Source organism: Pseudomonas sp. RGM 3321, from assembly GCF_022836805.1.
Taxonomy (GTDB): Bacteria; Pseudomonadota; Gammaproteobacteria; order Pseudomonadales; family Pseudomonadaceae; genus Aquipseudomonas.
Map to the genome: position 1 here is coordinate 56,782 of NZ_JALHBH010000114.1, position 56,628 is coordinate 113,409.

Annotated in this window: 52 protein-coding genes and 2 riboswitches (2 of these 54 cut by a window edge); of the genes, 29 read left to right on the top strand and 23 right to left on the bottom strand. The window is 59.2% G+C overall.

Annotated features, from left to right (window positions below; translation table 11 throughout):
• From RGM3321_RS17580 to galU, 3 genes are all read right to left on the bottom strand, one after another.
• On the bottom strand, positions 1-169 hold the start of the coding sequence (locus tag RGM3321_RS17580; protein WP_244394250.1) for a PAS domain-containing hybrid sensor histidine kinase/response regulator. 1,106 nt of this gene lie to the left of the window's left edge; 169 of the gene's 1,275 nt are visible here — the first part of the coding sequence; the start codon lies at positions 167-169; its stop codon lies off the left edge, out of view.
• A gap of 97 nt (positions 170-266) precedes the next feature.
• Entirely contained in the window at positions 267-1,625 is a 1,359-nt protein-coding gene (gene gorA / locus RGM3321_RS17585) for a glutathione-disulfide reductase (RefSeq protein ID WP_244394123.1), read from the bottom strand.
• 101 nt (positions 1,626-1,726) lie between these two features.
• Entirely contained in the window at positions 1,727-2,566 is an 840-nt protein-coding gene (gene galU, locus RGM3321_RS17590; protein WP_003364457.1) for a UTP--glucose-1-phosphate uridylyltransferase GalU, read from the bottom strand.
• Positions 2,567-2,949: 383 nt separating this feature from the next.
• On the opposite strand from galU, the gene RGM3321_RS17595 reads away from it, so the two are divergent.
• Positions 2,950-3,231 (top strand): hypothetical protein, encoded by a 282-nt coding sequence (locus RGM3321_RS17595; RefSeq protein WP_244394251.1) that lies wholly within the window; start codon positions 2,950-2,952, stop codon positions 3,229-3,231.
• A 55-nt stretch (positions 3,232-3,286) separates the two neighbouring features.
• Here RGM3321_RS17595 and RGM3321_RS17600 read toward each other — a convergent pair whose 3' ends face one another.
• Positions 3,287-3,637: a hypothetical protein gene (locus RGM3321_RS17600; RefSeq protein WP_058402283.1), complete on the bottom strand. Its 351-nt coding sequence runs from the start codon at positions 3,635-3,637 to the stop codon at positions 3,287-3,289.
• 166 nt (positions 3,638-3,803) lie between these two features.
• Here RGM3321_RS17600 and RGM3321_RS17605 point away from each other — a divergent pair, with 166 nt between their 5' ends.
• The 3 genes from RGM3321_RS17605 to alkB are packed head-to-tail and all read left to right on the top strand — an operon-like array spanning position 3,804 to position 5,017.
• Complete coding sequence (locus tag RGM3321_RS17605; protein ID WP_003380432.1) at positions 3,804-4,109, top strand: DUF1883 domain-containing protein; 306 nt, start codon at positions 3,804-3,806, stop codon at positions 4,107-4,109.
• A 14-nt stretch (positions 4,110-4,123) separates the two neighbouring features.
• Positions 4,124-4,306, top strand: coding sequence for a hypothetical protein (locus RGM3321_RS17610; protein ID WP_080393744.1), 183 nt, complete (start codon positions 4,124-4,126; stop codon positions 4,304-4,306).
• A gap of 24 nt (positions 4,307-4,330) precedes the next feature.
• Entirely contained in the window at positions 4,331-5,017 is a 687-nt protein-coding gene (gene alkB, locus RGM3321_RS17615) for a DNA oxidative demethylase AlkB (RefSeq protein ID WP_244394124.1), read from the top strand.
• On the opposite strand, the gene RGM3321_RS17620 is transcribed toward alkB, so the two are convergent.
• The 4 genes from RGM3321_RS17620 to gnd are packed head-to-tail and all read right to left on the bottom strand — an operon-like array spanning position 5,018 to position 10,246.
• Positions 5,018-6,835: a glycoside hydrolase family 15 protein gene (locus RGM3321_RS17620; RefSeq protein WP_244394125.1), complete on the bottom strand. Its 1,818-nt coding sequence runs from the start codon at positions 6,833-6,835 to the stop codon at positions 5,018-5,020.
• 51 nt (positions 6,836-6,886) lie between these two features.
• The gene (locus RGM3321_RS17625) at positions 6,887-7,696 is read right to left on the bottom strand and encodes an HAD family hydrolase (RefSeq protein WP_244394126.1); all 810 of its coding nucleotides are present in this window, start codon (positions 7,694-7,696) and stop codon (positions 6,887-6,889) included.
• Positions 7,689-9,221 (bottom strand): glucose-6-phosphate dehydrogenase, encoded by a 1,533-nt coding sequence (gene zwf, locus RGM3321_RS17630; RefSeq protein WP_244394127.1) that lies wholly within the window; start codon positions 9,219-9,221, stop codon positions 7,689-7,691. The genes RGM3321_RS17625 and zwf overlap by 8 nt, the downstream gene beginning before the upstream one ends.
• Positions 9,221-10,246 (bottom strand): phosphogluconate dehydrogenase (NAD(+)-dependent, decarboxylating), encoded by a 1,026-nt coding sequence (gene gnd / locus RGM3321_RS17635; protein WP_279614058.1) that lies wholly within the window; start codon positions 10,244-10,246, stop codon positions 9,221-9,223. Before gnd ends, zwf begins: the two co-directional genes overlap by 1 nt.
• A gap of 262 nt (positions 10,247-10,508) precedes the next feature.
• Between gnd and RGM3321_RS17640 the strand changes: the two genes are divergently transcribed.
• Complete coding sequence (locus RGM3321_RS17640) at positions 10,509-10,682, top strand: DUF6026 family protein (protein WP_002553283.1); 174 nt, start codon at positions 10,509-10,511, stop codon at positions 10,680-10,682.
• 174 nt (positions 10,683-10,856) lie between these two features.
• On the opposite strand, the gene RGM3321_RS17645 is transcribed toward RGM3321_RS17640, so the two are convergent.
• Positions 10,857-11,348, bottom strand: coding sequence for a GNAT family N-acetyltransferase (locus tag RGM3321_RS17645; RefSeq protein WP_244394129.1), 492 nt, complete (start codon positions 11,346-11,348; stop codon positions 10,857-10,859).
• 633 nt (positions 11,349-11,981) lie between these two features.
• Here RGM3321_RS17645 and glgA point away from each other — a divergent pair.
• From glgA to RGM3321_RS17695, 10 genes are all read left to right on the top strand, one after another.
• Positions 11,982-13,577, top strand: a complete 1,596-nt coding sequence (glgA, locus tag RGM3321_RS17650; RefSeq protein ID WP_244394130.1) for a glycogen synthase GlgA — start codon at positions 11,982-11,984, stop codon at positions 13,575-13,577.
• 19 nt (positions 13,578-13,596) lie between these two features.
• Positions 13,597-15,411 (top strand): malto-oligosyltrehalose trehalohydrolase, encoded by a 1,815-nt coding sequence (gene treZ, locus RGM3321_RS17655; RefSeq protein ID WP_244394131.1) that lies wholly within the window; start codon positions 13,597-13,599, stop codon positions 15,409-15,411.
• The gene (malQ, locus tag RGM3321_RS17660; protein WP_244394132.1) at positions 15,401-17,479 is read left to right on the top strand and encodes a 4-alpha-glucanotransferase; all 2,079 of its coding nucleotides are present in this window, start codon (positions 15,401-15,403) and stop codon (positions 17,477-17,479) included. The genes treZ and malQ overlap by 11 nt, the downstream gene beginning before the upstream one ends.
• Complete coding sequence (locus RGM3321_RS17665; protein ID WP_244394133.1) at positions 17,476-20,259, top strand: malto-oligosyltrehalose synthase; 2,784 nt, start codon at positions 17,476-17,478, stop codon at positions 20,257-20,259. Before malQ ends, RGM3321_RS17665 begins: the two co-directional genes overlap by 4 nt.
• Before the next feature lie 17 nt (positions 20,260-20,276).
• Positions 20,277-20,675, top strand: coding sequence for a DUF2934 domain-containing protein (locus tag RGM3321_RS17670; RefSeq protein ID WP_244394134.1), 399 nt, complete (start codon positions 20,277-20,279; stop codon positions 20,673-20,675).
• Between the two features lie 158 nt (positions 20,676-20,833).
• Positions 20,834-23,017 carry a glycogen debranching protein GlgX gene (glgX, locus tag RGM3321_RS17675; RefSeq protein ID WP_244394135.1) on the top strand — a complete coding sequence of 728 codons (2,184 nt, stop codon included), beginning with the start codon at positions 20,834-20,836 and terminating at the stop codon, positions 23,015-23,017.
• Entirely contained in the window at positions 23,014-24,027 is a 1,014-nt protein-coding gene (locus RGM3321_RS17680) for an acyl-CoA dehydrogenase (RefSeq protein ID WP_244394136.1), read from the top strand. The genes glgX and RGM3321_RS17680 overlap by 4 nt, the downstream gene beginning before the upstream one ends.
• Positions 24,028-24,040: 13 nt before the next feature.
• On the top strand, positions 24,041-24,814 hold the full coding sequence (locus RGM3321_RS17685) for a PIG-L family deacetylase (protein WP_244394137.1): 774 nt from the start codon (positions 24,041-24,043) through the stop codon (positions 24,812-24,814).
• Positions 24,811-25,437, top strand: coding sequence for an SAM-dependent methyltransferase (locus RGM3321_RS17690; protein ID WP_244394138.1), 627 nt, complete (start codon positions 24,811-24,813; stop codon positions 25,435-25,437). The genes RGM3321_RS17685 and RGM3321_RS17690 overlap by 4 nt, the downstream gene beginning before the upstream one ends.
• Positions 25,406-26,059 carry a glycosyltransferase gene (locus RGM3321_RS17695; protein WP_244394139.1) on the top strand — a complete coding sequence of 218 codons (654 nt, stop codon included), beginning with the start codon at positions 25,406-25,408 and terminating at the stop codon, positions 26,057-26,059. Before RGM3321_RS17690 ends, RGM3321_RS17695 begins: the two co-directional genes overlap by 32 nt.
• Before the next feature lie 7 nt (positions 26,060-26,066).
• Here RGM3321_RS17695 and RGM3321_RS17700 read toward each other — a convergent pair whose 3' ends face one another.
• The 4 genes from RGM3321_RS17700 to pcaD all read right to left on the bottom strand — a co-directional run bounded on the left by RGM3321_RS17700 (position 26,067) and on the right by pcaD (position 29,982).
• Positions 26,067-27,107, bottom strand: a complete 1,041-nt coding sequence (locus RGM3321_RS17700; protein WP_244394140.1) for a dienelactone hydrolase — start codon at positions 27,105-27,107, stop codon at positions 26,067-26,069.
• A gap of 361 nt (positions 27,108-27,468) precedes the next feature.
• The gene (locus tag RGM3321_RS17705; RefSeq protein WP_244394141.1) at positions 27,469-28,077 is read right to left on the bottom strand and encodes an FMN-dependent NADH-azoreductase; all 609 of its coding nucleotides are present in this window, start codon (positions 28,075-28,077) and stop codon (positions 27,469-27,471) included.
• A 74-nt stretch (positions 28,078-28,151) separates the two neighbouring features.
• Positions 28,152-29,111 (bottom strand): LysR substrate-binding domain-containing protein, encoded by a 960-nt coding sequence (locus RGM3321_RS17710; RefSeq protein ID WP_058408159.1) that lies wholly within the window; start codon positions 29,109-29,111, stop codon positions 28,152-28,154.
• 79 nt (positions 29,112-29,190) lie between these two features.
• Complete coding sequence (gene pcaD, locus RGM3321_RS17715) at positions 29,191-29,982, bottom strand: 3-oxoadipate enol-lactonase (RefSeq protein ID WP_244394142.1); 792 nt, start codon at positions 29,980-29,982, stop codon at positions 29,191-29,193.
• Between the two features lie 126 nt (positions 29,983-30,108).
• On the opposite strand from pcaD, the gene RGM3321_RS17720 reads away from it, so the two are divergent.
• On the top strand, positions 30,109-30,465 hold the full coding sequence (locus tag RGM3321_RS17720) for an MmcQ/YjbR family DNA-binding protein (protein WP_244394143.1): 357 nt from the start codon (positions 30,109-30,111) through the stop codon (positions 30,463-30,465).
• Here RGM3321_RS17720 and RGM3321_RS17725 read toward each other — a convergent pair.
• The gene (locus RGM3321_RS17725; RefSeq protein ID WP_244394144.1) at positions 30,460-30,894 is read right to left on the bottom strand and encodes a DUF1294 domain-containing protein; all 435 of its coding nucleotides are present in this window, start codon (positions 30,892-30,894) and stop codon (positions 30,460-30,462) included. The two genes, RGM3321_RS17720 and RGM3321_RS17725, sit on opposite strands and share 6 nt — an antisense overlap.
• Positions 30,891-31,721 carry an undecaprenyl-diphosphate phosphatase gene (locus RGM3321_RS17730; protein ID WP_244394145.1) on the bottom strand — a complete coding sequence of 277 codons (831 nt, stop codon included), beginning with the start codon at positions 31,719-31,721 and terminating at the stop codon, positions 30,891-30,893. The genes RGM3321_RS17725 and RGM3321_RS17730 overlap by 4 nt, the downstream gene beginning before the upstream one ends.
• A 251-nt stretch (positions 31,722-31,972) precedes the next feature.
• Here RGM3321_RS17730 and pnuC point away from each other — a divergent pair, with 251 nt between their 5' ends.
• On the top strand, positions 31,973-32,536 hold the full coding sequence (gene pnuC, locus RGM3321_RS17735; RefSeq protein WP_244394146.1) for a nicotinamide riboside transporter PnuC: 564 nt from the start codon (positions 31,973-31,975) through the stop codon (positions 32,534-32,536).
• Positions 32,533-33,057: an AAA family ATPase gene (locus RGM3321_RS17740; protein WP_244394147.1), complete on the top strand. Its 525-nt coding sequence runs from the start codon at positions 32,533-32,535 to the stop codon at positions 33,055-33,057. Before pnuC ends, RGM3321_RS17740 begins: the two co-directional genes overlap by 4 nt.
• On the opposite strand, the gene RGM3321_RS17745 is transcribed toward RGM3321_RS17740, so the two are convergent.
• Positions 33,054-34,379 (bottom strand): sigma-54 dependent transcriptional regulator, encoded by a 1,326-nt coding sequence (locus RGM3321_RS17745; RefSeq protein ID WP_244394148.1) that lies wholly within the window; start codon positions 34,377-34,379, stop codon positions 33,054-33,056. The two genes, RGM3321_RS17740 and RGM3321_RS17745, sit on opposite strands and share 4 nt — an antisense overlap.
• 327 nt (positions 34,380-34,706) lie before the next feature.
• On the opposite strand from RGM3321_RS17745, the gene RGM3321_RS17750 reads away from it, so the two are divergent.
• Positions 34,707-34,973 carry a hypothetical protein gene (locus tag RGM3321_RS17750; RefSeq protein WP_003315350.1) on the top strand — a complete coding sequence of 89 codons (267 nt, stop codon included), beginning with the start codon at positions 34,707-34,709 and terminating at the stop codon, positions 34,971-34,973.
• Between the two features lie 95 nt (positions 34,974-35,068).
• Here the strand turns inward: RGM3321_RS17750 and RGM3321_RS17755 are convergent, their stop codons facing one another.
• The 4 genes from RGM3321_RS17755 to cobW form a co-directional block, all read right to left on the bottom strand.
• Complete coding sequence (locus tag RGM3321_RS17755) at positions 35,069-35,656, bottom strand: VWA domain-containing protein (protein ID WP_058402262.1); 588 nt, start codon at positions 35,654-35,656, stop codon at positions 35,069-35,071.
• Positions 35,657-35,733: 77 nt separating this feature from the next.
• Entirely contained in the window at positions 35,734-36,762 is a 1,029-nt protein-coding gene (locus RGM3321_RS17760; protein ID WP_244394149.1) for an AAA family ATPase, read from the bottom strand.
• Positions 36,762-40,526, bottom strand: coding sequence for a cobaltochelatase subunit CobN (gene cobN / locus RGM3321_RS17765; RefSeq protein WP_244394150.1), 3,765 nt, complete (start codon positions 40,524-40,526; stop codon positions 36,762-36,764). The genes RGM3321_RS17760 and cobN overlap by 1 nt, the downstream gene beginning before the upstream one ends.
• 4 nt (positions 40,527-40,530) lie before the next feature.
• Positions 40,531-41,595 carry a cobalamin biosynthesis protein CobW gene (gene cobW, locus RGM3321_RS17770; RefSeq protein WP_122260060.1) on the bottom strand — a complete coding sequence of 355 codons (1,065 nt, stop codon included), beginning with the start codon at positions 41,593-41,595 and terminating at the stop codon, positions 40,531-40,533.
• 114 nt (positions 41,596-41,709) lie between these two features.
• A riboswitch (cobalamin riboswitch) is annotated at positions 41,710-41,933 on the bottom strand.
• A gap of 58 nt (positions 41,934-41,991) precedes the next feature.
• A riboswitch (cobalamin riboswitch) is annotated at positions 41,992-42,206 on the top strand.
• Between the two features lie 95 nt (positions 42,207-42,301).
• Here cobW and RGM3321_RS17775 point away from each other — a divergent pair.
• Genes RGM3321_RS17775 through cobM form a run of 4 tightly spaced genes read left to right on the top strand, consistent with a single transcriptional unit; the run spans position 42,302 to position 44,414 of the window.
• Positions 42,302-42,487: a CbtB-domain containing protein gene (locus RGM3321_RS17775; protein WP_244394151.1), complete on the top strand. Its 186-nt coding sequence runs from the start codon at positions 42,302-42,304 to the stop codon at positions 42,485-42,487.
• Between the two features lie 10 nt (positions 42,488-42,497).
• Complete coding sequence (locus RGM3321_RS17780) at positions 42,498-43,205, top strand: CbtA family protein (RefSeq protein WP_244394152.1); 708 nt, start codon at positions 42,498-42,500, stop codon at positions 43,203-43,205.
• Positions 43,183-43,632, top strand: a complete 450-nt coding sequence (locus RGM3321_RS17785) for a cobalamin biosynthesis protein (protein ID WP_244394153.1) — start codon at positions 43,183-43,185, stop codon at positions 43,630-43,632. The genes RGM3321_RS17780 and RGM3321_RS17785 overlap by 23 nt, the downstream gene beginning before the upstream one ends.
• 32 nt (positions 43,633-43,664) lie before the next feature.
• Positions 43,665-44,414, top strand: coding sequence for a precorrin-4 C(11)-methyltransferase (gene cobM / locus RGM3321_RS17790; protein ID WP_244394154.1), 750 nt, complete (start codon positions 43,665-43,667; stop codon positions 44,412-44,414).
• A gap of 84 nt (positions 44,415-44,498) precedes the next feature.
• On the opposite strand, the gene RGM3321_RS17795 is transcribed toward cobM, so the two are convergent.
• Entirely contained in the window at positions 44,499-47,981 is a 3,483-nt protein-coding gene (locus RGM3321_RS17795; protein ID WP_244394155.1) for an indolepyruvate ferredoxin oxidoreductase family protein, read from the bottom strand.
• 184 nt (positions 47,982-48,165) lie between these two features.
• Between RGM3321_RS17795 and RGM3321_RS17800 the strand changes: the two genes are divergently transcribed.
• From RGM3321_RS17800 to RGM3321_RS17810, 3 genes are all read left to right on the top strand, one after another.
• The gene (locus RGM3321_RS17800; RefSeq protein ID WP_002553253.1) at positions 48,166-48,633 is read left to right on the top strand and encodes an Lrp/AsnC family transcriptional regulator; all 468 of its coding nucleotides are present in this window, start codon (positions 48,166-48,168) and stop codon (positions 48,631-48,633) included.
• 494 nt (positions 48,634-49,127) lie between these two features.
• Positions 49,128-49,661, top strand: coding sequence for a DUF4880 domain-containing protein (locus tag RGM3321_RS17805; protein WP_244394156.1), 534 nt, complete (start codon positions 49,128-49,130; stop codon positions 49,659-49,661).
• Between the two features lie 100 nt (positions 49,662-49,761).
• Entirely contained in the window at positions 49,762-50,898 is a 1,137-nt protein-coding gene (locus tag RGM3321_RS17810; protein ID WP_244394157.1) for a M14-type cytosolic carboxypeptidase, read from the top strand.
• A gap of 34 nt (positions 50,899-50,932) precedes the next feature.
• Here RGM3321_RS17810 and RGM3321_RS17815 read toward each other — a convergent pair whose 3' ends face one another.
• Positions 50,933-52,162 (bottom strand): MFS transporter, encoded by a 1,230-nt coding sequence (locus RGM3321_RS17815; RefSeq protein ID WP_244394158.1) that lies wholly within the window; start codon positions 52,160-52,162, stop codon positions 50,933-50,935.
• 106 nt (positions 52,163-52,268) lie between these two features.
• On the opposite strand from RGM3321_RS17815, the gene RGM3321_RS17820 reads away from it, so the two are divergent.
• Together RGM3321_RS17820 and RGM3321_RS17825 are read left to right on the top strand one after the other, a co-directional pair.
• Entirely contained in the window at positions 52,269-52,814 is a 546-nt protein-coding gene (locus RGM3321_RS17820) for a TetR/AcrR family transcriptional regulator (RefSeq protein WP_002553247.1), read from the top strand.
• 79 nt (positions 52,815-52,893) lie between these two features.
• Entirely contained in the window at positions 52,894-54,198 is a 1,305-nt protein-coding gene (locus RGM3321_RS17825) for a leucine-rich repeat-containing protein kinase family protein (RefSeq protein ID WP_244394159.1), read from the top strand.
• Between the two features lie 20 nt (positions 54,199-54,218).
• On the opposite strand, the gene RGM3321_RS17830 is transcribed toward RGM3321_RS17825, so the two are convergent.
• The gene (locus tag RGM3321_RS17830; RefSeq protein ID WP_244394160.1) at positions 54,219-54,923 is read right to left on the bottom strand and encodes a YebC/PmpR family DNA-binding transcriptional regulator; all 705 of its coding nucleotides are present in this window, start codon (positions 54,921-54,923) and stop codon (positions 54,219-54,221) included.
• A 325-nt stretch (positions 54,924-55,248) separates the two neighbouring features.
• On the opposite strand from RGM3321_RS17830, the gene tssI reads away from it, so the two are divergent.
• Positions 55,249-56,628, top strand: partial view of a type VI secretion system tip protein TssI/VgrG gene (tssI, locus tag RGM3321_RS17835; RefSeq protein WP_244394161.1) — the 5' portion only. It continues 261 nt past the right edge of the window; only the first 1,380 of its 1,641 coding nucleotides appear in the window; it begins with the start codon at positions 55,249-55,251; its stop codon lies off the right edge, out of view.

Here is a 56,628-nt window from a genome sequence, read left to right on the forward strand (position 1 = left end):
TGTATGCGTACCAGCGCTCGTTATACCAATGGGCGTGCCCCTGAGGACTTGCAGTCCAGGCCAACTGACTCATGTTGTCAGCCAGGGTTCTGAACTGATGCTCGCTTTCACGCGATGCACCAATGTGCAGCGCGACTTCACGATCCTGCACGGCCAGATGCTGGCGCATTCCGGCCGATGGTTTTTCTCTGTTCACGTCGGGATCCGTCCTTTTCAAGCCTTGTCCCGGAGCTCTTCCTGACCTCCGGGTATTGCGCTGCCTGACGTTAGCGTTTGGCAGGCGTGCGCATGGTTACAAACTCTTCTGCAGCAGTCGGGTGCACGCCGATGGTGTCATCGAACACCTGTTTGGTCGCGCCAGCCTTGATGGCAATTGCAAGGCTCTGGACAATTTCGCCTGCATCGGGCCCAACCATGTGGCAGCCCAGTACGCGGTCGGTTTTCGCATCCACAACCAGTTTCATCAAGGTGCGTTCCTGATCGTCAGTCAGGGTCAGCTTCATCGGCCGAAAACGGCTTTCGAACACCTGCACATCATGACCAGCCTTGATCGCATCCTCTTCGGTCAACCCGACTGTACCGATGTTCGGCAAGCTGAAAACCGCCGTTGGAATGTGATTGTAGTCTACCGGGCGATACTGCTCCGGCTTGAACAGACGACGCGCAACGGCCATGCCTTCAGCCAGCGCAACCGGAGTCAGCTGCACACCACCGATGACATCGCCGATGGCCAGGATGGAAGGCTCGCTGCTCTGATAGAGCTCATCAACCTTGATATAGCCATGCTCATCAAGTTTGACGTCAACACTGTCCAGCCCGAGATTGTCGAGCATCGGCCGACGGCCAGTGGCGTAGAACACGCAATCAGTCTCGAGCGTACCGCCGCCTTTCATCGAAAGCAGCAGGCTGCCGTCGGCCTGCTTGTCGATGCGCTCGATATCGCTATTGAAGCGGATCGTCATGTGACGCTTGAGCAACTCTTCGTGAAGATGCGTGCGAACGCCGCCATCAAAACCACGCAAAAACAGCTCGCGACGGTAGACCAGCGTAGTGTCGGCGCCAAGCCCGTTGAAAATCGAGGCGAACTCCACCGCGATGTAGCCGCCACCCACAACGACGACACGCTTGGGCAACGTTTTGAGGTAGAACGCCTCGTTGGAGGTGATTGCGTGCTCGCGTCCTGGTACGTCAGGAACCTGTGGCCAGCCGCCGGTGGCAATCAGAATGCGCTCGGCACTGTAGGTCTGACCGTTGATTTCGACCTGTTGCGGACCGGTCAATTTTGCGTGCCCTTCGAGCAGCGTCACGCCGCTGTCGACAAGCAACTTGCGATAGATGCCATTGAGGCGATTGATCTCCCGATCCTTGTTGGCGATCAGCGTTGCCCAATCGAATTCGGCTTCACCCAGCGACCAGCCAAAGCCCTTGGCATGATCGAAATCTTCGGAAAAATGCGCTCCGTAGACCAACAGCTTTTTGGGCACGCACCCGACGTTGACGCAGGTTCCACCTAGATAACGGCTTTCGGCCACGGCTACCCGCGCACCAAAACCGGCAGCAAAACGTGCTGCCCTGACACCGCCCGAACCGGCGCCAATTACAAACAGATCAAAATCGAAGGCCATTGCTATCTCCTGGGCAGAGTTACAGCATAACCGCACGGCGGCTATTCAGAAATGAAAAAGCCACCCGGAGGTGGCGTTTTCACAGCATCGTCATTCAGGTATCAATGAGCTTTGCCGGTCTTGTAGAAGTGCTCGAAGCAGAAGTTGGTAGCCTGGATGTAACCTTCCGCACCACCGCAGTCAAAACGCTCGCCCTTGAACTTATAGGCGAGTACGTTGCCTTCGGCAGCCTGCTTCATCAAGGCGTCGGTGATCTGAATTTCACCGCCCTTGCCCGGCTCGGTCTGCTCGATTTTCTCGAAGATGTCCGGAGTCAGGATGTAGCGGCCGATGATCGCCAGGTTGGACGGCGCATCTTCAGGCTTTGGCTTTTCAACCATGTTGGTCACGCGGAACAGGCCCGGCTTGATTTCTTCACCGGCGATCACGCCATACTTGTTGGTTTCCTGCGGATCGACTTCCTGAATGGCAATGATCGAGCAGCCATAATGCTTGTGCAGTTTGACCATCTGCGCCAGCACGCCATCACCCTCAGGGTTGACGCACAGGTCATCAGCCAGAACCACGGCAAAAGCCTCATTACCAATCAGCGGACGACCGCTGAGAATGGCATGCCCGAGACCTTTCATTTCAGTCTGGCGAGTGTAGGAAAAGCTGCACTCGTCGATCAGTTTGCGAATACCAACCAGGTACTTTTCCTTGTCCGTACCCTTGATCTGATGCTCAAGCTCGTAGCTGATATCAAAGTGATCTTCAAGAGCGCGCTTGCCACGACCGGTCACGATGGAAATTTCGGTCAGGCCTGCCGCGAGGGCTTCCTCAACACCGTATTGGATCAGTGGCTTGTTGACCACCGGCAGCATTTCCTTGGGCATGGCCTTGGTCGCTGGCAGGAAGCGAGTGCCGTAACCGGCTGCAGGGAACAAGCATTTCTTGATCATAAAAGTCCTTGGTAAGGGCTGTTGGTGTTAACGGCGCAGTCTAATCAGGAGGCGGTCACCTTACAATGCCCCGCCTTTGGCCGTCCGATGCCATGATAGAGGAATCCTCAGGCAGATAGTTCCGCACTTCCTGGATATTGCCTACAGCCAATTGCAGACTGGACCACACTCCAGCCGCCGCAAAAGCCCGCCGCAACAGTGCTGCGCACGCGTTTTCGACTACAGAAGCATCTATGTTCTGCTCCAAAAGAACTACAGCAGTGGCCAGCGAACGACGAGCTATTTATGATGAAAAACATGGCGGAACGATGGCACCCATTACCAGTCCAACGTTCGCATTTGTCATTCTCTGACCTTATCTTGAAGCGAAAAACATGATCAGAATCCTCTCCCTACTGTCCATTATTGTTGCTCTGGGCCTGACCGGCTGCGCAACCGCCTCCAACACTTACCTGAAAAACGGCAAACAGGGCTTGAGCATTGACTGCTCCGGCGAGGCGATGTCCTGGGCAAGCTGCTACGAAAAAGCGGACGCGTCCTGCGCGGGCACAGGTTATGAAATTGTCGGCACGGACGGCACTCCGCAGCCTGCGGAAAGCGAGAAGACACTGGGTGTGGACGTAGGTAACTACAAGAGCCGTAGCGTGCTGGTAGTCTGCAAGTAATCTAGCCTGCCGCCCTGCCCGAAGTGGACAGGGCCTGCTGAGCCCGCCTGAGCGATCAACCTGAAATGCACGCTTCGGCAGCGTTCTGAACATCCCTGAAGCGGATAGGCACGTTGGCAAGTCGTTCATAGACCTTGATCGTACTGCCGCCCGAGCGGCTCTCGACATCGACGACTGCCGCAGGCGATTTGCTGAGCTTTTGCGCCACAATTACGCGCAAGCCATCATGGCGAGGCTCGATAAGCGGCGGCTTGCGACTGCTGGCGATCTTGCCAACGAAGCAATCGGCATACTCCTTGGGATTCTTGCCCGACATCACGTTCATGGTGGGGGGTGTATGTTCGATGTCATTTACTGTGGCACAGCCAGTCATTGCCAGAGCCAGGACTACTACAGCCAGTTTCATACAAAGCCTCCAAATAAAGGTCCTACGACAAGCTGACGCGCAATTAAATCCCGACTGAGGCAATATTTGCGAGAAACACGGCAAATTAGTGTCCACCGACGTCAAATTGCGGGCATCACATGCTATCGTTTTGATTTTTCAGAAAAACCCCCATTCGGAGCCCGTCATGAAATTCGTACACCAGCGTGAGCATCTCAACGAGGACGACCTGGTCGTTATCGAGTGCTCGCAGACCTGCAATATTCGTCTGATGAACGATGCGAATTTTCGCAGCTTCAAAAATGGCGGTCGACACACCTATCATGGCGGTGCATTTGACACGTTTCCGGCCAAGATCGCCGCGCCGAGCACCGGTTTCTGGAACATTACCATCGATACCGCAGGCCGCAAGGTAGATACCAATGCCGGCCGCAAACCGCCTTTCACTCACAAGATCAAGATCGTCCGGCGCTCGACCTCACGCCTGGGATGATGCAAGGAGTCACCGTGAACAATCCAGCCCCGCGCACGACCAAATTTGCTGTCAGCTACAAGCTCAATGGCGAGCGCCGCTTCGAGTTCGCCCAACTGCAATCGGCATCAACCGAAGAAGCCGAAGCCGCCTTGAAAAAAATGCACGGCCAGAGCGACGATCAGATCACCGACGTGAAGGTCAGCAAGGCGCTCTGATACCCGCAGGAGCTCGACCCGACCATGCAACGCAAAGGTGACACGCCCGCCAACCTGGATATGTTTGCCGACCAGACAGCCCAGCCTGCAAGCAACGAGCTGATCGGGCCTGGGTCATGGCTGCTCAGAGGCTTTGCGCTGCCTGTCATGCCACAACTGCTGGCCGCCCTTGAGGCGATACTGGGCCTCTCCCCGTTCCGACACATGCAGACCCCCAGTGGCTTGAGCATGTCTGCAGCGCTGAGTAGTTGCGGACAACTGGGCTGGATAACCGACCGTCATGGTTATCGATACACCGCAACCGACCCACAAACAGGACAGGCTTGGCCGGCGATGCCGGATGCCTTCATGCAACTGGCTCAGGACGCTGCGCTCGCAGCAGGTTATGCCGGATTCGTGCCTGACGCCTGCCTGATCAATCGTTACATCCCTGGGGCGAAGATGTCTCTGCATCAGGACAGAAACGAATACGACCATCGCTGGCCAGTGGTATCGGTATCGCTGGGTATACCGGCCATTTTCCAGTTCGGCGGCTTGCTGCGCAGCGATAAGACCCAACGCATCTCACTGTTTCATGGCGACGTAGTGGTCTGGGGCGGCGAGGACCGGTTGCGCTTTCACGGCATTCTGCCGATCAAACAGGCCGAGCACCCGCTGCTCGGTGAACAGCGGATCAACCTGACTTTTCGCAAGGCTGGCCGCGACGGCTGATCATGCGCCTTCCAGCTCGCCCGACGTGCGGGCCAGCGCGGGGCACACGGCCCGGTGCAAATTCAATGCGGTGTTGATAATGCCGATGTGGCTGAACGCCTGAGGGAAATTGCCCAGCATGCGGCCATCTTTCGGATCGTATTGCTCCGCCAGCAGGCCGACGTCGTTGCACAGATCACACAGCCTCTCGAACAGCCGTGCAGCGTCATCAGCCCGCCCTAGCAGCACGTAAGCGTCAGCCAGCCAGAACGAACACACCAGGAAAGTCCCTTCGCGACCGGCAACACCATCAACACTGCGCTCGTTGTTGTAACGCAGCAACAGGCCATCCTGCATCAGTGTGCGCTCGATCTGCGCGACAGTGCCGGTGACACGTGGATCTTCCGGCGCAAGAAAACCGGTCAACACAATTTGCAGCAGACTGGCGTCGACTTCTTTCGAGCCATACGTCTGCACGAAACTGCCAAGATCAGCATCAAAACCGTTGCGACAGACATCAGCATGGATCTCGTCTGCTACTAGCCGGTAGTGGCTCGCCAACGCACGATCCTCATCGTTTTCGGCAGCCTTGGCGATCTGAGTGGCGTTTCGGTCGAAGGCTACCCAGGCCATGACTTTTGAATGGGTGAAGTGGCGCGGTTCGGAACGAATCTCCCAGATACCAGCATCCGGCAGGTGACAGATCTTTTCCAGATAGGGCATGACCACCTTGGAGATCGCCACGCTGCGCGGGTGCTGCGGCATGCCGCCTCTCAGCGCCTGGATCATGGCATCGGCAACCTCGCCATAAACGTCCAGTTGCACCTGAGTCGCCGCGCCGTTGCCGACCCGTACCGGCAGCGAGTTCTCGTAACCACTCAGCCACGGGAGTTCGTACTCTTGCAAACGTCGCTCACCGCCTACGCCGTACATGATCTGTACCTGTTCCGGGTTGCCAGCAACCGAGCGTAACAGCCAGTCTCGCCAGGCGGTCGCCTCCTCGAAATAGCCCAGATTCATGAACGCCAGAAGGGTCATGGTGGCATCACGCAGCCAGCAATAGCGGTAGTCCCAATTGCGCTCGCCACCCAATTGCTCGGGCAATGAAGTGGTCACGGCGGCAACAATGCCACCGGTAGGAGCATAGGTCATGGCTTTGAGGGTGATCAGCGAGCGCTTTACCTGAGCCGTCCACGGCCCGACGTCAGGACAGCGATCAGAAAACTCCCGCCAGTAGGCAGCCGTAACCTCCAGCGCCTGATCGGCATCAATCTGCTCAGCCAGCGGCTCGAAAGACGGCTGATACGCCAGCGTGAAAACCTTGCGCTCGCCCTCACCGACATGAAAATGGCTGGCGGTGTGATGATCCTGCGGGTGCAAGGCCACAGGACTGCGCAGCACGAGCATTTCCGGCCCGGCCACGGCAGTCAGCGTATGTTCGTCCCTGCGCTCGACCCAGGGCACACTGCTGCCGTAATCGAAGCGAATGGCGAGGTCCACACCGAACTCGACACGCCCGGACAGCCCGACCACGATGCGCACCACATGACCAGTCGTCTTCATGGGCATGAAATCGATCAGCATGGCGCGACCGTCACGGGTTTCGAAAACAGTTTCAAGAATCAAGGTGCCGTCGCGGTAACGGCGCTCGACAGCGATAACCTCGGCAGTCGGCGCAATCTTCCAGCGGCCATGCTCATCGCTACCCAATAGAGCGGCGAAACAGGCCGTCGAGTCGAAGCGGGGGAAACACAACCAGTCCAGCGAACCATCACGGGCGACTAGCGCCGCTGTCTGACAGTTGCCCAACAATGCGTAGTCTTCGATCAGTGCCGCCATTCAGAAATGCCTGTCGTGATGATGATTCGTCAGCGTGCGCAAACCGCCCGATCAAGCCGGAAGAATGTAACGCTCGATGGCGACGGCAACGCCGTCCTGCTCATTGCTATCTGTAACATGATCAGCCTGTCCCTTGACTGTCTGCTCGCCCTGCCCCATTGCAATCGACAATCCAGCCTTGTGGAACATCGCCACGTCGTTGCCGCCGTCGCCTATGACCGCCGTGCGAGAAAGGTCGACTCCCAGATAATCCGCCAGCGCGACCAGAGCGGCACCCTTGTTGGCCTCCAGCGCGGTCACATCCAGGTAGTATTTTTGCGAACGCGCCGCCAGCGCGAGCCCTTCGATCAGCGGATTGAGCTGCGCTTCAAGGGTTTTGAGCAACTCGAAATCAGCACTGGCCGCGACGATCTTGTCGACGCGATCCAGGTACGGCTCGAAACTCTCGACCTGAACATAGCGGTAACCCAGCGCGTCGAGCTCATGATCCACGTAATCGGCATCAGGATCGAGCAACAGCCACTGATCGTCGGCAAACACCCAAGTGGCAGCGTTCTGGCCAGCAAACAAATCCAGACATATCTTTACTGCGCGCGGGTCAATGTGATGAGCCACGAGCAGGCTACCGTCGGGATGAGTGATGGTGCCGCCATTGAACGCCACGGTGGGTAGATCCACCTCCAGCACCTCAATCACCTGGCGCATGGCCCTGGGTGGGCGACTGCTGGCAAGCGTGAAATGGATACCCGCCTCGCGCAAGCGCCTGATCGCGTCGATATTGGCCTGGCTAAGACTATGGTCGCGGCGCAAAAGTGTGCCGTCGATGTCGGACAGCAAGAACTGTACGGGCAGTTCAGACATTCAATTCTCTCCATTCGCGGCCATCACGGCTCAGCAGATCTTCACCCGCTTGCGGGCCATCCTTGCCAGCTTCGTAAAGCTGCACTTCCGGCTGCGCGGACCAGGCGTCGAGGAACGGCTGCACTGCACGCCAGCCGTTCTCGATGTTGTCGGCCCTTTGGAATAGCGTCTGATCACCGGTCAGGCAGTCATAGATAAGGGTTTCGTAACCTGTGGAGGGCTGCATCTCGAAGAAATCCTTGTAGGCGAAGCCCAGAGCGATATCTTCCATTTTCAGTTCCGGGCCAGGACGCTTGGCAAACAGATCGAACCACATGCCTTCGTTGGGCTGGATCTGAATCCTAAGGTAGTTGGGCTTGAGGCGGTCAACTTCGGTATCGCGAAACTGCGCATAAGGAGCAGGCTTGAAGCAGATGGCGATTTCCGTACTGCGAGCACTCATGCGCTTACCGGTGCGCAGGTAGAACGGCACCCCGACCCAACGCCAGTTGTCGACCATGACCTTAAGCGCGACATAGGTTTCGGTTGTGCTGTCGGGCGCCACGCGATCTTCCTGACGATAGCCGACAACCTCCTTGTCACCCATCGCGCCTTTCGCATATTGGCCACGTACCGAGTTGGCCAGAGCCTCCTCCTGACTCCAGGGCCGGATCGCTCCAACCACCTTTGCTTTCTCGCCGCGAACGGCATCGGCACCGAAAGCGGCCGGCGGCTCCATGGCAACCATAGCCAGCAACTGGAACAAGTGATTGGGCACCATGTCGCGCAATGCACCGGTGTGTTCGTAAAAGCTGCCACGGGTTTCGACGCCTACGGTCTCCGCCGCCGTGATCTGTACGTGGTCGATGTAGTGGTTGTTCCAGAACGATTCGAACAGGCCATTGGAGAAACGGCTGACCAGAATGTTCTGCACCGTTTCCTTGCCCAGGTAGTGGTCGATGCGGTAGATCTGCTTCTCGCTCATGACCTTGAGCAGGCAGCCATTGAGCTCGACCGCACTGGCCAGATCGGAGCCGAACGGTTTCTCGATCACCACACGGCGAAATTCGTCGCCGTTTTCCTGCAACAAACCTGACGAGCCCAGCCGCTTGGCTACTTCACTGAAAAAGCGGGGCGCGGTGGCCAGATAGAACACAGCGTTCGCAGTGCCGGTGCTCTCGATCTTGCTGGCGATGTCCTGATAGGTGGAGTCGTCGAGGAAATCACCCTGCACATAACTGATGCGCTCGGCCAACTTGCTCCACAGCGCAGGATCGAGTGGGTCCTTGCCGCCACCGGCAACCTTGCCGGCGGCTTCATCGCGAATGAAGTTTTCGAGCTTTTTCGCAAAGTCGGCATCGCTGATCGCATTGTGATCAACGCCGACGATGTGCAGCCCTTCATCCACCAGACTGTCGCGTGACAGGTTGTAAAGTGCCGGCATCAGCAGGCGCTTGACCAGATCTCCATGGGCACCAAACAGAAACAGGGTCGTGGGGGGAGCCACTTCGGCTTTTTGCTCGGCGCTGCCACGCGACAGGCCCATTACTTGGGTTCCTTGTGGCCACCAAATCCGAAGCGCATGGCCGACAGCATCTTGTCTGCGTAGGAACTCGCCTGACGTGAGCGGAAGCGCGCAAACAAGGCACTGGACAGCACTGGAACCGGAACCGCCTGCTCGATGGCAGCTTCAATGGTCCAGCGCCCTTCGCCACTGTCGGCAACCGAACCGGAAAACGCATCCAGTTGCGGGTCTGTCGCCAGAGCATCAGCGGTCAGATCCAGCAGCCAGGACGACACCACACTGCCACGACGCCAGACCTCGGCGATATCGGCGGTGTTCAGGTCGAAACGCTGCTCCGCTGGCAGATGCTCGGAGTTTTTCTGCTTGAGAAGATCGAAGCCCTCAGCGAAGGCCTGCATCATTCCGTACTCGATACCATTGTGGATCATCTTCACGAAATGACCGGAACCCGCAGGGCCGGAGTGGATATAACCGCGCTCGGCGCGGTCGTCGGCCGAGGTACGGCCTTTAGTCCGCTCGATCGAGCCAAGGCCTGGTGCCAGCGTTGCGAACAGCGGATCCAGGCGCTCGACAACAGCGGCCTCGCCTCCGATCATCATGCAATAGCCGCGCTCAAGCCCCCATACCCCGCCCGACGTGCCGACATCGACGTAGTGCAGGCCTTTTTCGGTCAGTTCCTGAGCTCGCCTAATGTCATCCTTGTAGAAAGTATTACCGCCGTCGATGATCACATCATCGGCGTCAAGCAACTTGCTGAGGGTCTGAATGGTCTCTTCGGTCGGCGCACCTGCCGGGAGCATTACCCAGATGGCGCGTGGCTTGTCGAGCGCATCGACCAGTTCCTTGAGGCCTGCAACTGCAACCGAACCGTCCTTGGCCAGGGCGTTACGTGACGCTTCATCGCGGTCATACACAACAGTCGTGTGACCGTTCAACATCAAGCGGCGTGCGATGTTGCCGCCCATGCGGCCCAGTCCAATAATCCCAAGTTGCATGAAGGTGCTCCTTAAATCGTAAAAAGGTGCCGCACTTGCTGTCCAGCGCATCGACAGGTTGCGAGCATGCTGGTTAGTCAAGCGAGGCGGAACGTCGGTTCCCTTGCGAGAAGATGAAGGCGTCTGCGCCCTCCTGTGGTGCATTTTGTCGCGATTAATAAACATTCGCGACAATTAAAAATAAAAAAGTTCCAAAATCATGCAAAAGAAATCAAAATCGCTGCCGATAGAGAGGTAAGCAGCGGCGCTCATGGATTGAAAGTCATTGCCACGGACCTTTCTGAGGTTGAATCCGCCATTTGCGAGGTGAGCAATGGGCACTGTACTACCAGCACTTGCACCACAAACCCTGTATGTCACGATCCGCCGCGACGAATTGCGTGCATTGAAAGAAGAGCGCGAGCAGTTGCAGAAAAAGGTCGCTCATTTGAGCTCGATGCTGCAGCAACCCCACTTGTCTGCACCCGGCAAGATGCTTCAAGCCTGACTGCCATTGCATCACCCCTTAAAACGCTTCAGGGCAAGCCCGATATTCTGGCTTGCCCACCTGATCTATCCTCACAGCCTGCACCCCCTTCCCTGTCCGATTCTGCTGAACAGCCCTCCCTTGCCCTCGATACGGCTGCACGCAAACCTGCTGCGTACCTTTACACCTTATAGCTTATAGCGCCTTCTGCCAGAACATGGCACGCCCCATTTCAGGGCTCAACTGGTAATTGTCGAAACCGAGCTTCCTGTAGGCACCTTGCGCCGCCTCATTGCCCTCCAGAACCTCAAGCGTCAGTTTGCAGCAGCCTCGCTGACGTGCAATTTCTTCCACCTTGAGCAACATTTTCTGGCTGATGCCCATGCCCCGGTATTGAGAGACGACCGCAACGTCGTGAATATTAACCAGCGGACGGCAGGCAAAGGTTGAAAAACCCTCAAAGCAGTTGATCAGCCCTACCGGCTCCCCGGAAATGAACGCCAGCACACTGAACGCATAGGGACGCTTGGCCAGCTCTATAGCCAACTGTTGACGCGTATCGCTCGACAGAGGCCGACCTGTGCCCATGACATCCATCGAATATTCGTTCAGCACAGATCCGATCGCCTCAGCGTGCACGGGATTTGTGTAACTCGCTTGCAATACAAGTACCTCGGGGGCTTCCATTTCCATCCTCGTCAATTCAATCAGTGATTCAGTGAAGTCAGTCAAAAGGTAATTATTTCAGGCCAGCACACTATTTCGGGCCAGCACTGTGACTGGAGCGTCTGGCCCGATTCTATCCTGCCTCGCCCCAAAATGTTCCAGCTCGGATGTAGGAATTTTCTCGCCACGCCCACAGATTGACCGCCAGACGCACCCAGAAAAGGCGCGACGCACCGATAGGGCTCATGAGCGCCTCCTCTCACCTGTTTTTTCCGCCAAGAAAGAAACCCATGACCTCGACTGTCGAACGATCCGACGACTGGTCATGTGTGGTCGGGACTCGAATTTCACCCGTAAAAAAGCGCAACGACTGCCCGGCTGGCCGTTCCAGCGTACCGATGAGCGCGGCGTCAAAGCCCATGCCAGACATTCGCACAGAAAAAAGTCGAAACTTCTCCAAGACGCCCCGGTCAGGTGAATAGAGCATCTATGCTATTGGCTGACATTCGGTAATGGCGACATCACGCCGCTTTGTCACTGCGCATGGTCCAAACGGGTATTGATCTTGCGTAGTGCACGTATGTGTACCCGGCCATAGGAAATGGCCAATAAAAATCAAGTGATGCACCAAGACTGTTTTAAGGGGAAAAATCGATGATTAGCGCCGCTGTCAAAACCCAGAAGGGAGAGAGTTTTAACCAGCCTGTCGGCGAGCTGACTCATCTGCCAGTCTTCTCTACCAAGAACGTTCCTTTGCTGCAATTACCAACCTCGACAGTTCAGCCCACGCCGACAATGTCTCAGGTCAGCAGACGCAAAGTGTTATTCGTGACCTCGGAATTGGCCGACCTTGTGAAAACCGGTGGACTGGGCGACGTATCTGCCGCACTGCCACGAGCAATGCGCCACCTGCATGACGTGCGGGTTCTGATCCCAGGTTATCCGCAGGTCATCAATAGCGGAAACCCGATCCATATCATCAGCCAGTTGGGCGGGCATGCGGCACTGCCACCTTGCAAGGTGGGTCGCATGGACATGAAAGATGGCCTGGTGATCTATGTATTGATCTGCCCGGAGCTCTATGAGCGTGAGGGCACGCCTTACGCCGACAGCAATGGCCGCGACTGGTCCGATAACCATATTCGTTTTGCCCGTCTGGGGCTTGCGGCTGCCGAGTTCGCAGCTGGCGAAGTGAAAAGCCAGTGGTGCCCCGAGCTGGTCCATGCCCATGACTGGCCTGCCGGTCTGGCACCTGCCTACATGCGCTGGCGCGGGCAGTCCACGCCAAGCATCTTCACCATTCACAATCTGGCCTATCAGGGGACCGTGAGTACCGCTTCGAGTCGTGAACTGGGCATTCCAGATCAAGCGATTACCCCGGAAGGCATGGAGTTCTACGGCAAGCTGTCCTTCATCAAGGCAGGCATGGCCTTCGCGAGCCACATTACCACCGTGAGTGCCACCTACGCTCGGGAAATCACCACGCCAGAGTTCGGTTGCGGCCTGGAAGGCTTTCTGCAGAGCAAGGCTGACAAGGGCCAGCTCAGCGGCATCCCCAACGGAATCGACGAAAGCTGGGATGCAGCGACCGACGAACACCTGATCTGCCACTTTGCGCCGAATGAATGGACGCGCAAGGAAATCAACGCTGACTATGTGCGTGAGCTGTTTGAACTGGATGCCTCGACCGGGCCGCTGTATGCGGTGGTTTCGCGCCTTGTGTACCAAAAAGGGCTGGACCTGACCATCGGGGTTGCAGAGCACATCGTCAACAATGGCGGACAGATCGCAATTATCGGTCGCGGCGAGCCTGAGGAAGAAGATGCCATGCGCGAGCTGGCCGCCCGCTTCCCGGGGCGTATTGGTGTGCGTATCGGCTTCAATGAAACCGACGCACGACGCATGTTCGCCGGCAGCGATTTTCTGTTGATGCCCTCTCGCTATGAACCCTGCGGTCTGAGCCAGATGTATGCGCAACGCTTTGGCTCCCTGCCTGTCGCACGTAACACAGGCGGACTGGCGGACACGATCGAGGACGGCGTGACCGGCTTCCTGTTCAAGGAATCAACCATCGAAAGCTACACCGAAGCCCTGAACCGTACGTTTCAGGTATTCGCCCACCGTGAGCTGCTCAACGCCATGCGCTGCCGCGCAATGGCCGCTCCCTTCAACTGGCATCAGGCGGTAGAGCCCTACGCAGATCTCTACCGTGACCTGTTGAAGAAAAACGTGAGCATTTCCAGCAACTAACCAGGTTAAGGATCAACGGATGCCACTGCGTACAGACGATAACTGGCGCCACGGCGCCGTTTTGTTGGACACTGAACACACCCGGTTTGCCCTCTGGGCACCGGATGCCAACTACGTAAATGTCGAACTGCAGGATGGCCAGTCACTGGCCATGCTGCCCCAGTCGGAAGGCTGGTTCGTCCTTGAGGCCCGGTGCGAAGCGGGCACTCGATACCGCTTCAAAATCGACCATGAACCGGAAGTGCCTGACCCCGCGTCTCGCGCGCAGGTCGACGACGTTCATTCGCAAAGCATCGTTGTCGACCCTCTGGCCTATTCGTGGCAAAACACCTCATGGAACGGCCGACCGTGGCATGAGGCGGTAATCTATGAACTGCATGTAGGTGCGATGGGCGGCTATGCAGCGGTAGAAAAACACCTCCCGCGCCTCGCGCAAATGGGCATCACCGCGATTGAACTGATGCCACTTGCGCAGTTTCCCGGTGATCGCAACTGGGGCTACGACGGCGCTCTGCACTACGCTCCGCAATCGTCCTATGGCACTCCGGAACAGCTCAAGCACCTGATCGATACAGCTCACGGCCTTGGTCTGATGGTGATACTGGATGTGGTGTACAACCACTTCGGCCCGGACGGCAACTATCTGGGAAGTTACGCCAAGGAGTTTTTCCGCAGCGATCTGCATACCCCGTGGGGCGATGCCATCGATTTTCGCCGCCCGCAGGTGCGCGACTTCTTCGTCGACAATGCATTGATGTGGCTGCTGGAATACCGCATCGACGGCTTGCGCATGGACGCTGTGCATGCCATTCGCGACGAAACGTTCCTGCCAGAATTCGCAACTCGCGTACGCGGCCAGATCGAGCCCGGCAGGCACGTGTGGCTGAACCTTGAAAACGAGTTCAACCAGGCCGGTCTTCTGGAAAAAGGCTTCGATGCCCAATGGGACGACGACGGGCACAACACTCTGCACGTGCTGCTGACCGGTGAAACCGACGCCTATTATTCCGACTTCGCTCAGGAGCCTACGCAAAAGCTTGCGCGCCTGCTCAGCGAAGGGTTTGTCTATCAGGGCGAACAGACGCGGCATGGACACACGCGAGGCGAGCCCAGCGGCCACCTTGCGCCGACTGCCTTTGTGTTGTTCCTGCAGAACCATGACCAGATCGGCAACCGCGCACTCGGTGAACGTTTGCCGCAGCTGTGCACGCCTGCTGCGCTGAAGGCCGCAACCGCCCTGTTGCTGCTTTCGCCGATGATTCCGCTGATGTTCATGGGCGATGAGTGGGCGGCCAGCGAACCGTTTCTGTTCTTCACCAGCCACCATGGCGAACTGGCCGATGCAGTGCGCGAAGGACGTCGCAAGGAGTTTGCCGACTTTGCCGCGTTCGCCGACCCGGAAAAGCGCGAGCACATTCCCGACCCGAACGACATCAAGACATTCGAGGCGTCGCGTCCGGCGTTTTCCGCCATTGATCTTGAGACCGACAAAGGCCTGGATCACCGCAGCTGGGTCGACTTCTATACACAGTTGCTGGCTTTGCGGCATAAGGAAATCATGCCGCGCCTGGCCGGTGCGCGCTTCCTGAAAACCGATATTCTCGGCGACAAGGCAGTCAGTGCACGCTGGACGCTGGGCGATGGCAGCGAGCTGCGTATCGACCTTAACCTCAGCGAACAGAGTGTCGATGCCCCGGCGCAGAAAAATGCCCGGCAGATATTCTCCAGCGCGGCAAAATCGTCCGAACTTTCCCCGCAGGCGATCCTCAATCCTTACACGGCCATTGTCAGCCTGACAGCAAGTGATGTTCTGGAGGAACTGGATGAACAATGAGCAATTGGAGAGGCTTGCGACCGAGGCAGGGCTATCGGTGCATTGGGTCGATGCCAACGCTCGGCCGCAGACTGTCAGCCCTGATGTACTGCGCAAGGTTCTGGAAGCGCTGGGCTACCCTGCTGAAAACGGCGAGGCCATCGATGCCAGCCTGCTAAGCCTGCAAAACGCCAGCCACGGCAAAAGCGCACCGCCGCTGCTGACGGTCGACACGGACAGTAATCTGGATCTGTCCGAGTGGTTCGCGCCGCAAACGCCATTCACGCTGCACCTCGAAGATGGTTCATCGCTGGACGCCAGGCTCACCGCGTCCGGCGAACTTCCAGCGCTGGCACCGCCCGGCTATCAACAGCTGGAAATTGCCGGTCAACATCTGACCATCGCTGTCGCCCCTAAAACCTGTTTCAGCATGGCAATGGCCACCGATGCGCCGAAGCCACATGGCTGGGGTTTGACTGCTCAGCTCTACAGCCTGCGCCGCGAGGGCGATGGCGGTTTTGGCGATACTGAAGCACTGGAGAAGGTTGTTCGCGCTGCCGGAGAGCGCGGCGCCGATGCGCTGGGCATCAGCCCCATTCATGCAATGTTCGCCAATGATCCACACCGTTACAGCCCTTATTCGCCGTCCAGCCGGCTGTTTCTCAACAGCCTGTACGCATCGCCCGGTGCCATTCTGGGTGAACATGCATGGCGTCAGGCGATAGAAGATGCGCGCGTCGGCGACGAAATGAAGCAACTGGAAGCACAGCAGTTGATTGACTGGCCTGCTGCTGCCCAAGCCAAGTGGAAAGCGCTGCACAAGCTGTATGAAGGGTTCAGTGCGGGTGATCACCCCTTGCACGAAGACTTCAACAGCTTCCGCCACAGCGGTGGCGAGGCCCTGGAGAATCACTGCCGCTTCGAAGCGCTGTGTGCCGAATTCGAAACATTGAATATCGGCAACAACTGGCATGAATGGCCGAACGAGTTCAAAGACCCTCGCAGCGAAGCCGTTGCAGCATTTGCCGAAGCGCACAGCGAGCACATCAGTTTTCATGCATTCGCTCAATGGCTAATAGCCCGCGGCCTGGAGCGCGCGCAGTCTGCAGCGCGCAGCAGTGGCATGCGCATCGGCCTGATCGCTGACCTGGCTGTCGGTGCCGATGGTGCCGGAAGCCAGGCCTGGAGTCGTCAGGACGAGTTGCTGTCGGCCCTGACCGTTGGCGCACCACCCGACATTCTCAACCGCGCCGGACAGAGCTGGGGGATTTCGGCCTTTTCACCGGACGGCCTCAAACGTAATGGGTTTCGCGCGTTCATCGAAATGCTGCGTGCCAATTTCGCCCATGCTGGCGGCTTGCGTATCGATCACGTCATGGGCCTGCAACGGCTATGGGTCATCCCGCATGGATCGCCGCCCAGCGAAGGCGCTTATCTGAATTTTCCTCTGGATGACATGCTGCGCCTGCTGAGTCTGGAATCCTGGCGGCACAAGGCGATCGTGCTCGGTGAAGACTTGGGCACTGTGCCTGAAGGCCTCAGCGACAAACTCAGCGCCCGGGCGATTCTGGGCATGCGCGTACTGCTGTTCGAACAGAATAACGGTCAGTTCAAACCCATTCTTGATTGGTCGGACCAGGCACTGGCTACCACCAGCACTCACGATTTGCCGACACTGGCAGGCTGGCTCAGCGAGCTGGACATCGAGTGGAATGCACGGCTGGGTCACATTGACGAGCAGCATGAATCGCAGTGGCGTGAAGAACGCGGGCGCGAATGTGCAAGCCTGCGCCGAGCCCTGAGCCAGAACGTCGAAAGCCTGCCGTCAGACAGCGAAGACCCGGAACAGATCATCGACGCGAGCATCCGTTATCTGGGTCATACGCGCGCTCCGCTGGTGCTGCTGCCGATGGAAGATGCGCTGGGTGTCGAGGAGCAGGCCAACCTGCCCGGCACCATTGACAGCCACCCGAACTGGCGCAGACGCCTGCCCGGCGATGCAGCCTCCTTGCTTGATAACCCGAATGCTGCTCGACGACTGGAATTGCTCTCCCAATCCCGGCTGCAAGCTGCGGAGCGTGACCAATGACCCGTCCATTACAGCCTTTGCGCGCTACCCAGCGTTTGCAATTTCATAAAGATTTCACGCTCGACGATGCGGTGCCACTGGTGCCCTACTTCGCCAGTCTGGGGATCAGCCATGTCTATGCCTCGCCGCTGCTCAAGGCGCGTGCTGGCTCAATGCATGGTTACGACGTCGTCGACCCGACCGTCATCAATCCGGAACTGGGAGGCGAGCCTGCCCTGCTGCGCCTGGTGTCGGCCTTGCGCGAACACGGCATGGGGCTGATTCTCGACATCGTCTCCAACCACATGGCCGTCGGTGGTGCAGATAACCCCTGGTGGCTGGACCTGCTGGAATGGGGTCGTCGCAGCCCGTACGCCGAGTTCTTCGATATTCAGTGGAATTCGCCGGACCCGTTGCTGGAAGGCCAGCTACTGCTGCCATTTCTGAGCAGCGATTACGGCACTGTCCTGCAGGCAGGGGAAATCCCGCTGCGGTTCGACGCCGAGCACGGCTCGTTTTACATCGAGCACTACCAGCATCATTTCCCGATCTGCCCGCTGACTTATGATTCATTGCTACAGGCAGTCGAACACCCACAATTGAAGGAAATAGGCCAGCGCTTCACTGCGCTCGCTCAGTACCCGCAAGCCTACGAACGCGCACGTCAGGCGAGAACCGAACTGGCCGAGCTGGCGAAAGATCCGCAGGTGCTCAAAGGCATCGAGCAGATCCTTGCGCACTTCGACTCCAGCAAGCCGGAAGGCTTTCAGCGTCTGCATCAGTTGCTGGAACGTCAGCACTATCGTCTGGCCAGCTGGCGCACTGCCGGTGATGACATCAATTGGCGGCGCTTCTTCGACATCAACGAACTGGGCGGTTTGCGTGTCGAACGGCCGCAGGTATTTGAAGCCACCCACGGAAAGATATTTCAGTTGATTGCCGACGGACTGGTTGACGGGCTACGGATCGACCACATCGACGGGTTGGCCAACCCACGTGGTTATGGCCGCAAGCTGCATCGCAGGGTCAAGAGCCTGCTCAAGCTGCGCCCTGCCGAAGCGCAAATTGATCACCTGCCTATTTTCGTCGAGAAAATTCTGGGGCCGGATGAGCCATTGCGTGAAGACTGGAGCGTGGACGGTACGACCGGCTACGAGTTCATGAATCAGGTCTCCCTGTTGCAACACGACCCCAAGGGTGAGGAGCCACTTGGAGAGCTGTGGAGTCGACTGACAGAACGTACCGCTGACTTTGATCAGGAAGTGCTGGTAGCCCGGGATCTGGTCCTGCACGGCACGCTGGCAGGCGATTTCGAGAACGTCGCGCAGTCGTTGCTGCAAGTTGCACGCAGCGACCTGATGAGTCGTGACCTCACGCTGGGTGCCATTCGCCGGGCCTTGCTGGCGCTGGTAGTCAATTTCCCGATCTACCGCACTTATATTTCGGTTTGCGGCCGTTCGGCGGAAGACGACCGCTATTTTCAGCAGGCAATGGACGGCGCGCGCACCACTTTGAACGAAGGCGACTGGCCAGTGCTGGATTATCTGGCACGCTGGCTGGGTGGCGAAGCATGGCGAAAACTGCCACGCGGACCGCTGCGCAAGCTTTACAAGAATGCGTGTGTACGGTTTCAGCAACTCACCTCCCCGGTTGCCGCCAAGTCAGTCGAGGACACTTCGTTCTATCGCTCTGCAGTGTTGCTGTCGCGCAACGACGTAGGCTTTCATCCGCAGCATTTCAGTGCCCCGGTGGAAGACTTCCATAAGGTCTGTCTGGAGCGTCTGGAAAAATTCCCCGACAACTTGCTGACTACTGCGACGCATGATCACAAGCGTGGCGAGGATACACGTACACGCCTTGCTGTCTTGAGTGAGTGCGCGCCGTGGTACGCCGAACAGGTAGAGCGCTGGAGACAGCTGGCGGTGCCGCTGAAAGGCGAAGAACCGGCCATCAGTGCGGGTGACGAACTGATGCTCTATCAAGCGCTGCTAGGCAGTTGGCCGCTTAGCCTGGAGGGCGAAGATGCTCACCAGGCATACGCGCAACGCATGGTGCAGTGGCAGGAAAAAGCCCTTCGCGAAGCCAAGCTGCAAAGCAGCTGGAGCGCACCGAATCAGTCCTACGAAACGGCGTGCCGTGAATTTCTTGAACGCTTGCTATTGGCTCCTGAAGCGCTGGCGTTGCGTCAGTCACTGAGTGCAACGGCCAATCGTATCGCAACCGCCGGGGCACTCAACAGTCTGGCGCAAACCTTGCTACGCTTGAGCGTACCCGGTGTTCCCGATTTGTATCAGGGCACCGAGTTCTGGGATTTCAGCCTGGTGGATCCGGACAACCGGCGACCGGTCGATTACGCAGCCCGGCAAAAAACGCTGGCAGAAGATGCAAGCGCTGCTGACCTGCTCGATAACTGGCAGGATGGCCGCATCAAACAGGCGCTGATTGCGAAGGTTTTGAACCTGCGCGCCGAGTATCCAACGCTGTTCAGCGAGGGGCGTTATCAGCCTCTGGAAATAAAGGGTAGCCACGCCGAGCACGTGATGGCTTTTGCCCGGGAGACACAAGGAGTGCGCGCTATCATCGTAGTCCCACGCACAAGCAGTGAACTATTGGGTACTGCGCAAACTCCATTGATTAATGCTGCCAATTGGGGCGACACACGGATTATGCTTCCGTTTGCCGACTCTGGATCTGACTGGAAAGGACTCTTTTCCGACGGTGTCACAACACACGTTCGGGAGATACCGCTCAGTGCAGCGCTTGAAAGATTTTCCGTCAATTTGCTTATTCAAACTATGTAATAGCTGGGAGTCTCAAGATGAGTGCCGACGAAAAAAGAATTCGCGATTTTGCTTACCAGATCTGGGAGTCCGAGGGTAAGCCCTCTGGACACGACGAGCGTCATTGGGAAATGGCGCGCAAGCTTGCAGAAGCCGAAGCCCTGGCACCGAACAAGTCCAGCGTGCGCAAGTCGAGCAAGCCCAAGCTGCCTGAAGTAGACAGTGCCAAGGCGCCAGCCAAGGGCGCGGCCAAACCTGTGGCGAAGTCAGCACCAGCAGCAAAGCCAGCGGCCAAGCCCGCAGCTGAAGCCAAGCCCAAGCCAGCAGCCAAAGCGGCTCCCAAACCTGCTCCCAAAGCAAAGCCGGCTGCCGCTGCGCCAACTGATGCCCCAGCCAAGCCTGTTGCCAAGAAGCCACGCAAGCCGTCGAATTCTTGAAACTCTTCTGGCCGGGCGCCAGTCAATTGTTGCAGGTCTCGCTCTGATCGGAAATGAGGCCTGCGGCACTCCCACACTTTATCGTCAATATTGAAGCCCTCGCGGCTTCGATAGCGGCCTTGGCCGCTCAGAAAATCATTCGACGTCAGGAAGTCATCATGAATACGAAGTCCACTACACCGGCAGAAGATAATTCAGCCCCGCAAGACAACCCAGGCAGTACTCCGTCTCGCATTCGTGAAGGACTTCCCTTTCCTCTCGGCGCCAGCTGGGACGGCCTGGGTGTCAACTTTGCCCTGTTTTCAGCCAATGCCACCAAAGTAGAGTTGTGCCTGTTTGACTCGACCGGTGAAATCGAACTGGAACGCATCGAACTTCCGGAATACACCGATGAGACGTATCACGGTTATCTGCCAGATGCGCACCCGGGTCTGATCTATGGCTATCGCGTCTACGGCCCTTATGACCCCAAGAACGGTCATCGCTTCAACCACAACAAACTGCTGATCGACCCGTATGCCAAGCAACTGGTCGGCGAGTTGAAGTGGTCTGAAGCACTGTTCGGTTACACCATTGGTCATCCTGACGGCGACCTGAGCTTCGATGAACGTGACAGCGCGCCCTTTGTACCGAAAAGCAAAGTGATCGACGAGGCCTACACCTGGGGCCGCGATCAGCGCGTCGGTACGCCGTGGGACAAGACCATTTTTTATGAAACCCACGTGCGCGGCATCACCATGCGCCACCCGGAAGTTGCCGAAGAGCTGCGCGGCACGTTTGCCGGTCTGGGATCAGCTCCCGTTGTCGACCATATCCGCAAGCTGGGTGTGACCTCCGTCGAGCTGCTGCCGATCCACGCTTTCGTCAACGACCAGCATCTGCTGCAGAAAGGAATGACCAACTACTGGGGCTACAACAGTATTGCGTTCTTTGCGCCAGACCCGCGTTATCTGGCGAGCGGCAAGATTGCTGAATTCAAGGAAATGGTTGCGCACCTGCACCATGCCGGGCTGGAGGTCATCCTTGATGTGGTCTACAACCACACGGCCGAAGGCAACGAGCTAGGCCCTACCCTGTCCATGCGCGGCATCGACAACGCCTCCTATTACAGGCTGATGCCGGACGACAAGCGCTATTACATCAATGACTCGGGCACCGGCAACACCCTCGACCTGAGCCATCCGTGCGTATTGCAGATGGTCACCGACTCCCTGCGTTACTGGGCTTCGGAAATGCATGTCGACGGGTTCCGCTTCGACCTCGCAACCATTCTGGGTCGTTACCACGACGGTTTCGACGAACGCCACAGCTTCCTCGTCGCTTGCCGTCAGGACCCGGTGCTGCGTCAGGTCAAATTGGTTGCCGAGCCTTGGGACTGTGGCCCTGGTGGTTATCAGGTCGGCGGGTTCCCACCGGGCTGGATGGAATGGAACGACAAGTTCCGTGACACCGTACGTGCCTTCTGGAAAGGCGACGAAGGCCAGCTGGCTGACTTCGCGGCGCGCATGACTGCCTCCGGCAACATGTTCAACCAGCGCGGCCGGCGTCCGCAGGCGTCAGTGAACTTCATCACCGCGCACGACGGCTTCACGCTGCACGACCTGGTGTCGTACAACGACAAGCACAACGAAGCCAACGACGAAAACAACCAGGACGGCAGCAACAATAACGTGTCCTGGAACCACGGCGTTGAAGGCCCGACCGAAGACCCGGAAATCAACACCCTGCGTCTGCGTCAGATGCGTAATTTCTTCGCCACCTTGCTGTTGGCACAAGGTACGCCGATGATCGTCGCCGGTGACGAATTCGCCCGTACTCAGCACGGCAATAACAATGCCTACTGTCAGGACAGCGAAATTGGCTGGATCAACTGGGATCTGGACGAGGACGGCGCAGCGCTGCTCAAGTTCGTGACCCGCGTGATCAAGCTGCGCCAGACCTATCCGATCCTGCGCCGCAGCCGTTTCCTGGTGGGCGATTACAACGAAGAAATCGGCGTCAAGGACGTGACCTGGCTCGCTCCGGATGGCGATGAGATGAGTGTCGAGCAATGGCACGATGCCAATGGCCGTTGCCTGGGCATGTTGATGGATGGTCGCGCACAGGAAACCGGTATCCGTCGTCCAGGTGCCGACGCCACGCTGCTGCTGGTCGTCAACGCGCACCACGACGGGGTCAATTTCACCCTGCCGGAAGTGCCTGAAGGCACCCATTACGAGTGCCTGATCGACACCAATCAGGATGATGCCCGCAGCAAGGAGCACTTTGCGTTCGGTTCGCAATATACCGTCACGCCGCGCTCGCTGCTGCTGTTCGAACTGAAGCGCGAAGACCAGCAATGATCGATGCCTTGAGTGAGTTTCTCGACTGGCGCAAGCACGGTTATGCCGATACGCGTGCGCTGGGCGAGTGCTTGCAGGCATTGGTCAACGAAGGTCTGGATCAGCTCCCCTTGCCTGCCAGCGGTCAGACACTTGAGCGCTGGCGGGCGCTGGCCTGCATTGCAGGCCATGACCTGGGGTTGTGCAAGTTGTACGAGGGGCATACCGACGCCTTGGCGATCATGGTGGAACTGGGTGCCCCGCCCCCCGAACAATTCAGCACCTGGGGCATGTGGGCGGCAGAGCCGCCGCAGGCACGGGTGAATATCATCGGTACTGGCGATTCACTTCGTCTGAATGGCCGAAAAGCGTGGTGTTCCGGTGCTACGGCCTTGAGCCATGCATTGATTACCACATGGGATGAAGAGCATCGCCAGCAACTGGTGGCGGTGCGGCTCGACCAGCCCGGCGTGCATATGACCAGTGATGGCTGGCGCGCAATAGGCATGGGCGCCACCGGCAGCGTCGAAGTAGTCTTCGAGGACGCTACCGGGCTAGCGATCGGAGCGCCGGGCGGCTACCTGGAACGGCCCGGCTTCTGGCAGGGCGGCATCGGCATCGCGGCCTGTTGGTACGGTGCTTCACGCTCCATCGCTCAGCGTTTACTGGCACAGATCGGCAAACGCGAAGAGCCGCACGCTCTTGCGCACCTGGGTGCTGTGGATGTCGCGCTGCACGCAGCAATCGATGTACTGCGTGCCGCCGCTGCGCATCTGGATCAGGCCCCGGCTGAAAATGCCGAGGTGCTTGCAAGACGTTGCCGTGCCTACGTCGAGCAAGCTGCGGAGCTGGTCATTCAGCATGTGGGCCGCGCGGTAGGTGCCGGTCCTTACTGCAAGGACCCACATTTCGCTCGACTGATCACCGACCTGCCGGTTTTTCTGCGTCAGAGTCATGCCGAGCAAGACCTTGCTGCTCTGGGTCAATTGACGGGTAAACGGCTGCCAGCTTTACGCACGTGGTCACTATGAGAGCGTATCTATCATGAGCGAAGGCTTTGTAGTGAGCGACGACGAGTCTGGCCAGGGTACGCCTCTGGCTGCCTGGAACGCCTCCGGCAAGCTGCGCAGCGTACCTGCGATTACCGCAGACCTGCTGGTGCCGAACAATTGCAGGGCGGTCATCATCGCCCCGCACCCGGACGATGAAGTGTTGGCATGCGGCGGCTTGATGAGCCAGCTAGCGCAACTGGAACGAAATCTGCTGTTGATCTCGGTCACTGACGGCACCGCCAGCCATCCGGGCTCGACGCTCTGGCCTATCGAGCGACTGTCTGCAATCCGGCCCTGGGAAAGCGCCGAAGCCTTGAATCGTCTCGATATTCCCCTCGAGCGTCTTGAGTGGCTGCGCTGCGGCTTGCAGGATGGCGCCGTGGCCGAATCCGAAGATCAGCTGGCAGAGTTTCTTGAACGTCATCTGGGCCCTGCCGACGTAGTGTTCGCCACCTGGGCAGAAGATGGTCATGGCGACCACGAAGCCGTTGGCCGCGTCAGTGCAAGAGCCTGTGCGTCTACCGGGGCGCAGCTTTGCGAAGTACCGATCTGGGCCTGGCATTGGGCTGACCCTGAAGACGAGCGCCTGCCATGGGACCGCGCACGCAAGTTGCTGTTGGACCCGGCGACCCTTGCCCGTAAACGCAATGCCGCTCAGGCCTTCGCCAGTCAGTTACAGGGCGACCCGGACATCGGTCTTGCGCCCGTTCTGCCTGCCGCCGTCCTGGAAAGACTCCTGCAACCATTTGAAGTGGTATTCGTATGAGCGTCGAAGACCGCTATTTCGATGAGCTGTTTCGCAACAACGATGACCCTTGGGCCTTCAAGCAACGCTGGTATGAGCGGCGCAAGCGTGCGCTGACACTTGCGGCCCTGCCCCGTGAACGGTACCAGTCGATATTCGAGCCCGGATGCGCCAACGGCGAACTCAGTGCCGACCTTGCCGGGCGCTGTGACGCACTGGTGTGCTGCGACACGTCAAACCTGGCGGTGGAACTGGCACGCCAGCGTCTGGCAGGCATGCCGCATGTGCGCGTGTTGCAGGCCCGTTTGCCACAGCAGTGGCCGCAGGGACAATTTGATCTGATCGTCTTCAGCGAGCTGGGTTACTATCTGGACGTCGATGACCTGCACCGCCTGATCGACTGCGCTCTATCCTCGCTTTCACCCGATGGTCAGCTGCTCGCCTGTCACTGGCGCCCTGATATCGAAGGCTGCCCGCTGAACGCGCAGGCTGTACACGACATCCTTGCCGAACGCTTGACCATGCACCGTCTTTTCAGTCATCACGAACAGGATTTCCTGCTGGACCTGTGGAGTTGTGATGGAACCTCCGTAGCAGAACAGGAATTCTCCGATGATCGGCATTCTGATACCGGTGCACAATGAAGAGCAGCTACTCGATTTGTGCCTCGAAACGATAAAGCAGGCGGCTGAACACCCGGATCTCAAGGGTGAGCGAGTAGAGGTGCTGGTGGTTCTCGACAGTTGCACCGACAGCTCGGCAGACATCGCGCGAGCGCACGGCGTGATGGTCCTTGAGGTCTCGGCCCGCAACGTCGGGCAGGCACGCGCCGAAGGAGCAGCGTTTCTCCTCGACCGAGGTGCGCGCTGGCTGGCATGCACCGATGGCGACAGCACCGTTGCAAATGACTGGCTTGCCGAGCAACTGGCACTGGATGCCGATGCGGTATGCGGGACCGTCATGCCCGGCGATTGGAACAAGGATATCTCGGCGGCTGCGCAGGCGGCTTACCTCAAGCATTACCAGCACCGGGACGGCCATCGGCACATTCACGGTGCCAACCTGGGCGTGAGCTCAATTGCCTATATCAGCGCAGGCGGGTTTCCGGCACTGGCCTGCCACGAAGACGTGCATCTGGTTCGCCAGCTGGAGTTGATCGGCGCACGGATCGCCTGGAGTTGCCGCCCGCGGGTCACGACCAGTACCCGCCTGGACTCAAAAGCCAGAGGCGGGTTTGGCGACTATCTGAGTTCGCTGAACGCCTGAAAGGCGCTTATTCGTGATGCGCTGTCTGCATACCTGAATGATCAGGGTCGGCAGAATTGAGCGCCGCGCTGAAGAAGCGCACAGCTTCTGCGCTCAGGTTGCGGTGAATGTCTTCGCGGTCTACTCCGTCAGAGTCGTTGCACAGTAAAGGTGCGCTCGAGCGCTGTTCGTCACTGCACGGTGCCATAAAGACAAAGTGCCCTGCCCCCGCCAACAATTTATAGTCCGGTGCCTGCGGCAGTTTGCGCGCCAGCGCTTCGGCGTTGCGGTCGATAGCCAGCAACTGGTCGTCATCCCCGGCATACATCAGCACCGGTACATGCACGTCGCCCAGCGTGTGACGGCCAAACATCAGGCTCAACGGGGCCATCAACATCAGCGCACCGACCCTGGGGTCAGCCTGGGCATGCAAGTCATCGCGATCGGCGACCAACTCCCCTTGAGTCTTGCAGGCGTCACGGTCTGTGGGGCGTTCGAGGCAGTACTGGCGCAGGCGCTGTAGATCAGGCTGCGCGCCCGCAAGAATAAGCGCAGTTTCGCCACCGGCCGAATAGCCGATCACGCCCACCTGACGAGCATTGAGATAAGGGGCCAGCATGGGGTCGAGCAAGGCCGTGCTGATCGCTTCGGAAATCTGCAGCGGACGACCATACAGGTTACTCAGGCTGCCCAGCCGACTGTGATCACGATCATTGTCGCCAGGATGGACCACGGCAACCACCACAAACCCCTGGCGCGCCAGCGATGTGGCCAGATCATGCAACGCCAGCGGTGTACCAGTATTGCCATGGGACAGCAGCAGCAACGGGAACCGGCCCATTGCAATTGGCGCATCTTCGCCAGCCTCGACGCGATAGCCGTGCAGGGTACTCCACTGCTCGCTGACGGTCGACGGGTAAAAAGCGATGGCCTGCACCGGCTGTGAATCCAGCGGGTCGGGGAAACTCAGCTCGTGATAGCCCGCGCTCCAGGCGTCATCAGCCTGAGCGTGAACCGCAATCAGGCTGTCGAGCAAGCAAACCAGCATCACTGCACAAAGACGTACCATCGAAAGGCCCAACCTTTGCAAATCCGGAGGCTCGCCCGGATAGTCCATTCAGCGCTTGTGTCGAGCATCGTGCTCCAGCGCGCCGCTCTCACCCAGATGAGAGTGTGTAAAACAGAAATAGTGCACAAGCCGGGCCATAAACCGCCCGCTCTTTTCAGCAATCGTGAAAAGCACCACAAAACCGCAAACACAGTGCCGCGAAGATTCAGTTTAGTCCTTGAAGAGCCCGCTTACCTGTAAGGAAGCTGTCAAGGTTGAGTACGCTCAAAACCACGTGCATTTATGCGGCGCACAAAAAAACTCCACAACCCGGCGCACATTGCTTGCGCGGGTTGTGGAGTTTTGTTCAGGCCGTTGCCGATCAGGCGGCGAACAGCTCGCTCTCGATATGTTGCTGCGCGGCTGTCATGGCGTTGGCACGCGGTTCTTCACCGTAGGCAAGGCCGTGCGCACGCACAAATTGCAGGTCGGTGATACCGATGAAGGCGAACAGCGCCTTGAGCAGTTCTTCGTGGCCAGCGCCGGTTGGCTGCCCGACGTGCAGGCCACCGGAAGTGGAAACGATAATAACCTTCTTGCCGCCACACAGGCCTTCAGGGCCGGCTTCGGAATAACGGAAAGTGCGGCCGGCAACCATGATCCGGTCAAACCAGGCTTTCAGCTGGGACGGGATAGTGAAGTTGTACATCGGCGCACCGATCACCAGCACGTCGGCGGCAAGAAACTGCTGCAAGGTGGCTTCGTTAATGTCGACTTCCTGTTGCTGGGCCGCATCGCGGGCTTCTACAGGGGTGCCCGCTGCGGCAAGACTCGCAGCAGAGAAATGCCCGAGGGCTTCGCTGGCGAGGTCGCGGTAGGTTACCTGGCTGTCCGCATGCGCGCGCTGATAGGCCTGAACGACCTCATGAGTCAACTGACGCGAAGCGGAATGATCGCCGAGGATGCTGGAATCGAGGTGCAATAAATTCATAACGTAGCTCCTTAAAGAAAATCGCCACTTAGCGATGAAGTGGCGAGCATCCTATCCTTGATTGCAATAGATGATTAGTGGTCTTGAATGCGACTGTTCGTTCTATGAAGAGAACAATAAAGCGAGTCGGGGCTGAGGCTCAGCTCTTTAAAGGATGTCTCAAACACATCCAGCAGCCCTCTGACCGCTGGAAGCAGCCCACGGCGCGAAGCAAACACGGCATGCACGATGCCGCACTTTGGCCGATGCTGACTGAACAGCTCGACCAGACGTCCGTCCTGCAAGGCTTCGCGGACAATCAGTTCAGGCAGTTGCGCCACCCCAACGCCCTGCAGGGCGGCCTGCAGCATCATGTCCAGATCCGAGCTGATCAGCCTCGGCGTGTGGCGAATTTCAGCATAGTTGCCGGGAGTCGTTTCCAGCAGCCAGCGATGCTCATGGTTTGAAGACGGCGTGTCGAGACTGGGCAGTGTCGATAGCGCCTCGAGTGTAGGTGTTGCGGACAGCCTGGCAGCCAGATCAGGGCGTGCGACCAGACGTTGAGCGCTGTGCCCGAGCAGCTTGACCACCAGCCCGTCGTCTTCCAGCGGCGGGAAGCGCACACGCAACGCGATATCGATGTTCTCCGTCAGCGGGTCGACGCGGCGGTTGGTACTTTCGACCTGCACCTGAACTTTCGGATGATCGGCCGCGAACCGGGCAATGGTCTCGTTGAAGCCCATCGCCGCCAGTGCCGGAGGACAGCTGATCGCCACCCTGCCCTGCGGCTCGGATTTGGAACGCAGAATAGCCTCTTCGGCAGCCTCGGCTTCGACCAGCATTGCCACGCAGTGAGCATAGTAATCGCGCCCGCTCTCGGTCACGGCGAACGTGCGCGTCGAGCGGTGAATCAGTCGTACACCCAGGCGTTCTTCCAGCCCGGCAATACGACGGCTGAGCTTGGATTTGGGAATCCCCAGCTTGCGGCTTGCGGGCGCAAAGCCGAGGCATTCGACCACCTGGACGAAATAAAACAGATCATTGAGATCAAACACCCGGCCACCTCGCTTTCAGAGCCGCGAGTATGCAGCGCCATGGCAAGCCTCTCAATACCGGGTTTCAGATCACGCCAGCTCACTCGGCCGTCAGAAATGCCAGTACTGGCACCGTGAATCCCTCCCCGGCCTCGACACTGGACAGATGAGCCGCGTGCAATTCGATCATCTGCGAACCTTTAATGCGCTCGACCATGAATCGCCCGTCCGCCGGGGTGGTTACCGCATCTTCAGTGCCGCAGACGACCAATACCGGCAACTGAATGGAGGCAATGTGCTCACGGAAATCCGCATCACGCACGGCAGCGCAGTTAGCGGCGTAACCCTGCGGTGACGTACGGGCCAGCATACCGACAACTGTGTCGACCACAGCAGGCTCGGCGTTCGCAAATGAAGGCGTAAACCAGCGCGCGACAGAAGCATCACGCAACGCAACCATCGCTGACTGCCCGTCACGCAGAACGGTTTCAATGCGTGGGTTCCAGATATCGGGGTTGCCGATTCTGGCTGCCGTGTTGCACAGCACAACCTTGCGCAGGCGCTGCGGCGCATTGATGGCGAGCCACTGACCGATCAGGCCGCCCATGGACAAGCCACAGAAAAAAGCCGTGCCTATGTGCAGCGCATCCAGCAACGCCAATACGTCGCGACCATTCTGCTCGATGCTGTAACTGCCCTCGCTGACCAGCGATTTGCCATGCCCGCGCGTGTCGTAGCGCAACACCTGAAAATGACCAATGAGCGCGGGAATCTGGTTGTCCCACATATGCAGATCAGTGCCCAGCGAGTTGGACAACACCAGCACCGGCGCACCGGCCGGGCCTTCGAGCAGGTAGTTCAGTTCACCATCGGCGAGTTGCACGGCAGACATTCGAGACTCCGGAGAAGGACAAACCTGCACACTAATCAGTGTCGCAGCAGCATACAATCCGCTGATCGAATATCCGTGCGGCTATCGAACAGCTTACCGCTCGACGCCACACTGAAGGAGCATTCCGTGAACAAGACCCGTAACAAAGAAGACATCGCCCGATTCTGCCTGGACTTGCCGGGTGCCCGAGAGGATTACAAATGGGGCGGTGTGCGCGTGTTTTCCGTTGCCGAAAAAAAGATGTTTGCGGTCATGGACCTGGTCGGCCAGGACCTTTCGTTCAAGGTCCATCCGGAATTGTTTCTGGGTTACGTGGATCGGCCCGGCATACGGCCTGCGCCTTACCTGGCGCGCGCGCACTGGATCAGCGTGGCAGACCTGCACACACTGAGTGACGATGAAGTGCGTGATCTGCTGACTCGCTCCCACCAACTGGTGGTCGACAGACTGCCGAAACGACAGCAGATCGGCTTGAAACTATAAAGGCGACAGCTGCAAAAGCCGCTTGCCCAGAAACAGCCAGTCAAGCCACAGCGCCTGATGCGCCAGCACGATCAGCCAGAACACGACCTGAAAAGGCACCTTGCGGGTCTTGTGCCGAAACACCTGCTGCGCCAGCAATGCTCCGGGCCAGCCACCGAGCAGTTCGGTGGCATGCAGGACATTCTCCGGCGTGCGCTGACCGCCGTTTCCGGCCTGTCGCTTGTCATGCCGATAGAGCACAAACGCCAGCAGGCTCATGACCATCAAGGCGAGCGCCGGGATCAACGTGACCTGCCTGAACCCCAGCGACGCCGAGCCGTAAACCGGTAGCGCACACAGCAGCAGGAACGCCAACACCTTCAGGCGCAACTGCCGGACCGGAGCCCTGCCCCGGCCAGTTGGCCGCTGCGTTTCGCGGCTGCGTGTCATGCCTTGGCCGATGCCCAGTCGATCCAGCCAAACTGCCAGGTCGCCAGAATCAACAGGCCGAAGGCGATGCGATACCAGGCGAACACTGCATAGCTATGAGTAGCGATGAACTTGAGCAGCGCGCGAACGGCAATCATCGCGAAGATGAACGAGGTAATGAAACCGATGGCAAACACCGCGAAGTCGTCCGGGCGAAACATGTCCCGGTATTTGTAGCCCGAGTACACGGCTGCACCGACCATGGTCGGCATAGCCAGGAAGAACGAGAATTCGGTCGCTGCCTTGCGTGACAGACCGAACAGCAGCCCGCCAATAATGGTCGAGCCAGAGCGCGATGTGCCAGGGATCATCGCCAGGCACTGCACCAGCCCGACTTTCAACGCATCGCTCCAGGTCATGTCATCGACGGTTTCGGTACGCACGGTGTGCTCGCGGCGCTCGGCCCAGAGCATGATCACACCGCCCACGACCAGTGCCGTTGCCACGGTGATGGCATTGAACAGGTAATGGTGGATCATGTCGGCAAAGACCACACCCAGTACCACGGCAGGCATGAAGGCGATCAGCAGGTTCAGGGTGAAACGCTGCGCTTGCTGTTGCTTCGGCAAGCCTGTGACAACGTCGAGAATCTTGCGCCGAAACTCCCAGACCACCGCCAGAATCGCACCCAGCTGGATGATGATATTGAAGGCCATGGCGCGCTCGCCGCCAAAATCGATCAAATCGGCGACGATGATCTGATGCCCGGTACTGGAGATCGGCAAGAACTCCGTCAAACCTTCTACAACACCCAATATTAACGCCTGAGCAGCGGTCCAAAGATCCATCATTCCCCCATGAAGCGATGCCGCAGGCTCGCTGTTTAATGTTGTCGTATAAAAAATGCTTGCCACTATGCCGTCGCATGCCTGAACGAAGCTTGAAGAAAGTCTCGCAAATGCAAGGCGCCGAATGCTAGCAGACCTCCAGGCACAAAGCCTGCCGACGTGCAGCCTGACGCAACACAAGCTCCACGCCGCGCGCAGAAGCGCATACAATCGCCGCCCCCGACCCTCACAACCCTCACCAAGGAGCCGCCATGTCCGGGCTTGAACTCTTCGCTGCCGCCATCGGCGTTATCGCGGTCTGGCTGACAGTGAAGCAGAATCCCTGGTGCTGGCCAATCGGGCTGGTGATGGTGGTGATTTACATCTGGATATTCTTCGACGTGAAGCTGTATTCGGACATGCTGCTGCAGGTCATTTATGCAGGCTTGCAAATCTACGGCTGGCTGCAGTGGACTCGCCATGGCGAGGGCCTGCCGGTCAAGGCTGTCACTGTTTTGCCGAGCCATTCGCTGCTTAAAGGGCTGGCTGTCGGCGCAGTCATCAGCCTTGCGCTGGGCGCTGGCATGGCGCATTTCACCGACGCCGCACAGCCCTGGCTGGACGCGGCACTGACGGGTTTCAGTCTGGTGGCACAAGTGTGGATGGCACACAAGCGCGTTCAGTGCTGGCCGCTGTGGATTGTGCTGGATGTGATTTTTGTCGGCCTGTTCATCTACAAAGAGCTGTACCTGACCGCTGCACTCTATGCGCTGTTTACCCTGCTGGCCGTGCAAGGCTGGCGCGAGTGGCGTAACGATCTGGCGCTGGCGCGATGAAAGTCCTGGTCCTGACCGGCCCCGAGTCCAGCGGCAAGAGCTGGCTGTCGGCCGAAATACAGAATCGGTTCGGCGGCGTACTGGTCGGCGAGTACGTACGTCATTTCATCGATCAACAGGGGCGCGATACCGACTACGCCGATATACCGGCCATTGCTCGCGGCCAGCTGGACTGGGAGGATGCCGGTCGCGCCAGCGAGTCACACTTGTTGATACTCGACACACACTTGCTGAGCAATGTGCTCTGGAGCCACACCCTGTTCGGCGACTGCCCGGCGTGGATCGAACAGCAACTGCTGAGCCGCTCCTACGACCTGCACCTGCTGCTGTCGCCCGAGGGCGTGGACTGGATCAGCGACGGGCAACGCTGCCAGCCGCAGTTATGCGAACGCCAGGCCTTCTTCGACAGCAGCCGGGAATGGCTGGACCACCATCGGCAGGCCTATAAAGTGCTGGGCGGGGACTGGCCGCAGCGCCGCGAACAGGCGATGGCGGCTGTCTCGCAACTGCTGGGGGCTTAGCGGATCTGATGCTTGTGTAACAGCCGATAGAAGGTCGGTCGCGATATGCCCAGGACTCTGGCCGCCACACTCAGATTGTCACTATGGCGGGTCAATACGTCGCACAATGCCTGACGCTCTGCACGCGATTTATATTCCTCCAGCGTGCCCATGCTGCCAGCACTGTCTTCTTCGCCCAGCAAGCCCAGGTTTGCCGCTTCTATCTGCCTGCCTTCGGCCAGCACCAGCCCGCGCCGTACCCGACCGGCCAGCTCTCGCACATTGCCCGGCCAGTCGTGCTTGCCCAACGCCACCAGCGCATCCTGACTGAAACTGCGTGCTCGCCTGCCGCTGTCCTGACTGTACAAATGGGCGAAATGGTTGGCCAGCAACGCCAGATCGCCATGACGCTCGCGCAACGGCGCCACCCCGACCTGCAGCACATTGAGCTGGTAATACAGGTCTTCACGAAAGCGCTTTTTCCGCACAGCCGTTTCAAGATCCTCACGTGTCGCGGCCAGCACCCGCACATCCACTGCAATCGACTCACCGCCGCCCAGGCGCTCGATTTGCCCGTCCTCCAGAAAGCGCAACAGCGACGCCTGGGTTTCCAGCGGCAGATCACCAACCTCGTCAAGCAACAGCGTGCCGCCGTCAGCAGCTTCAAGCAGCCCGATCCTGTGCGCCTGAGCACCGTCAAACGCAGCGTTTTCATGGCCAAACAGCTCGGTCTGGATCGAGTGCCCGGTGAACGCACCGCAATCCACGGCAACAAAGGGCTTGCCGCGTCGCTGAGACTGTACATGCAGGCTGCGTGCGATCAGCTCTTTGCCCGTACCACGTTCGCCACGAATCAATACCGGTGAATCGATAGGTGCCAGCCTGCTCAGCAGCTTGCGCAGCTCACGAATGGGCCGACTGTCGCCGAGCAGCTCGGGCTCGGCGTCGGAAAGCGTCAGCCCACCTTGCACTTCGGGACGACCTGCCGCTAATGCTCTGTCCAGCGTGCCATGCAACCGCGCGGCATCGAAAGGAAGGGTGTGAAAATCGAAAAACCACTGGCAAACGAAATCGCCGATTTTTTCGCGTTGTAGATCGTTGGCTGACAGCACTGCAACCCAGCGCATTTTGCTGTGGGCGACAAGCTCCTGAAGCCTGGGCAGTTGTTCGAAATGACCGGGCGTCAGGCGAATCAGGCCCACGTCATGATCGGGATTGAAGGTAGAACCTGAGGTGCTTTCCTGCACCGTCCATCCGACATCACTCAAAGCAGGAATCAGAAGATGACAGTCTTCACCGCCGTCGATGATCAACAGACGTCGCGTTGGGGCCGATCCATGCATGAAGTTTCCTTGGCGCCCGACGTGGAGTGGGATTTTTAAAAGCTTTTCATAAACAGTATGTTGGCGAGCCCAACTATCACCCTAGCAAATTTTTGACGCAGCGTTGTACCGTTTGGGTCTAACACTCATAACCCTCTGTCGCTAACGCCTTAGCTGCTTAAGGATGTTTATTTGCAAGGTCACGCGGGCGAGCGTTGAAAAAAATTCGCATATTTTTCTTTGAAGGGTGTGACTCATGCCCCCTTGTCGTTCATCAACACAAGTAACCAGCCGGACGGTCAGCCCGCCGCCGTGACTGAATTGAGATGGGCACTTGAGGAAAAAACCATGAACGCCCCGCTGCGCTTCAACGATGCACTTCTGATCGCTGGACACGCTTTTGAACCCTTCCAGTGTGTTGCCTGGGCACCACAGGACGGTAACGGCGAACTGAGCCTGACGGTGATCGACCGCACCAGCAACCGTATCGGTCGCAAGCAGATCCCGAGCAGCACCTATTCAGACAAGCGGCAACTGGCCAGCGCTCTGGAACAGGCCCGCGCTGAAATCAGCAACGAAGGCTATGACCTTGAGCCTTGGACCATGCCAGCCTGATGCAGGATTGAGCGTTGCTCGTGCGCTGCAACTGACTGCCTTGCCAATGCTTCAGCGCATTGGCACGCAGTTGCAGAGCTGCCAGACCTGATAGCTCAAACCGGTTTCAGCTCATCGATGTGCTGATAATCAGCCCCCAGGCTGGACGCCAGTTCCCGCGCTCTCCCCAGGCGGATCGGGCCTTTCTCGATATCGATCAACACACTCGCGCAATTGAATGCAGGCAGGACGGGTAACTGCTTGATCCTGCCATCGGTCAGCACGAGAACCCGCTGCTGCTCGGCCGGATATCGTTTTTGCCGCTGTGCCAGCCATTCACTGGCTTGCTGGAGAGCCGCTGACAGTGGCGTGCCGCCGCCCGCACCCAGTGCATCCAGCCATGGACTTAATGCCGACGACGCTTTCAGGCCCTGATGTTGCCAGCGTGGCGTATTACCGCTGGCGGTCAGCAAGGCAAGACGCGCGCGGCGTCGATACGCATCGTCGAACAATTGCGACAACAGCCCCTTGGCCTGGCTCAACGCCTGATGGCGTCGCGTAGAAGCTGAAGCATCGACAATCACCAGCAATAACTCACTGGGACGGCTGCTGCGCGGCTGGCGAATCAGATCCTTGCGGCTTTTCGGCTGACCGCGCAACAGGGTGGGCAACCATTGCACCGAGCCATCAGCACCGGCACGCATAGCCCCTTGTCTGCCAGCGGCCAGTCGACCAGGACGGGGAACGGCATCCGCCCCCTGTGCGATGCGAGGGCGGATGCCTAAGGCTTTTTTGGCCAGCTCGGCACTTCGCGGCGTGCGCCGGTAGTGACGGCTTGGCCGGGCAATTCGCCCCAGCTGCCCTGCCCGCTTTCAGGGTCGGCCTGCCTGCCGGACGATTCGGGCGGCGGCGCTTCCGGGTTTTGTGGCGGCGGAACCGGCTCGCGCCGCCGATGACGCAAGGCAAACTCGGCGACCGCTTCGATGTCCTGTTCTTCGATCCGACCAGCACCACGCCACGCCGCATGGGCGCGCGCGGCGCGCAGCCAGACCAGATCGGCGCGCATACCGTCGACACCCGCAGCGAAGCAGCGCTCGGTGATCATTGCCAATGACTGGTCATCCAGCTCGATACCGGCAAGCAGTTGACGCGCCTGCTCACAACGATGCTTCAAGGCGTCCTGCTGAGCTTGCCATTGCTGGCAAAACATTACTGGATCGCTGTCGAAATCCAGACGGCGACGGATGATCTGACTGCGCTCGGCAGGCAGGGTCTGGCCACTCAACGCGACATTCAGGCCAAAGCGATCCAGCAACTGCGGGCGCAATTCGCCTTCTTCCGGGTTCATGGTGCCGATCAGTACGAAGCGCGCTGCATGGCGATGGGAAATACCATCGCGCTCGACCATATTGACGCCGCTGGCCGCAACGTCCAGCAACGGGTCGACCAGATGGTCGGCGAGCAGATTGACCTCATCGACATACAGCACGCCACCGTCGGCCTTGGCCAACACGCCCGGAGAGAAGCGCGCCCGGCCTTCGCTCAACGCGGCGTCCAGATCCAGCGTGCCGACCAGACGCTCTTCGGTAGCGCCTAGCGGCAAGGTGACGAACTGACCACTGGCCAGCACATCGGCCAGCCCCCGCGCCAGCGTCGATTTGGCCATGCCCCGAGGCCCTTCGATCAATACGCCGCCGATACGCGGGTCGATGGCGGTCAGGCACAATGCCAGCTTCAGGTCATCGGCGCCGACCACGGCAGCCAGCGGGAAATGTGGAGTTTCGGTGATGTTCGGGTCAGGCAAGGTCATCAGTTCTCTTCTATGTCCAGGAGCAGGTCTTCCAGCGCCTGCTGATACTCGCCCGGCTCCTGCCAGAGCCCACGCTGCTGGGCTTCGAGCATGCGCTCGGTCATGTCGCGCAAGGCATCGGGATTGTGCTCGGCGAGGAAGTCGCGAGTGGCCGGGTCAAGTAGATAGGCGTCGGCCAGCAGCGCGTACTGGTGATCATCGATCAGTTCGGTCGTCGCGTCGAAGGCAAACAGGAAATCCACGGTCGCGGCCATCTCGAATGCACCTTTGTACCCATGACGTCTGGCCCCGTCGATCCATTTCGGATTCGCCGCGCGCGAGCGTATCACTCGGTTCAGCTCTTCCTTCAAAGTGCGGATTTTCGGCAGGTCCGGCTGGCTGTGATCGCCATGGTAACTGGCGGTCCTCTGCCCGCTGAGGGTTTCCGAAGCCGCGAGCATGCCGCCTTGAAACTGGTAATAATCGTTTGAATCAAGCAGGTCGTGTTCGCGATTGTCCTGATTCTGCAGCACGGCCTGTACCTGAGACAGACGCTGGGCAAAGCGCTGACGCGCAGGCGTGCCTTCATCGGCAGCGCCATAGGCGTAGCCGCCCCAGTTCAGGTAAACCTCGGCAAGGTCCTCACGGCTCTGCCACAGACGGCCGTCGATTGCGCCCTGCACGCCAGCACCATAGGCACCGGGCTTGGCCCCGAATATCCGCCAGCCCGCCTGACGTGCCGCTTCGTCTTCGCTCAACCCTTCTGCGATAAAACCTTGTCGTTCTTCTCGCACCCGGGCCGCCAGCGGGTTCAGGTCGTCCGGCTCGTCCAGCGCGGCAACTGCCTGCACCGCAGCGTCGAACAGCTTGATAAGGTTGGCGAAGGCATCACGGAAAAAGCCCGACACCCGCAATGTCACGTCTACCCGCGGGCGGTCCAGCAGGCTGACCGGCAGAATCTCGAAATCATCGACCCGCTGGCTGCCCGTCGCCCAGACCGGACGCACACCCATCAGCGCCATCGCCTGAGCGATATCGTCACCACCGGTGCGCATGGTCGCCGTGCCCCAGACCGACAACCCCAACTGACGCAGATGGTCGCCATGGTCCTGAAGGTGCCTTTCCAGCAACAGGCTGGCGGACTGGAAACCGATACGCCAAGCCGTGGTAGTCGGCAGATTGCGGACATCCACAGTAAAGAAGTTGCGACCGGTGGGCAGCACATCCAGACGCCCCCGACTCGGCGCACCGCTGGGGCCTGCCGGAACGAAGCGGCCGCTCAGTGCATCGAGCATGCCCTGCATTTCGCCGGGGCCACAAGCGTCCAGACGCGGCGCGACCACTTCACGCAGGCTGTCGAGAATCAGTGCCAGATCATCGTCAACCGGCAAGTCGTGCAGCGCTTCGTCCTGAGTCACGCGTTCGATGAGCGCAGCGGCGTAAAGCTCAAGCCGTTCACGCGCATCACCGGCAGTGCGCCACGGGTCACTGCTGACCGCTAACAACGCAGCGGGACGCGCGCCGGTCCAGGGTTCGGCCAGTTCGCAATCCAGCGGGTCGAAATCCAGACCGAACGCTTTACTCAGCGCCCGTAACAGACTCGACTGCGCGCCGCGCCCGTCGCCGCGCGGGATGCGCAGCAGGGCCAGCAAGGTGTCGGTACGCAGACGGTCTTGTGGTGACTGACCGAAGATGTGCAGGCCATCGCGAATCTGCGACTCTTTCAGGTCACACAGGTAAGTGTCCAGACGCGGCAGCCAGAGCGCCGCATCGGCGTCGCTGTCGAGGTTTTCGCCCAGGGCCAGCTCGCGATCTATATGGGTTTCACGGACCAGTTCGAGAATGTCCCGTTGCAACTCGCGCGCGCGGCGCGGATCAAGCAGTTGCGCCTCATAGAACTCGTCGGCGAGCAGTTCCAGATTGCGCAGCGGACCATAGGTTTCCGCGCGGGTCAGGGGCGGCATCAAGTGATCGATGATCACCGCCTGGGTACGCCGCTTGGCCTGTGCGCCCTCGCCCGGATCATTGACGATGAATGGATAGATGTTCGGCATGGCACCCAGTACGGCGTCCGGCCAGCAGGTTCGGGAAAGGCCGACGCCCTTGCCCGGTAGCCACTCAAGGTTGCCGTGTTTGCCGACATGCACCACCGCATGCGCTCCGTACGTCTTGCGCAGCCAGAAGTAAAACGCCAGATAACCGTGGGGCGGAACCAGATCCGGGTCGTGGTACACCGCGCTGGGGTCGACCTGATAGCCACGCGCAGGCTGAATGCCAACGAAGGTCAGGCCAAAGCGCAGACCGGCAATCATCATCCTGCCACTGCGAAACATCGGATCGCTGTCCGGCGCGCCCCAGCGGGCATTCACGGCATCACGGTTCTCCTGCGGCAGCTCGTTGAACGCCGCCAGGTATTCCTCCAGTGCCATGCTTTGCTGGCAGGGCCGCAGATCAATGCTGTCCAGATCATTGGTCACACCACCCAGCAGTTGCTGGATAAGCTCGGTGCCGCTGTCCGGCAATTGTGCCAGCGGATAACCCTCGGCCTGCATGGCGCGCAGGATGTTCAGCGCCGCAGCAGGCGTGTCGAGCCCTACACCGTTGCCGATCCGCCCGTCGCGGGTCGGATAGTTGGCCAGGATCAACGCCACACGCTTATCGGCGTTGGGCAGCCGCGCCAGTTCGATCCAGCGCCGCGCCAGTTGCGCGACAAAATCCATCCTGTCCGGCTGGGCGCGGTAACACACCACGTCCGACTGGCTGCGCTCGCTGCGCCAGGCCAGATCCTTGAAACTGACTGGCCGACTGATGATTCGCCCGTCCAGCTCCGGCAAGGCAATGTGCATCGCCAGATCGCGCGCACCAAGGCCCTGTTCGCTGGCCTGCCATGCAGGTTCGTTGTCCTGCGCGCAGATCGCCTGAATGACCGGCACGTTGCGCCGAAACGGGCGCAGATGCGGCGCTTCCGGGCTCGACTGGGCAAAGCCGGTGGTGTTGAGGATCAGTTCGGTTTCAGCCTCGTCCAGCCAGTCCTCTACCTGAGTGAAACAGCCCGGCTCCTTGAGGCTGGCCACGGCTATGGGCAGCGGGTTGATGCCCATAGCCTGTAAGCGCACACAGAACTCGTCGATAAAACCGGTATTGGCGGCCTGCAAGTGCGAGCGATAGAACAGCAGCGCCGCAACGGGCTGCCCCGCAACCCAGTCGGCTTGCCAATCGGTGAGCTGCGCGCTTGCCAGTCGAGGGTGGTAAATGGCTGTACGTGGCAACGGTTGGGGCTCGGTCCAGGAATAGTCCCGGTCCAGCCAACGACTGGCCATGCAACGATACATTTCCAGCGCATTCTGCAAGCCGCCCTGACGCAGAAACTGCCAGAGCCGGTCGCGTTCTGCGGCAGGCACCGTGCTCAGATCGCTCAGCTCAGGATCGGGACGATCATCACCGGGCACCAGAATGACCTGAACCCCGCGTGCCGCGAGCTCCATCAGCCGCTCGACGCCGTAACGCCAGTAACCGATGCCGCCGTGCAGGGAAATCAGAATGACCTTTGCGTGACGCAGCACCTCATCGACATACAAGTCGACAGAGGCGTGATTCTGTACCTGCATCGGGTTGGCCAGACGCAGGCTCGGGTAGTCGTCAGGAAGCTGGCGGGCAGCTTCGGCCAGCAGCGCCAGGCTGGAGTCTCCGCTACAGAGAATTACCAGCTCGGCCGGGGTCTGGCCCAGATCGGCAATGCTGTCGTCGGGTACGAAACCGCCGGGCTGGGTTCTCAGTAAATGCATGGGGTTAGCCAACAACCGCAGCGTTGAGCTGCGCTTGCAGGGCCACGGCGTCCAGCTCCTGACCAATCAGCACCAGATGCGTGGCACGCTCTTCATCGGCGCGCCAGGCGCGGTCGAAGTGTTTGTCGAAACGCGTGCCCACACCCTGGATCAGCAGGCGCATCGGCTTGCCGGGAATGGCCGCGAAGCCCTTCACCCGCAGAATGCCGTGCTGCACGACCAGTTGATTCAGTGCGTCGAGCAGCACCTTTTCATCGGCCTGAGGCAATTTCAGGGAAATCGAATCGAAAGCATCGTGATCGTGGTCATCATGATCGTCATCGTCGTGATGATCATGATGGGTCTTGCGACCATCGATGTGCAGCTCGGACTCGGCGCCAACACCCAGCAGTACGCTGATCGGCAGACGACCGCTGCTGGCTTCAATCACCTTGACGGCTGGCGGCAGTTCTTCGGCAACTTCGGCACGCACCGCTGCCAGACCTTCGGCGTCGATCATGTCGGCCTTGTTAAGGATCACCAGATCGGCGCTGGCCAGTTGATCAGCGAACAGCTCGTGCAAAGGCGATTCATGGTCCAGATTCGGGTCGAGTTTGCGCTGCGCATCGACCTGATCCGGGAACGCAGCAAACGTACCGGCCAGTACTGCCGGGCTGTCGACGACAGTGATCACCGCATCGACTGTGCAGGCGTTGCGAATTTCCGGCCACTGAAAAGCCTGAACCAGCGGCTTGGGCAATGCCAGCCCGGAGGTTTCGATCAGGATGTGGTCCAGGTCGCCACGACGAGCGACCAGCTCGCGCATGACCGGAAAGAATTCTTCCTGCACCGTGCAGCACAGGCAACCGTTGGCCAACTCATATACCCGGCCGTTGGCCTCTTCTTCGGTGCAACCGATGGTGCACTGCTTGAGGATTTCTCCGTCGATGCCCAGCTCACCGAATTCATTGACGATGACCGCGATGCGCCGCCCTTCGGCGTTGTCGAGCATATGTCGCAATAGGGTGGTTTTGCCCGAGCCGAGGAAGCCGGTGACGATGGTGACGGGAAGCTTGGCCAGTGTTTTCATCAGGTGCCCTTTGGCAATGCGGCGGGCAAACAGGACGAGAACCGCGTGTCTGGCACACGGATCGGATCGCCACCGGATCACCCCGCCCGGTTGTAGTGATAATTCGCAGGCCTTTTGGTCAGCCCGGTTCGAGGCAGGTCTCCTGGCTCACGGCGGCATGTGGCAGGCAATGAATACCATGCCGACACGCATTCATTGCGCCTTCCCGCCGCAGCAGTGGCTGTGCAATGAACCTCACCGTTTACAGTTGCGGGGGCAGCTGCGGCGTGTACCGCATTCCCGTCTTAGCTCCATGTGTAACGCTTTACGCATGGAGAACCTCGAACCGGCAAGGCTACGCAGTGACCGCAGACAGGTCAATCGTTCAGATTGACGATCCCCCGCTGCCCATGCTCTCCTGTACGCCTTGTTTCGGGTGCCCCTCACGGGGTGAAACGGGAAACCGGTGCGCTCACGCTGTCGAGCAAGTCCGGTGCTGCCCCCGCAACGGTAAGCGAGAGAAGGTCTGATCCACTGTGCCACGGCATGGGAAGGTGACCTTGCAGGCCTTGAACGTACGACGTTTGAGCCCCTCGCGAGCCCGGAGACCGGCCCGACATCGTTGCAATGACAAACCCGCGGTGGGCGGGCGCAGTTGAAACCTCTGGCGTCTGCCGGCAGGTTCCTTCGCGCGTGGCCCGCTTGCCAATCATCAAGAGGGATCGCCATGTCAACCATCAGCAGCAGCCACGCCGCCGCCGCCAGCTCCACCCGCACTCAACGCCTGACAGCCGCCATCAGCGCTGCGCTGCTGGGTGCCTGTCTGGTGTACTTCGCCGGTTTCTCGCACATCGCGGCCGTACACAACGCCGCACACGATACCCGTCACAGCGCTGCCTTTCCTTGCCATTAAGGACTCCACAATGTTCAAGCGAATCGCACAAACTGCCGGGTTCACGGGCCTGCTTGCGGCCCTGTTGCTGACCGTGCTGCAAAGCTTCTGGGTGGTGCCACTGATCCAGCAGGCCGAAACCTACGAGAACGCATCTGCCGAACAGGTCCATGAACATGCAGACGGCGCGGCTGCCGAGCACAGTCATGCGCATGACGAAGCTGCCTGGGAACCTGAAAACGGCTGGCAACGTGTGCTGTCCACCACGGGCGGCAATCTGGTGGTCGCGGTAGGCTTCGCCCTGATGCTTGCCGGGCTTTACACCCTGCGCGCGCCGGGCCGCACGGTGCAAGGCGTATGGTGGGGGCTGGCCGGTTTCGCGGTTTTTGTGCTGGCACCCACGCTTGGCCTGCCACCTGAATTGCCAGGCACCGCTGCCGCCGAACTGAGTCAGCGTCAGGCCTGGTGGATAGGTACGGCCGCATCGACTGCCGCCGGGCTGGCCTTGCTGGTGTTTGGTCAGAACTGGCTGCTCAAAGTGCTGGGCGTGGCGATTCTGGTCGTTCCTCACGTTATCGGCGCACCACAGCCGCTGGTCCATGAGAGCCTGGCACCCGAAGCTCTGGAATCGCAATTCATGCTTGCCTCGCTGCTAACCAACGCGCTGTTCTGGGTCGCGATGGGGCTGATCAGTGCCTGGCTGTTCCGCAGAAACGATGCCGACCTGCACCAGGCCTGATTCTCCGACCGTTCAGCCCGGCTCGTCACTGGTGGCCGGGCTGGGCTGTCGGCGCGGTTGCTCTGCAGCGACGTTGCGCGAGCTGATCGAGAACAGCCTTCGCGTGATCGACCTGGAGATTGCCAGCGTCACTGCGCTGGCATGTATCGATCTGAAAGACCAGGAACCGGGCCTGCTTGAACTGGCCGGGCAACTGGCAGTGCCGCTGGTGTTCTTCAACGCAGCGCAACTGGTCGCGTGGGAGCTGTACCTCACCCATCGTTCTGCGCAGGTCTTCCAGACTACGGGCTGTCACGGTGTCGCCGAAGGTTCGGCACTGGCGCTGGCCGCGCAACTGGGAGACGGCACCGCCACCCTGCTGATCGAAAGGCAGAAAAGCGCCCACGCCACATTTGCCTTGGCAATAAGTCCTGCACACAGCGGATAATCTCTCCGCGCTCATCCATTCCGGAGAATTCATTGACTGTCTATTTCATCGGTGCCGGCCCTGGCGATCCCGAGCTGATCACCGTCAAGGGGCAACGCCTGATTCGCACATGCCCGGTCATTATCTATGCAGGCTCACTGGTGCCGCTCGCAGTGCTGGAGGGTCATCAGGCCGTGCAGGTGACCAACAGCGCCGAGCTGCATCTGGAGCAGATCATCGAACTGATAAAGGCCGCGCATGCGCAGGGCCTGGACGTTGCTCGCGTGCATTCCGGCGACCCTGGCCTGTATGGCGCCATCGGCGAGCAGATCCGCCATCTGCGGGAACTGAATATTCCATTCGAAATCATTCCCGGCGTCACCGCGACCGCTGCCTGCGCTGCGCTGCTGGGCGTCGAGCTGACCCTGCCGGATGTTTCGCAAAGCGTGATTCTGACTCGCTATGCCGACAAGACCTCAATGCCCAGCGGCGAGGAACTGGCCAGTCTGGCCAGCCACCGGGCAACCATGGCGATTCATCTGGGGGTGAACAACCTGCAGCGGATTGTCGACGAGCTTGTTCCGCATTACGGAGCCGATTGCCCGATTGCCGTGGTGCACCGTGCCAGTTGGCCAGATCAGGACTGGGCAGTTGGCACACTGGCGGATATTCACGACAAAGTGCAGTGCAAAGGCTTTCGCCGCACTGCATTGATTCTGGTCGGACGTGTGCTTGCCGCTGACACGTTCAGCGAGTCATCGCTGTACCGCGCCAGGCATGCACACCTGTTCAGACCGAGCTGATATTGGCGAAGGCGGTACTCCGGGCGCAGAACACAGCAGATCTGCCCCGGTCGCTGCGATCAGGAGATGCGAAGTATCTCCCCGTCAGGCAGCTGCCTCGTACAACTTCGGTGCAACCACCTCGCCGCTTTCCAGACTCTTGCGCAGAATGTCGGCCTGCAATGCAGCCGCTTTCATGGTGCTCTCCTTGATATAGCCATAGCCACGAATTCGCTCCGGCAGACGTGCCAGGCTCAAAGCGGTATGGCGGTTCTGCGCTTGCAGGTGCTGAAGAATCAGCTCGATGTCACGCACGTAACCTTCAATCAACTCCTTCTCCTGTTTGCGCTCAAGGCTGTGGCCAAACGGATCGAGCGCTGTGCCACGGAGGAATTTGAACTTCGCCAGCAGGTTGAAGGCGCGCAGCATCCAGGGGCCGAAACTGCGTTTGCGCGGCAGGCCGTTGTGCGGATCGCGTTTTGCCAGCCATGACGGTGCCAAGTGGAATTCCAGTCGATAATCGCCTTCGAACTGCGCTTCCAGCTGGCGGGTGAACTCGCCGTTGCTGTACAGCCGCGCTACTTCGTACTCGTCCTTATAGGCCAGCAATTTGAAGTAGTTGAACGCAACCGCCTCAGAGAGCATCGGCTGCTGACCGGGGAACGCCCGTGATTCGGTATCGCGCACACGTTGCACCAGCTCCACATAGCGCTTGGCATAGGCGCCACTCTGATACGCCTTCAAGGTTTCGACATTGCTCTGAATACGCTGATCAAGGTCCATTGGCTGCGGCTCGCTGACCTTCTGCTGCGGATTGACGAAGGCTTCGACCGCCGCAGGATCATGGGCGGTACGACGACCCCAGAGAAACGCCTGCTGATTGAGATTGACCGCCACCCCGTTGAGTTCGATCGCCTTTTCGATGGCGGCCGAGGTCAACGGAATCAGGCCCAGCTGAAACGCGTAACCGAGCATGAACAGGTTACTGGCGATGCTGTCACCCATCAGCCGGGTGGCCAGCGATGTGGCTTCGACAAAGTGGGTCTTCGCAGCGCCCACCGCCTCGATGATGGTCTGCTTCATGGCCTCGGCCGGAAATACGGCATCCGGGTTGCGCGTGAACTCGGCGGTCGGCGTTTGCTGGCTGTTGACCACTGCGTGGGAAATCTTGCTGTCGAGCTTGGCGATTGCATCCGGACCGGCAGCCACCAGTAAGTCACAGCCGAGCAGCAGGTGCGCCTCGCCGGCTGCGATACGCACCGCGAACAAGTCCTGTTGGCGCGCTGCAATACGGATATGGCTGACCACCGGGCCGAATTTCTGTGCCAAACCGGCCTGATCCAGCACGCTGCAGCCCTTGCCTTCCAGATTAGCGGCATAACCCAGCATTGCACCGACGGTGGTCACGCCTGTGCCGCCAACCCCCGGCAACAGAATATTGAACGGCCGCTCCAGCGACGGCAGTGCAGGTTCAGGCAAGCGAGCGAACGCCTCGACCTGCTTGGGCACCGCAGGCTTGCGCAGCTTGCCGCCATGCACCGTGACGAAGCTTGGGCAGAAACCTTCGACGCAGCTGAAATCCTTGTTGCAGGCGCTCTGATCGATTTCGCGCTTGCGGCCCTGCGCCGTTTCCTTGGGCAGCACGGACAGGCAACCGGATTTGACCCCGCAGTCGCCGCAGCCCTCACATACGGCCGGGTTGATCAACGCACGCTTTTCCAGATCCGGCATGGTGCCGCGTTTGCGGCGGCGACGCTTTTCAGTCGCACAGGTCTGGTCGTAGATGATCACCGACACACCTTTGAACTCACGCAGCTCGCGCTGCACGCTGTCCAGATCACGCCGATGATGGAAGGTGGTAATCGGCGCGAAATCCTGCCGGCTCGGGTACTTGTCCGGCTCGTCGGAGACCAGTGCGATGCGCTGCACGCCCTCGTTGAACACCTGGCGGCTCAGTTGATCGACGCGCAACACGCCGTCGATTGGCTGGCCACCGGTCATGGCAACGGCATCGTTGTAGAGGATCTTGTAGGTGATATTGACCTTGGAGGCCACGGCTGCACGCAGCGCCAGATGCCCGGAATGAAAGTAAGTACCGTCGCCCAGATTCTGGAAGACGTGAGGTGTTTCGGTGAACGGTGCCTGACCGATCCAGGTCACGCCCTCGCCGCCCATCTGGGTGAAGGTATCGGTTTCGCGATCCATCCAGATGGTCATGTAGTGGCAACCGATCCCGGCCAGGGCGCGACTGCCTTCCGGCACACGCGTCGACGTGTTGTGCGGGCAGCCCGAGCAGAAATGCGGAGTGCGTTGGGTGTTGAACAGCGGCGCCTGAAGCGCCTGTTCCTTGTCGCTGAGGAACTGCAGACGTGCCTCGATCTGCGGGCTGCTGTAGAACGGAGCAAGACGCTTGGCGATGACCCTGGCGATCATCGCCGGTGTCAGCTCGCTGAGGTTCGGCAGCAGTGAGCGGCCCTGTTCATCGAACTCACCGACCACCACCGGGCGGCGGTCCACGGGCCAGTTGTAGAGCTGCCCGGTCAGTTGATCTTCGATGACACTGCGTTTTTCCTCGACCACCAGAATTTCGTCCAGCCCTTCGGCAAAGTCGTGCACCGACACCGGTTCCAGCGGCCAGCTCATGCCGACCTTGAGCACGCGAATCCCGACCCTGTCGCACAGCTCCTGATCGATACCCAGCTCTTCAAGCGCCTGACGCACATCCAGATAGGACTTGCCGGTAGTAATGATGCCCAGCCTGGGGTGTGCAGAATCGATGACCACCTTGTTAAGCTGATTGGCGCGGGCGAAGGCCCTGGCCGCATAGATCTTGTAGGTGTTGAGACGCGCTTCCTGGGCCAGCGGCGGATCCGGCCAGCGGATGTGCAAACCGCCTTCCGGCAGTGCGAAATCTTCCGGAGTGCGCGTTTTGACCCGCAACGGGTCAACCTCGACCACGGCCGAAGAATCCACGTTCTCGGCAATGGTCTTCATCGCCACCCAGCAACCGCTGTAACGCGACAATTCCCAGCCGATGATGCCGTAGTCGAGAATTTCCTGAACGTTGCTGGGGTTGAGTACCGGGATCATCGAAGCAATAAACGCATGTTCGCTCTGGTGGGCAATGGTCGATGATTTGCAGCCGTGGTCATCGCCCGCAAGAATCAGCACACCGCCATTGGCTGCAACGCCTGCCGAGTTGCCGTGCTTGAAGACATCTCCGCAACGGTCCACGCCCGGGCCTTTGCCGTACCAGAGGGCAAACACGCCATCGTATTTACCGTGGGGAAACAGGTTGACCTGCTGACTACCCCAGACAGCCGTCGCCGCCAGTTCTTCGTTGATGCCCGGCTGAAAATGGATGGCGTTTTGTTGCAGGTAGTCCTTGGCGTCCCAAAGGCTTTTGTCCAGATTGCCCAACGGCGAGCCGCGGTAGCCGGAAATAAAACCGGCGGTATTCAGGCCCAGCGCTTCATCACGTTGTTTTTGCAGCATCGGCAGGCGAGTCAGGGCCTGTGTGCCGGTCAGGTACAGATTACCGGTGGCAAGCCGGTATTTATCATCCAGACGAATATCAGCCAGAGACATGCGGATACCTCTCTTGTTCTTGTCTTGTTCTTATAGGTGTCAGGCTTTTGCGCAGGGACGGTCAAACCCGGCAGCCTTGCCACTAGACTGCCAGCAGCAAAGAGGCTTTTTCTTTCTAAATGCCTGCAAATCTGCTGATATTGAGCATGCTTTTTTCGATCAGAACAAAAAACAAGGTCAATTCATGCAGCCTAAATTGAGCCCCATCGATCGCAAGATTCTTCGTCTTTTGCAACATGACGCCAGCCTGTCTGCGGCAGAAATCGCCGAACGGGTCGAGTTATCGCAATCGCCCTGCTGGCGGCGCATTCACCGGCTTCAGGAAGACGGAGTGATAGAACGCACTGTCGCCCTGCTCAGCACTCAGAAGCTCGGCCTGAGCATGACCGTGTTTGTCGAGGTCAAGCTGTCGGGCCATGGCCGACGCTATCTGGCCGAATTCGAAGAGGCCATCATCGGCCACCCGGAGGTGCTGGAGTGCTACACCATGGCCGGAGGGATGGATTTCATGCTCAAGGTGGTTGCTCAGGACATCGCCAGCTATGAGCGCTTTCTGCGCGATCATTTGCTGCAGTTGCCGCACGTACATGAGGCCCACTCGAACATTGCCATGAGCACGGTGAAACGCACCACGGAGTTGCCGCTGGACTAGAGGATGTCGGGTGGGAACGAAAAAGAAAAATCCGCCGAGCAGGCGCTGGCGGATTATCTGTATCGATGAGGGCAATAAAAACATTTGACTTGCAAATGATAATGATTATTATTGCATCAGCGGGTCGCGAGATCCGCTGGATAACCTGGAAGTCTTAGGTCGGCTTCCTGATTATCTCCTCATCAGGCTAATCACGGTTCTTGACCCGGCTTTTTGCCGGGTCTTTTTTTTGGTTCTTTCTTTTGGTTTCGCTGCTTCAGGCTAATGAAGTCTGGGTACTGCGCAGGTGTGTAGCAATGGCGCGGATCATAGCAAAGCAACCCTGATACGGGTCATGTTTTTGCAGCGAAAATGCCCGGATACGACATATAAAAAGTAAATGCTGCAACTTTTCACTTGAGAATGATTCTCGTATTCACTAGTCTACCCTTGTCACGGACGATACCGGTCATTGCAAGGAACAATCCCCATGGAAGATCAGCGAGCGATACATCATGAGTAATCAGCTCCCTTCTTTGCTGCACCTCCCCGCCCGTCTGCCTGAGCCGCAGCCCACGCCGCAGGTCATCGAACTCGGCCACCGGCTGGGCAAGCTTTCGCGCCGTACCCGGCAGATATTCCTGCTCAGCCGGCTTGATGGTCTGGCGTATGCTGATATCGCCCGCTTCATGGATGTCGATCTCGCCCGGGTAGAGCGCGCGATGCTTCGCGCACTTGGCAAGGCACATCTTCAGAGCACCGATGACAGCCGTGCCATTCAGGATCAGGCCAGCCGCTGGTATGTGCACTTGCAGAGCCCTGCTGCAACGGCCAGCGAACGCATCGAATTTCGCCACTGGCTGGACGCCGATGCCGCGCACCTTTCAGCGTTCCAGAACAGCGAGCGCATGTGGCGCCAATTACAGGCCCCTGCCTTGTTGCTCGGGGCGTCCGGCTGGCATCGACGCAAGCGTCGTGCCTATCTGGTGTGGTGCCTGCTGACGGCATTCATCTGCAGCCTGATGGTCACAGCCGAGGCTATTTCCTGACACAGGAGGACCGTTGGGATGAAGTTTACGTCGCAAGGTGCCCGGTTGATCGGTGTACAGTAGCGGCCTGAAAAGGCATCTACGTACGCAGGCACCTATCTTGACCCTCACGATCAGTTCGGATTTCGACAGCGGCAATATTCAGGTTCTCGACGCAAGCGACCCGACGCATATAAGCCTGGCGATCCGGCCGGACACGCAAAGCGCGCATTTCCAGTGGTTTCATTTCAAGGCAGAAGGCCTGAACGTCGGCCAGACCTATGGTTTCAGCCTGACTAATGCCAGCGAGTCCACTTTCAATAATGCCTGGACCGGCTACAACGCCGTGGCGTCCTACGACCATGAGAACTGGTTTCGGGTAGCGTCGGATTTCGACGGCAAGGCGCTGAATTTCAGCCTGGCCCCGGACCAGCCGAAAGTCTGGTTTGCGTACTTCGAACCCTACAGCCGTGAGCGCCATGACTGGCTGATCGAACAGGCGCAGGAAAAGGCCGGCGCACACTTGCTGGCTGTCGGCAAAAGTATCGAGGGTCGTGATATTCAGCTGCTGCGCAAAGGTGACGGTGCCGAAGGCAAGCGCAAGATCTGGATGATTGCCCAGCAGCATCCCGGCGAGCACATGGCTGAATGGTTCATGGAGGGCGTGATCGAACGCCTTCAGCAAAAAAACGACACGGTGCTGCAGCAATTACTCGCCAACGCCGACCTGTATCTGGTGCCCAACGTCAACCCGGACGGCGCCTTTCATGGCCACTTGCGTACCAATGCCAACGGCAAGGATCTCAACCGCGCGTGGCAGGACAGCACTGAAGAACAAAGCCCGGAAGTCTTCTTCATCAAGCAGCAGATGGAAAAATACGGCGTGGATATGTTCCTCGACGTGCATGGTGACGAGGAAATCCCGTACGTATTCACCGCAGCCTGTGAGGGCAACCCCGGTTATACCGCGCATCAACGCCAGCTTGAAGAGCGCTTTCGCAGCCGTCTGTGCGAGGTCAGCGAGAACTTCCAGACGGTCTACGGCTACCCGCGCAGCGCGCCCGGCCAAGCCAATATGAACCTGGCGGCAAATGCCGTGGGCGAACGCTATAAATGCCTGGCGCTGACGCTGGAGATGCCGTTCAAGGATCACAACAACGCGCCAGACCCTGTCACCGGCTGGTCAGGCAAGCGCTCCGCGCAACTGGCCGGGGATGTATTGACCGTGCTGGCCGAGATGGTTAACGACCTGCGCTGAGGGCTCCTGTCTGTCGGCGAACCGAAATGCCCACTTAAACGTGGGCATTTTTGTTTTTGCTGGCCGTACGGCGCACGATCAAACTCGCCAAGGCGATCAATGCCAGCATGATCACCACTGCTCCGTAGACATTGCTGGTCATCACCAGCCCTGCCGAGTGGGCGAAGAACCCGGCAATCAGTGCCGGTATGCAGAAGGCCAGGTAGCTGAGTACCAAAAAAGCCGACATCAGCCCTCCCCGCTCATGAGCATGCGCCGTTGGCATGAGCATCCGCAGTGCACCGAGAAAACTTGATCCGAAACCGATACCCGCCACCACCGCACCGACGAAGAACAGCCACAACATGCCCAGGTTGACCGCCAGCAGAATGACCGCCACACCGAGCGGCAAAAAGCTTGCACCTACCCACAAGCCCAGCACCGGCTCCCGCTGACGCAAGCTCAGAATCGCCAGCGCGCCACTGAGCGTCAGCGCCGCAACCGCCAGGCCACCGTTGAGTGGCGAGTTCGAGCCAGTCGCCGCTGCCAGCAAGGACGGGCTCAGCGACAGAAAAAAGCCGCCCAGTGCCCAGGCTGCTATATCCACCGGCAGTACCAGCCATAACATACGCCGCGACTGCTGCGGAACGTGCAGCGATGGCTTGAGGGATTGCCAGGCGCCTGGCTGGCGGCTAACGGTTTCCGCCACTCTGCCAAGGTAAATCGCCTGCGCGACAAAGGCGGCCAGCAGGAAGCAGTAACCCAACACCAGCGGTAACGGCGCGAACTGCACCAGCAGTGCCGTGCCCAGCGCACCCACCGCCATGCCGAGCATGGGCGAGATGCTGTTGATCAGCGGCCCTTTGACTGAATCGCTGTCCAGTAAGGCAGCCCCCAATGCACTGGCAGCAAGTCCTGTAGCAAACCCCTGCAACAGACGCGCGGCCATCAGCCAGGTAACATCGCTGGCGAAAATGAACAGCAGCATCGAAACGATTTGCAGCAGCAAGGCACCGAAAACCACCGGACGCCGCCCCAGGTAATCAGACAACGAGCCGCCGATCAGCAAGGCAGCCAGCAGACTGAATGCATACACTGCAAAAATCAGGGTGAGCACGCCGGAAGAGAAGCCCCATGCCTCCTGATACAGGTGATAAAGCGGCGTGGGTGTGCTGGACGCGGCAAAGAAGCACAGTGTGGTGAAAGCCAGAAACCCGAGGTGGCTTCGTGCCCGACCATCAGACTTGAGGTCTGATAGCGTCGAACCTTGTGAAGAAAGGGACATGAATGCGCTCTCCGCCAATGCAACCTGTTAAAGCCATAAATTAGCTTTTGCGGAGTGTGCGACGGAGGAGCGCTTAAAGCAAATACTTTGTGTTAAGGTCCGCCGTATGGCTATCAAAGAAGCAGTACGCACCGGAGGCCGTAGCGCCCGCGTGCAGGAATCCATTCACCGCGCTGTCCGCGATTTGTTGCTGGAGCATGATCGTTCTGCGCTCAGCGTGCCAATGATCGCACTCCGGGCAGGCGTTACGCCGTCGACCATTTATCGCCGCTGGGGTGACCTGACGACGTTGCTGGCAGACGCCGCCATTGAGCATCTGCGCCCAGATGCGCCAATAGATCAAGGCAGTCTGCACCAGGACCTGCTGACCTGGAGCGAAATGTATCTCGACGAAATGTCTTCGACCCCAGGTCGCGCCCTGATGCGCGATGTGGTCGCCAGCACCTCTGGCTGTGTCGGCAGGTGCGCGGCAATGGTCCGCGAACAATTGCAGGTGATGATTGACCGTGCGACTGCTCGCGGCGAAGCCTCGCCGACCGCCGACGACCTGATTGATGCCATTGTTGCGCCGATGATCTACCGGATTCTGTATTCCGAATCGGCCCCCACGCCCGAACGCGTGCGTCAATGGGTGGAGCGCTGCCTGAGCTGAGGCAATGCTTGCAGCAGTCAGTGGCTGAAACACCCGTTATGATGCGCGCCTTGTACGATATCCATGACCGAGCCTATTCATGCACACCCTCGCAGATCTACGCGCCGGCAAGCTGGCAGGTATCAAACGGCTTGACCTTTCCTGCGGCCTGAGCGAATTCCCGGTCGAGGTATTCGACCTGGCGGACACCCTGGAAGTATTGAACATCAGCGGCAACTCGTTGACGTCGCTGCCTGACGACCTGTGCCGCCTTACCCGGCTGCGCGTGCTGTTCGCGTCAGACAACGCCTTCACGCACTTGCCGGAAAGCATCGGCCAATGCCAGCAGCTGCAGATTGTCGGCCTCAAGGCCAATCGCATTGAACAGGTCAGCGCCGCAGCACTGCCACCGCGCCTGCGCTGGCTGATACTGACCGATAACTGTATCGAGTACCTGCCTGATGAACTGGGCCGTCGCCCGGACCTGCAAAAGCTCATGCTCGCTGGCAACCGCTTGCGTACGCTGCCCGCGACCCTCGCTGATTGCCACAACCTGGAGCTGATCCGCATTGCCGCCAATCGCCTGACCGAGCTGCCGGACTGGCTGCTGAGCCTGCCAGCCCTGGCATGGCTCGCCTATGCCGACAATCCACTGTGTGCCGAACACCGGGCCGAGCCGATCCGTCAGATCCCGTGGCATCAGTTGAGCATCGGTCAGCGCCTGGGCGAAGGCGCGTCCGGGATCATTCAGCAGGCGCTCTGGCGGCACGCAAACAATGAGCGAATGACGGCGGTCAAGCTGTACAAGGGCAGTGTCACCAGCGATGGCTCACCTCTCAATGAAATGGCCGCCTGCATCGCCGCTGGCCGTCACGCCAGCCTGATCGAGGTGCTCGGGCAAATCAGCGGGCATCCCGATCAGCAGCGTGGCCTGGTCATGGAACTGATAGCGCCCGACTTCGGCAATCTTGCCGGGCCGCCGAGCCTGGAATCCTGTACCCGCGATGTCTATGCCCGCGAAACACGCTTTTCGCTGCCGGTGCTGTTACGTATCGCCGAAGGCATCGCGTCGGCCACTGCGCACCTGCATGCCAACGGCATCACGCATGGCGACCTTTATGGCCACAACATTCTTGTGCAGGAGGATGGCAACTGCCTGTTGAGCGACTTCGGCGCGGCGTCGTTTCACCCGTCAGCGGCACAGGGAAAGGCGCTGGAGCGCATCGAAACACGGGCATTCGGTATCTTGCTGGGAGAATTGCTGGAGCGCTGCAATGCCGATGAGCAGAATCAGAACGTAATGCAGGGGCTACAGGCGCTTCAGGCGAGTTGCGTGCAGCCTGATTGCCAGCGACGACCGTCACTGGCGGAGATTCTTCTACAGATGAAAGCATGGAGCGCGTAAAGCGCTCCATTACACAGTGATCAGCCGGCCAGACCCACGTATACGTTCTGCACGTCATCGTGATTGTCGATGGCTTCGAGAAACGCTTCGACTTCGGCCATCTGCTCCTCGGTCAGGCCATCCACAGTGCTTTTCGGGCGATAACCCAATTGCGCGGACTGCACGGTGAAACCAAATTCAGGGAGCGCCTTGCAGACCGCATCCATGTCCGTGGATTCGGTCAGGAACAGTGTGGCGCCCTCTTCAGCAGGCTCGAAATCCTGGGCACCGGCTTCGATTGCCGCCAGCTCTGGATCTGCGTCCGGTGAAGCGGGTATGGCCTCGATCATGCCCTGGTACAGAAAGTCCCACGATACCGAGCCCGCAGCACCCAACTGGCCCTTGCGGAACAGCACGCGAATTTCCGAGACCGTACGATTGATGTTATCGGTCAGGCACTCGACGATCACCGGTACGCGATGTGGCGCAAAGCCTTCGTAGGTCAGACGCTCGAAGTTGACGCTCTCGCCCAGCAGGCCTGCGCCTTTCTTGATGGCACGCTCCAGGGTTTCGCGCGGCATCGAAGCCTTTTTGGCCTGTTCCACTACCAGCCGCAGACGCGAGTTCATGTCCGGGTCTGCGCCAGCGCGTGCGGCGATCATGATCTCCTTGGACAGCTTGCCAAACGTGCGTCCCTTGGCATTGGCTGCCGCTTCTTTATGCTTGACCTTCCACTGTGCGCCCATGTCTGCTCTCTTGATTCGCTAGGCACCTCGCCGCCTGCGCCTGCATGACTGACAGAACGCGGCGCTGGCAAGGCGCTGAAAAAGGGTCACCGGCAAATACCCTGTCCGGCGCGGCGCATTTTATACGCGATCACGGCAGATGAAACCCCCGCCGCGCACATTGCTCAAACGAACTCGCCAAGATGGCTGCCAATCGGGCCGACGGCAATCATCCGCTTTCCATCACCGCTTGTAGTCTTTTTCCGAAAAACCTTGCAGCAATGCTTTTAGGCCAAGGTATTCCGTAACCTGCGCACCCTGATTTTGAAGGTAGAGAGCCCCGCAGATGCGCAAGGACCTGCAAATGCCAATCATACTGGCGATTACCGACTGCCAGACGGATCTGCATGTCATCAGCTTCACCGGCCGGGACGCTCTCAATGAAGCGTATCGCTTCGACATCTGGCTGATCGGCGACCCTCTTCTGGATGTGCGCAGCCTGCTGCACCGAGAAGCGTTTTTGAGGCTCGGTGAGCGTCGCAGCGGCGTGCATGGCCAGATCTGCCATGCGGCCCGAATCCACAGCGGGGCTCGCGTGAGCCTTTATCACCTGATCCTGATGCCCAGCCTTGGCAAGCTTGCAGCCCATCGGCATCGGCGCATCTATCAGGATATTGCGCCTCCTCAGTTAATCGCTCAGTTGCTGGAAACACACGGTATTGGCGCAAACGCTTACCGCTTTGAGCACATGAACGGTCTTTACCCGGCCAGACCGCTGCATATCCAGTACGACGAAAGCGATCTGCACCTGCTGCAACGCCTGTGCGAAGAAGAAGGCATTCATTTCCGTTTCGAACATCGTCAGAGCGGCCATCGGCTGGTGTTCTCGGATGACTCTGCAAGCTTTCCGGCACAGCCGGTACCCTTTCGCTTCAAGCCCCAGGAACAGTCAGGCACATCGACCGGGACGCTCTTGCACATGGCAGAAGTACTCACGCTTCCAGGCGTTTCGCGACAACCCGCTACAGGCCTGAAACAGACGCAGCCTCCCTCGTCTAAGCACGACGAGAACGCCACAACGCCCGCAGCCAATCATGCATTTCAACCGTCAGGCGTTCGCGGCCCAATCAGCCAGGAAGAGGCGCTGAGTCGCCAGCGCGGCATGCGCGAGCTGGAGCGCCTGCGTTGCGAACGGCGCGACGTCAGCGGGCGCAGCAACCGGTCTGGCTTGCGCAGTGGCGAAGTCATACAGGTGCTTGATCACCCGGAGCCATTGCTTAACGATCAATGGTTGCTGACCGAAGTGCTGCACGCGGGTCGGCAATTACAGTTGCTCAGAGGGGCCGTCGCCCATGATGCCCTGGCAATCCTGCGCATCCTCAGCGACGAGCAGCGCTCATCGCCCGCAGCCGCACAGCTATCAGGCAATGGCTATGGCAACCGTTTCAAGGCCATCCCCTGGGCGATGCCGTTTCGCCCTTCAGTCAGACATCCTCGACCGGCCGCCACAGGCGATCATATAGCCACGCTGCAAGACAGCGACCCGTACGTAGAACAGCCCGGCTATCGACCGGTTCGTTTCGACTGGCAAGCGCAACACCCGGCAGACCGAGCCACCCAGCGCTGGCAGATGGCGCTGGTAGCCTGCCGCGAGATTCATCAGTTGCTACCTGGCTCACGCGTACTGGTCCGTTATCTGGACAGTCATCCCGAGCGCCCGATTATC

What these genes read in the sequence shown, in the direction of transcription:
- gorA (WP_244394123.1), bottom strand. Translation starts at nt 1,625, where the DNA reads ATGGCCTTCGATTTTGATCTGTTTGTAATTGGCGCCGGTTCGGGCGGT.
- galU (WP_003364457.1), bottom strand. Translation starts at nt 2,566, where the DNA reads ATGATCAAGAAATGCTTGTTCCCTGCAGCCGGTTACGGCACTCGCTTC.
- RGM3321_RS17600 (WP_058402283.1), bottom strand. Translation starts at nt 3,637, where the DNA reads ATGAAACTGGCTGTAGTAGTCCTGGCTCTGGCAATGACTGGCTGTGCC.
- RGM3321_RS17605 (WP_003380432.1), top strand. Translation starts at nt 3,804, where the DNA reads ATGAAATTCGTACACCAGCGTGAGCATCTCAACGAGGACGACCTGGTC.
- alkB (WP_244394124.1), top strand. Translation starts at nt 4,331, where the DNA reads ATGCAACGCAAAGGTGACACGCCCGCCAACCTGGATATGTTTGCCGAC.
- RGM3321_RS17620 (WP_244394125.1), bottom strand. Translation starts at nt 6,835, where the DNA reads ATGGCGGCACTGATCGAAGACTACGCATTGTTGGGCAACTGTCAGACA.
- RGM3321_RS17625 (WP_244394126.1), bottom strand. Translation starts at nt 7,696, where the DNA reads ATGTCTGAACTGCCCGTACAGTTCTTGCTGTCCGACATCGACGGCACA.
- zwf (WP_244394127.1), bottom strand. Translation starts at nt 9,221, where the DNA reads ATGGGCCTGTCGCGTGGCAGCGCCGAGCAAAAAGCCGAAGTGGCTCCC.
- gnd (WP_279614058.1), bottom strand. Translation starts at nt 10,246, where the DNA reads ATGCGCTGGACAGCAAGTGCGGCACCTTTTTACGATTTAAGGAGCACC.
- RGM3321_RS17640 (WP_002553283.1), top strand. Translation starts at nt 10,509, where the DNA reads ATGGGCACTGTACTACCAGCACTTGCACCACAAACCCTGTATGTCACG.
- RGM3321_RS17645 (WP_244394129.1), bottom strand. Translation starts at nt 11,348, where the DNA reads ATGGAAGCCCCCGAGGTACTTGTATTGCAAGCGAGTTACACAAATCCC.
- glgA (WP_244394130.1), top strand. Translation starts at nt 11,982, where the DNA reads ATGATTAGCGCCGCTGTCAAAACCCAGAAGGGAGAGAGTTTTAACCAG.
- treZ (WP_244394131.1), top strand. Translation starts at nt 13,597, where the DNA reads ATGCCACTGCGTACAGACGATAACTGGCGCCACGGCGCCGTTTTGTTG.
- malQ (WP_244394132.1), top strand. Translation starts at nt 15,401, where the DNA reads ATGAACAATGAGCAATTGGAGAGGCTTGCGACCGAGGCAGGGCTATCG.
- RGM3321_RS17665 (WP_244394133.1), top strand. Translation starts at nt 17,476, where the DNA reads ATGACCCGTCCATTACAGCCTTTGCGCGCTACCCAGCGTTTGCAATTT.
- RGM3321_RS17670 (WP_244394134.1), top strand. Translation starts at nt 20,277, where the DNA reads ATGAGTGCCGACGAAAAAAGAATTCGCGATTTTGCTTACCAGATCTGG.
- glgX (WP_244394135.1), top strand. Translation starts at nt 20,834, where the DNA reads ATGAATACGAAGTCCACTACACCGGCAGAAGATAATTCAGCCCCGCAA.
- RGM3321_RS17680 (WP_244394136.1), top strand. Translation starts at nt 23,014, where the DNA reads ATGATCGATGCCTTGAGTGAGTTTCTCGACTGGCGCAAGCACGGTTAT.
- RGM3321_RS17685 (WP_244394137.1), top strand. Translation starts at nt 24,041, where the DNA reads ATGAGCGAAGGCTTTGTAGTGAGCGACGACGAGTCTGGCCAGGGTACG.
- RGM3321_RS17690 (WP_244394138.1), top strand. Translation starts at nt 24,811, where the DNA reads ATGAGCGTCGAAGACCGCTATTTCGATGAGCTGTTTCGCAACAACGAT.
- RGM3321_RS17695 (WP_244394139.1), top strand. Translation starts at nt 25,406, where the DNA reads ATGATCGGCATTCTGATACCGGTGCACAATGAAGAGCAGCTACTCGAT.
- RGM3321_RS17700 (WP_244394140.1), bottom strand. Translation starts at nt 27,107, where the DNA reads ATGGTACGTCTTTGTGCAGTGATGCTGGTTTGCTTGCTCGACAGCCTG.
- RGM3321_RS17705 (WP_244394141.1), bottom strand. Translation starts at nt 28,077, where the DNA reads ATGAATTTATTGCACCTCGATTCCAGCATCCTCGGCGATCATTCCGCT.
- pcaD (WP_244394142.1), bottom strand. Translation starts at nt 29,982, where the DNA reads ATGTCTGCCGTGCAACTCGCCGATGGTGAACTGAACTACCTGCTCGAA.
- RGM3321_RS17725 (WP_244394144.1), bottom strand. Translation starts at nt 30,894, where the DNA reads ATGACACGCAGCCGCGAAACGCAGCGGCCAACTGGCCGGGGCAGGGCT.
- RGM3321_RS17730 (WP_244394145.1), bottom strand. Translation starts at nt 31,721, where the DNA reads ATGGATCTTTGGACCGCTGCTCAGGCGTTAATATTGGGTGTTGTAGAA.
- pnuC (WP_244394146.1), top strand. Translation starts at nt 31,973, where the DNA reads ATGTCCGGGCTTGAACTCTTCGCTGCCGCCATCGGCGTTATCGCGGTC.
- RGM3321_RS17740 (WP_244394147.1), top strand. Translation starts at nt 32,533, where the DNA reads ATGAAAGTCCTGGTCCTGACCGGCCCCGAGTCCAGCGGCAAGAGCTGG.
- RGM3321_RS17745 (WP_244394148.1), bottom strand. Translation starts at nt 34,379, where the DNA reads ATGCATGGATCGGCCCCAACGCGACGTCTGTTGATCATCGACGGCGGT.
- RGM3321_RS17750 (WP_003315350.1), top strand. Translation starts at nt 34,707, where the DNA reads ATGAACGCCCCGCTGCGCTTCAACGATGCACTTCTGATCGCTGGACAC.
- RGM3321_RS17755 (WP_058402262.1), bottom strand. Translation starts at nt 35,656, where the DNA reads ATGCGTGCCGGTGCTGATGGCTCGGTGCAATGGTTGCCCACCCTGTTG.
- RGM3321_RS17760 (WP_244394149.1), bottom strand. Translation starts at nt 36,762, where the DNA reads ATGACCTTGCCTGACCCGAACATCACCGAAACTCCACATTTCCCGCTG.
- cobN (WP_244394150.1), bottom strand. Translation starts at nt 40,526, where the DNA reads ATGCATTTACTGAGAACCCAGCCCGGCGGTTTCGTACCCGACGACAGC.
- cobW (WP_122260060.1), bottom strand. Translation starts at nt 41,595, where the DNA reads ATGAAAACACTGGCCAAGCTTCCCGTCACCATCGTCACCGGCTTCCTC.
- RGM3321_RS17775 (WP_244394151.1), top strand. Translation starts at nt 42,302, where the DNA reads ATGTCAACCATCAGCAGCAGCCACGCCGCCGCCGCCAGCTCCACCCGC.
- RGM3321_RS17780 (WP_244394152.1), top strand. Translation starts at nt 42,498, where the DNA reads ATGTTCAAGCGAATCGCACAAACTGCCGGGTTCACGGGCCTGCTTGCG.
- RGM3321_RS17785 (WP_244394153.1), top strand. Translation starts at nt 43,183, where the DNA reads ATGCCGACCTGCACCAGGCCTGATTCTCCGACCGTTCAGCCCGGCTCG.
- RGM3321_RS17795 (WP_244394155.1), bottom strand. Translation starts at nt 47,981, where the DNA reads ATGTCTCTGGCTGATATTCGTCTGGATGATAAATACCGGCTTGCCACC.
- RGM3321_RS17800 (WP_002553253.1), top strand. Translation starts at nt 48,166, where the DNA reads ATGCAGCCTAAATTGAGCCCCATCGATCGCAAGATTCTTCGTCTTTTG.
- RGM3321_RS17805 (WP_244394156.1), top strand. Translation starts at nt 49,128, where the DNA reads ATGAGTAATCAGCTCCCTTCTTTGCTGCACCTCCCCGCCCGTCTGCCT.
- RGM3321_RS17815 (WP_244394158.1), bottom strand. Translation starts at nt 52,162, where the DNA reads ATGTCCCTTTCTTCACAAGGTTCGACGCTATCAGACCTCAAGTCTGAT.
- RGM3321_RS17820 (WP_002553247.1), top strand. Translation starts at nt 52,269, where the DNA reads ATGGCTATCAAAGAAGCAGTACGCACCGGAGGCCGTAGCGCCCGCGTG.
- RGM3321_RS17825 (WP_244394159.1), top strand. Translation starts at nt 52,894, where the DNA reads ATGCACACCCTCGCAGATCTACGCGCCGGCAAGCTGGCAGGTATCAAA.
- RGM3321_RS17830 (WP_244394160.1), bottom strand. Translation starts at nt 54,923, where the DNA reads ATGGGCGCACAGTGGAAGGTCAAGCATAAAGAAGCGGCAGCCAATGCC.